Raw genomic sequence first — 56,201 nt, forward strand, 5'->3', positions numbered from 1 at the left:
AAAATCAACGCACTCTAAAACCGGAAGGGCCGCTTTGCGTATGAGGGCTACTTCCTCAGTCACGGCAGAAAGCGCGCACCGCGCTCCCCACACGTGAGAAAATCGAGCCTTCCTCTACAGCGGAGCAACAGTCTTACAAAGCGTCTCCTACAAGACACAGACAGCACAAGCATAACTGGAGCCGCTGCAGGGACAATAGGCCTGTCACCTTGGACCAACACACTGATATATGACCTATCGACCGCGCCCGCATCCGCCTCTTTCGGAGTCATATACCTTGGGCTCTTCCCCACGGCAATAGCATTCACCGCATGGGGATATATTTTATTGTTGCGACCGGCTATTTGGTAGCAGCGTCGTGACTTTCCGGTAGCGCTTCAGTGAGTATCCGGTAGCAGCTCACAGCGCTCAGGGTGATACTTCCGGTAGCCGCACCACCCGGGTGCGGCTCGTACTGGAAGGAGTCTGCTCATGACGGATTACCGTGCGGTGATGACGCTGCTGATTCAGCAGCGTTCTTACCGCCAGATTGAACACCAGCTCGGGTGCTCGCACCGCGCGATTTCACGAGCAAGCCAAGCACTGCGAAACCTTGGTCTGACCACCGTTGAACAGGTCGCGGCGCTGACGAATGACGAGTTGGACGAGATATTCGTAGATAGACGCAGTAGCGGGCAAGGCGAGTTCGTCCCGATTGACTTTGACGCGGTCGTTAAAGCACGCACAGGGCGGGTGAAGCTCACACTGCAAGTATTGTGGGCTCGCTACACCACAACGCCGGCCCAGCCGGGCCAGCGTCATTACAGCTACGACCGTTTCCGCCAATTGGTTGCCTGCCATGTCGACGCGGCCGGGCTTACCGCCCGGATCACCCATGCACCAGGGCATACGATGCAGGTGGACTGGGCTGGGACTAAGATGCGCCTGTACGACCCTGCGGGCACACCGGGTGCGAAAGTCAGTGTTTTCGTCGCTTCGCTGCCATATTCAGGGATGCTCTTTGCATGTACGTGTGTTGACCAGCGGCAACAGTCCTGGCTTGATGCTCACCGTCAAGCGTTTGACTACTTCGGTGGGGTCTGCCAGGTTGTTGTCCCAGATAACGCGTCGACGGCGTCGAATGCGATCAGCACTGCCGATAGGAATCGGAAGGTCAACGACACCTACCAGCAGTTCTTGGAGCACTACAACACAGCAGCACTTCCCACACGCGCGCGTCGTCCGAAGGATAAAGCAAATGTGGAAGCTGCGGTAAAGATCGTCACACACAAAGTCATCCACGCGGTTAATAGCCACCAGTGTGTTGATTTGGACGAGCTCAACGAAAAGATTGTGGGCGTCGTCGACGCAATCAACGCCTCCGTGCCGTTTCGCAGCCAGCAGTCAAGCCGCAGGGATCTCTTTGAAGAGTACGAACAGCATCTGCTTGCGGATCTGCCGGCAACCCCGTGGCAACACACCGAGTGGAAACGGGCAAAAGTGGCCCCGGATTTCCATGTCACGGTTGCAACAGTGCGCTACTCCGTTCCGCACCAGCTTGTTGGCCGCACTGTCGATGTGCGCATCACCGGCCAGATGTTGACCGTCTTTGACCAAGGGGCAACCGTGGCAACCCACCGGGTTTCACATAAGCGTGGGGCCTATGTCACTGACTACGAGCACATTCCATCTGGGATGGACTCCACCCGTGGACTGTGGACAAGCGACTACTTTTACCGCGAAGCCAGCAAAGTTGGCCCGGCAACACGCAAGGTCATCGAAGAACTCATTACGGCGAAAGCCATCCCGGCCCAGGCATACCAGTCCTGCCGAAACGTGCTGTCAATGGGCAAACATGCCAACAAACCAATCCTGGAAGAAGCATGCCAACGCCTGACCGCCAACGACGGCAGTCGGCGGGCAGTGTCATATACCGCAGTCAAAAACATGATGACCGCTGTCCGCAAGGAACACGCAACCCGACCACGCGGGTTTGACCAGCCCCCGCGCAGCACCACCACCAACCAACCCGCCCGACCTGTAGCCGCTGACCGGGACACCACCGGCGCGTTCCTTGGCGGTGCAGACCAGTTCAGCATGGACAACCTCGCTAAGAAAGGAAACTAAAACCCATGTCCTCACCAACCCCGCCAACAGATCGCTTCCTTGACGAATCCGTCCTGGCCGACTTCACCGCACTGCGGATGACTGCCTTCGGCAAAAGCGTCATCGATATCGCCAACGATCCCGCATTCGACGCATGGACGTTTTCCCAAAAGGTGCTCTACGCACTCGATAAAGAAGTCGCAGCCAGGCGTGAACGACGCATCAACAAACTGCTAAAAGCATCCCGATCGCCAAACCTTGATGCTTGCCTTGAAAACGTGGTCTGCACGCCTGACCGCAACATCAACCCCGAGCAAGTCAGCAGACTCGCCCACGGACAATGGTGCCACCTAGGTCAAAACATTGTCATCCTGGGCAAGTCCTCAGTCGGTAAAACATACCTCGCCCAAGCACTCATCACCGCAGCATGCCGCAACGACTACTCCGCACGGTTCTACCGCACCGACATGCTCGCCGCCGAACTAGCAGTCCTCCAACCCGATAACCCCACACGGCTGAAGTTCATCCAGCAGCTCCACGACGTCGACGTCCTGGTCCTCGATGACTTCCTGACCACACCTGTGGATGCCGCGACCGCGCACCAACTTCTCAACATCCTCGCCGGGCGAGAAGGCAAAGTCTCAACGATAGTGACCTCACAATTCACCCCACTGGAGTGGTACAAGTCCATCCCCGACGCCGTGATCTCCGAGTCAATCCTCAACCGACTCGTCTCCGGCGCCGAGATCATCACATTGGAAGGACCAAACATGCGCCTGACCACCAACGCATAACAACCGACAAAGCCTGAGTGAGATACCGCTACCAGGTACTCACTCAGGCGCTACCAGATACTCACCACGCCGCTACCATTTCGGTCTTCTTAGCATTTTATCGCGCACGAGCGCTGGGAAACAGCAGCCACGACGCACCTTGTCGCTGTGGTCGTTTTGCTCATGCCAGCATTAATCCTCGGGGAAGTGAAGTGATACTGCGCTACTAACTGCGCCGTCTTAAACGAGGTCTGTGTTTTCCTGATCCCGTCGTGTGCCAAATATAGCCACCAGCGTTAACCGTGCCGAGCAACTTGTGGTTGTGGATACCGGCTAGCACCTTGGTGACAATGCGCTCAGTGGCCACAATCTGATAAGGGCGCATAATCCGCAACACTATGGCCGAAATATTTTGCGTACCTCAACCTCTAAGTCGTGCTCACCTGAATTCTCATGAGTGACATGTAAACCTGCTCTCACACCCTTGGTAGATCACACAGAATCGTCATGGTAAAGACCCTCAATGTGAAGTGGGAAGATTGTAGACCGGCTAAGATGCCCGCACTACGCTGCGGCTTCACCAGTGGTAAGAGGCCCTCGCCCGCCTTGAAGGCGCTCTGAACCTCCAAAGCCCTTACTCCACCACCCTGCGAGTGAAGCGAAAGCCATCGTTACTTACTTTTCTCCAATCATAAGATCCACGAGAGCTCCTAGATTGTTAGCGCACCTCTTACCGTTTTCAGCAGGCCTGTTACGACGGCATCCCAGTACCCATCTTCGGTTTCTACGATTCAGGATTTGTGGTCCCACTATGTCGTTTCGCAAGTTCATTAGCTAGATCAGCAGTGATTTTTACTGCTTCCGGGGGATCGGTGACCCAGATGTGGTCCCCAAACTGAAGCAATTGCCTTACCCCCTGAATATCCGCATATCCCACCACGATACGGACAAAGTTTTCGTCCACGGGTTCATAATGGATAAGCCGTGATCCCAAAATACGAGATGCCATATCAAGCCGAGTCGCTCGAAGAAGTGCGGTGATTCGAACTGGCATGTCTTCTTCTAATTGCTCAACGAGCTGCGCCCACACCCTTGCCAAACTTTGCCCTGGACGAAGCTGAGCAGCTTGACCTAAAACGCGAAAGGTTTCTAAACGCGAGACTGCCAACATCCTTGGTTCCCCATCGATATCAACGACCAAGTACCAACTTCTACCCTTGTGTACAAGCCCATAAGGATCAGCCACAGCACGTTGTTGCTTCTTGTCCCCGCTTCGGCGATAGGACACCTCAATTCGAGCTTCTTTCCGTACAGCCTCTAGCAACTCTTCTAAGTCGTTTTGGGTTTCATTGCTAAACCAGCCACTGGAATCAAGTAGGACCTTTTCTTCCAAATTATGAGTATCGGACGCTTTAGAGAATGAGACTGCGTTCATTTTCTTCTGCAGCAGGGCGATGTCTTGGCCAAACCCCAAGTGTGCGAGTGAATCTGCCCCGACGCCAAGAATCCTCATCAGCTGAATCTCAGTCGGATCCAATCGAGAAGCGTTCAATCGAGCGCGCCTATCGAGCACAATCCCACCATGCATACCTTGCTCCGTATAAACAGGTATTCCTGCGGCCGAGAGTGCATCAACGTCACGCAGTATTGTGCGCTGGGAAACCTCAAAATGCGAAGCCAGCTCGGCAGCCGTAGCACGGCCTCGGGTTTGCAATAGCAAGAGCATAGACAACAGGCGCGCCGATCTCATGCCGTAATTATCGCTGGAACCACAATATTTTCCGGAATATGACACTCCTTGTCAGGTTTGTTTGCTCGAATGCACTGCGTCCACGTAAACAACACCACTCACCGAAAGGAGAATGGCAATGCCAACCCCCAATCTTTTCCTAACCTATGTCTCCGATACAGAGATCTCGACTGCCTTCTACAGCGACTTATTCGATATGCAGCCATCGTTCATCAGTCCTCGATATGTAGCATTCGAAATTTCAAAGGATGTCCTGTTTGCTGTGTGGACCGGCCATAACACCCACATGGAGAAACAAACACCGCGAACGAGCGAAATAGGTTTGATGCTGGATGGACCGGCAAGCCGCATCGATGAGACATACCGTCTATGGAAATCAAAAGGAGTCCAAATTGTGCAGCCACCCTACGATGATGTCTTCGGCCGCACCTTCGTTGTTGCCGACCCTGATGGAAACCTTATCCGCGTCAGCCCAGTCGATTAACTCCTAGATCAGGATTCAACGACTAGGAAATCCTCCAACGCCCCGGGAACCACCTCAGTTGGAGGATTCCAAGTGCCCCTAAGTAGGATCTCAAGTCAAGGATGGTTTAGGCACACCAGCTTTCCCGTACAACGAACCCCTAAAACTGCTTGGCCTATGGGCGCAGCAGAGATCCACCGAAAGTAATGGCCCGGCCCCAAATCGAACTACGAGATCGAGATCATGCAATAAAACTATTATCCTCTCGACCCTGCCAACCAAACCTAAGCAAACATCAAGCCTCGGACTGACTGCCTACACAATAAACCGAAACTCAAAAGAAGGGTGTCAGATCAAGATGACTTGTTGACACCATCGAAAACAAAATTCGAAAGACGTGTCGACCGGCGCGGGCGGGATTTAGGATGTAAATCCCCACACTTGCAATCCTCGACCGCCAAAGTTCAGAAAAAGAAAGAAACCGGAGGTCACGAACCCTTTCGAGTTTGTTACCTCCGGTGTCGCAGTTTGTTCAACTGCTCAGCGTGCCCGGGGCGGGACTTGAACCCGCACGTCCTATAAGGACACTGGCACCTGAAGCCAGCGCGTCTGCCAATTCCGCCACCCGGGCAGGGTATTGATGTCTTGGCGACTAGCTAACTTTAGCACGCAGCCCCAGCGAATCTACAAATCCGCTGGCAAACCTGAACTTTCCAGGGAACTTTGCCGCGCGCGTCTACGTTAAGTCAAGGAAAGCACCCTATACTGATCGCTGCTATATCTCTCCCTGAAAACATCCCGAAAGGAGGACGGCCCTTCCAATGGCATTGCTAGATAAGCTCGCCAAGCTGGATTCTTCCCTGCAACGCGGACTGGACAACGGCATGGCCTTTGTCTTCGGCGGCAAGGTCGTCCCCGCTGAGATTGAGGAGCTTCTCAAGCAGGAGGCGCAGGACAATTTGTCCCGCGGTGATGATGGCAAGCTGTATAGCCCCAACGTCATGACCGTCGGCGTATCCTCCAAAGATATCGAGAACCTCTCCCAAGACCGGGGTGTTCCCAAGGATCTAGCTGATCAGCTCACCCGCTTCATCCGTAACAGTGGCTGGTCCCTCGCCGGGCCGGTCATCGTACGCATCGCGGAGGAGTCGGGACTGCGGACTGGGCAGTTGCGCGTGTCCTCCTTTTTGGATCACGAGCCCACCGAAGAAACCGGATTTGATGCGATTTTCCACCACGACCATGGTCAGGAGGACTCTATGACCCAGCCGCACAACGCCGATGAGGCCGCAACCACCGCCTTTATGGCGCCCACCCCGAACCAGCCGGCGCCGCAGGGCCCAGCGGTAACACTCATGCTGCAGGACGGCTCCTCCCGCGTCTACCACGTGCAGGAGGGCTCCAACATCCTGGGCCGCAGCAATGACGCGGACCTGCGCCTGCCCGATACCGGTGTATCCCGCCAGCACGCGGAGATCACCTGGAACGGCCAGGACGCCGTGCTGGTGGACCTGCAATCCACGAACGGCACCACCGTGAACGACACCCCGATTGAGAACTGGCTGCTTGCCGACGGCGACGTGATCACCCTCGGCCACTCCCACATCGAGGTGCGCATCACCGGCCTTGAGAACCAAGGCTACTAAGCCGCCTCAGCAACTTTTCCAGATTTTTTAGCGTAAGGACTTTCCATGGATTCGATCGTGCTGCTCTCGCTGCGCATCGGCCTGCTGGTGTTGCTGTGGCTGTTCATCTTGGCCGCACTCAACGCCATGCGTCGCGATGCCAATAAGGCCGCCGGCGTCTACCAGGCATCGGCCCCGGTGAAGGGGGCCCAGAGGCGTCGCGAAGCGCCGCGTGAGATCACCATCGTGGACGGGCCGCTGCGCGGTTCCCACATGGAGCTAGGCACTCTTGAGGACTGTACGATGGGCCGCGCACAGGACTGTGACTTTGTCACTGGTGATGATTTCTCCTCCGGTCACCACGCCCGTTTGTTCCGCCGGGGCAGCGAGTGGTTCGTGGAGGACCTCGAATCCCGCAACGGCACCTTCGTTGGTGGCGTTCGCATTGACCAGCCAGAACGAGTCGGAGTCGGCTCCGATATCAAACTTGGCCGAACGACCGTGAGGTTGATGGCATGACTTTAAGCCTGACTTTTACTGCAGTGACGGACCGCGGACTGGTCCGCGAAAACAACGAGGACTCCGCCCACGCGGGCCCGCACCTGCTGATGTTGGCCGACGGCATGGGAGGCCACGCAGCCGGCGAGGTTGCTTCCACCACCATGGTGGAGCACATGGCCTCCCTCGAGCGCGATCCAGGCGATAATGACATGCTGGCGCTCCTTGGGGCCGCAGCAGAGGACGCCAATGCGGCGATCCGCGAGCACGTGGACGAGCACCCGGAGACCGAGGGCATGGGCACCACGCTAACCGCCCTGCTCTTTAACGGATCCGAATTCGGCGTGTGCCACGTGGGTGATTCCCGCGGCTACCGGCTACGCGAGGGCAAGCTGACCCAGATCACCAAGGATGACACCTACGTGCAGTCCCTCGTCGATGAGGGCAAGCTCGATCCGGCAGATGTCTCCTCCCACCCGCAGAAGTCACTGATCCTCAAGGCCTATACCGGCCGGCCCGTGGAGCCGACGCTCTTTACGCTCGATGCTGAACCGGGCGACCGCCTCCTGCTGTGTTCGGACGGCCTGTCGGATCCGGTGACGGCCTCTACCATCGAGCAAGCTCTGAAGCAGGGCACGGTCGAAGAGGCCGCCACCACCCTGCGGGATCTAGCGCTGCGCTCCGGCGGCCCGGACAACGTCACCATCGTGGTGGCGGAGGTCGTGGACGGTGAGGGCGATGACGTAGCCCCAATCACCGTCGGTGCCGTCCAAGGCGTCGTCCCGGAACCAACGCACCCCGATTCTTCCGCGAGCCGCGCCGCGAAGCTAATCTCGCCCCCAAAAGCGCAGGCCGCTGAGGAGAAGCCCCAGGACGAACCACAGCGGCGGCCACAGCGAAGCCGGATTGGGTGGAAGGTCATTGCGTGCCTTGCCATCATCATCGTGCTGGTCATCAGCGGCGGCCTCTGGATGAAAAGTTACCTGGGCAGCAACTACTACGTGACCGCCGATGAAGAAGGCGTCCTCACCATCCAAGAAGGCGCGGACTATGAGATCTTCGGCCGCCCGCTACACCACACGTATCAGAATGCGTGCCTAAACAAGGACAATGCGCTCAAGCTGGGGCACGGCGCCTGCGACGGTGATTTCGCACCGTTCGCGCTGAAGGATTTGCCCGAATCCGAACGCGCTGCCGTGGGCAACCTGCCCTCCGGCTCCTATGACGAGGTGCAAACACAGCTTTCGCAGCTCTCGGACAAGGCGCTCAAGCCCTGCCCGAAGGCGTCGAAGGACGAGAAAAACAAAGATGCCAAGAGCGAATCCAAAGGAAACTGCCGGGAGGTGAAGTAGATGAGTAAGTTCTTTTCCCGCGGCACCGAGTTCGGCCTGCTCGTGCTCGCCACCGTGGTCTTCGCCATCACCCTGGTCAGCCTCGAGTTGTCGCAGGGCAACGTGCTGACCCTCGATGTCCTCTACCTCATCGGTGGATTCATCGGCGTCTTCGCCGTCGCTCACTTGGTGCTCTGCTTCCTCGCGCCCTACGCGGATCAGCTCATGCTTCCCATCGTCGCGGTGCTCAACGGCACCGGGCTCATTCTGTTGAAGCGCCTCGACCTGGCGAATGGCGGCGGGCTGGCGGTGCGACAGGTGATGTGGACCATCGTCGGCCTCATCCTCTTCGCGCTGGTGCTCATTCTCCTACGCGATCACCGCTCACTGACCAGGTACTCCTATATCTTGGGCGCGCTCGGCCTGATCCTTCTCGCCTTGCCCCTCGTGTGGCCGCAACCGCCGGGCGTGGACGCTCGCATCTGGCTGTGGCTGGGGCCATTTTCTATCCAGCCGGGCGAGTTCTCCAAGATCTTGCTGATCCTGTTCTTCGCCATGCTGCTTACCCAGAAGCGCTCGCTGTTCACGGTGGCCGGCTACAAGTTCCTCGGCATTTCTCTGCCACGCCTGCGAGATCTGGCTCCCATCCTGGTGATCTGGGGCATCGCGATTATCATCATGGGCATTTCCAATGACTTCGGTCCCGCCCTGCTGCTGTTTAGCACCGTGCTCGGCATGCTCTTTATGGCTACCAACCGCGTGAGCTGGTTGCTCATCGGCGTCATCCTCGTGGGGGTCGGTGGCTTCAGCATCTACCAGGTTTCGGACAAGATCCAGCAGCGCTTCTCCAACTTCTTGGATCCGTTGGGCAATTATGACTCCACCGGCTACCAGCTTTCCCAAGCTCTGTTCGGTATGTCCTCCGGCGGCATTACCGGATCCGGCTTGGGCCAGGGCCACCCGGACATGGTTCCGGTAGCGCACTCGGACTTCATCCTGGCCGGGATTGGTGAGGAATTCGGCCTCATCGGCCTCGCCGCCGTGCTCATTCTCTTTGCCATGCTGGTCTCGCGCGGATTCCGTACCGCGCTGACCTGCCGCGATACCTATGGCAAACTGGTCGCCTCTGGCCTCGCGCTCACCTTGGCCGTGCAAGTCTTCGTCGTCACCGGCGGCATCTCCGCGCTGCTGCCCATGACTGGTCTGACCACGCCTTTCATGTCCGCGGGTGGTTCTTCGCTCATGGCCAATTACATGCTGCTGGCCATCCTTCTGAGAATCTCCAATGCGGCGCGCCGCCCGGCGCGCGAGCAGACCTCGAACGCGCCCACTGACACGTCCCTATTCCCAGCCGTCCAGGAGGCAAGCCGATGAACAGATCGATCCGCCTCGTTTCCCTCTTTGCCCTCATCCTTACCGCCGTGCTCCTGGTGAACCTCACCGTGATCCAGGCGTTCTCCGACGACAAATACGCCCATAACCCCAAGAACGTTCGCGGTTTCTTGGAGATGCGCACGACCCCGCGCGGCCAGATTTTCGCTGGCGACACGGTTTTAGCGCAGTCCACTGCCGACGCCGAGGGAAACTACTCCCGCTCCTACCCTGCCGATTCCCCCGCCTTCGCCAACATCACCGGCTACCTTTCGGAGCGCTTCGGCGCCTCCCAGCTGGAGGCATCCCAGAATGACATCCTCAACGGCAAGGATGATTCGCTGCTGGCGCGCAATTGGCTCGACACGCTCTCCGGAAAACCCCAGATGGGAGCGAACGTCGAGGTCACCATCGATCCCGCACTGCAGCAAGCCGCCTACGACCAGCTAGCCGGGCCCGGCTATAACGGCGCAGCCGTGGCCATCCAGCCCTCGACGGGCAAGATTCTGGCCATGGCCTCCACCCCTAGTTTCAACGTCTCCGACCTGCTCGGTGACAACGCCAGCGAACGGTGGGAACAGTTGCAGAATCAAGAAGGCACGCCGCTGGTTAACCACGCTGCGCAGGACACCCTGCCCCCGGGCTCGATTTTTAAGATCATCACCACCGCCGCCGGCCTCAATAACGGTTTCAACCCGAACTCCACGTTGACCGGCGCCGCCTCCATCACGCTGCCCGATTCCGTCACGGAGCTGACCAACGACGGCAACCGAGCCTGCGGCGGCGCAGAGAGCGTCACCCTACATACGGCCTTCGCGCTGTCCTGCAACACGGCTTTTGCGCAGATGTCAGAGAGCATCGGCGCCGATGAGTTGCGCAAGTATGCGGAGGGCTTCGGCGTGGGTGAGAAGTACTCGCTCGGTGTGGAGACTTCCGCTGGTGCGCTGGGCGAGCTTGGCGACGGCGCCCAAGTCGCCCAATCCTCCATCGGCCAGCGCGACGTGACCATGTCCGCCCTGCAGGCGGCTATCATGGCCGGGACCATCGCTAACCAGGGCAAGCGCATGGAGCCTTACCTGATCAACCGCATCACCGATGCCCAGATGAATGAGCTGCGCTCCACCCAGCCACGCCAGGCTGCCGAAGCCGTCAGCGAAGAGACGGCCAACACCATCAAGGACCTCATGTTTGCCTCCGAGCACAGCACCTATGGCTATGACGGGAACGGTTTCGCCTCGAAAACCGGTACCGCCGAGCACGGCGAGGGCCTTGCCCCGCACGCGTGGTACGTGGCTTTCGATCCGGACAAGGACATCGCGGTAGGCGTCGTGGTCAAGGACGGCGGGCACCTAGGCCAGAATGCCTACGGCGGCCAAGTCTCCGCGCCCATCGGCCGCGCCATCCTGCGCGCATACGGAGGTGAGCAGTAGTGAACAGCGCTGATAATAAGGAACACCTACAAGCACTCATCGGCGAGGACTACCAGCTGCAGTGGATAGTCGGCCACGGCGGCATGTCCACGGTGTGGCTGGCGGACGACGTCCGCAATGACCGCGAGGTCGCCCTCAAGGTCCTGCGCCCAGAGTTCTCCGATAACAACGAGTTCCTCTCGCGCTTCCGCAACGAGGCCAAGGCCGCAGAATCCATCGATTCCGAAAACGTCGTAGCTACGTACGACTACCGGGAGCTCGAGGATAACGGCCGCATCTTCTGCTACATGGCCTTGGAGTACATTCGCGGAGAATCCCTGGCGGATCTCTTAGCCCGCGAAGGCGCACTGCCGGAAACGCTGGCCCTCGACGTCATGGAGCAGGCCTCCCACGGCCTCTCCGTGATCCACCACATGGGCCTCGTGCACCGCGATATCAAGCCCGGCAACCTCATGATTACCCAAAATGGGCAAGTCAAGATCACCGATTTTGGTATCGCCAAGGCCGCCGCCGCGGTGCCGCTGACCCGCACGGGAATGGTCGTCGGCACCGCCCAATACGTCTCCCCCGAGCAAGCCCAGGGATATGAAGTCGGCCCGACCTCTGACGTCTATTCGCTCGGCGTCGTGGGCTATGAAATGCTGGCTGGTAAGCGCCCCTTCAGCGGCGATTCCTCGGTATCGGTGGCGCTGGCGCACATCAGTCAGGCGCCGGAGCCCTTGTCGACGTCGATTAGCGCGCCCACCCGTGAACTGATCGGCATGGCCCTGCGCAAGGACCCGGGCACCCGCTTCGCCGACGGCAACGAGTTCACCAACGCGATTGCTGCCGTGCGCCAAGGCCAGCGCCCGCCTCAGCCGAAGTCCGCGGCGCTCGCGCCTATCGCAGCCGAACCCTCGCCTTCCGCCTCCACGGAGATGCTGGCCAACATGGCGCACCCCACCACGGTGCGTCCGGCCGTTTCCACACCGCAGTCTGAAGAGCGCCCTGCCAAGCAGGGGGGCTTCGGCACTGGGCTGCTCATCGCCGTGGCCATCGCCGCCCTCGTGGCTATTGGCTTCATGGCCTATAGGCTGTGGGGTAACACCTCTCCAACTCCGCCGCCTCCGCCCACCGAGGTCATCGTGACCGAAACGGTAGAGCCAGAGACGACGGTGGAAGAGGAACCGGAAAGCCCCGAGACCGTCGAGATCACCACCGTGGAAGAGGAACCTACTCAAGTCACCGTCACAACGACGCACTCTGTCATCCCTTCCCCTTCCGTGACCACACACCACACGACCCATGAGGAACTGCCCACCCTCCCCGTGGAGGAGACGCAGCCACAGGTCAATGACAGCCCAACGCTCGAGCCCGAACTAGACTCACAGAACAACCCCACCGAAGAATCCGCACTACAGGGAGGCCAGTAACCCACCATGGTCAGTGATCGGTACCACCTCCGCCAGTCCATCGGCACCGGCGGTATGTCCGAGGTCTACGAGGCCGAGGACACCGTCTTGGGGCGCACCGTTGCCATCAAGATGCTGCGCCCCGACATGGCGCGCGATGTTAATTTCCGTGAGCGCTTCCGCCGCGAGGCCCAGAACTCCGGCAAGCTCAACCACCCGAACATCGTCGCTGTCTTCGACACGGGTGAAAAAGACATCGACGGCCTGATGGTGCCCTACATCGTCATGGAATACGTGCAGGGGCGCACCCTGCGCGACATTGTCCGTGAGGATGGCCCCATGCCGGTGGAAGAAGCCGCGCGCGTGCTGAAGCCGGTAGCGGATGCCCTTCAGTCTTCCCACGAGGCAGGCATCATCCACCGCGACATCAAGCCGGCCAACATCATGCTCACCAACACCGGCCAGGTGAAGGTCATGGACTTCGGCATCGCCCGCGCGCTGGATGATTCCACGTCCGCGATGACGCAGACCTCCGCCGTCATCGGCACCGCGCAGTATCTTTCCCCGGAACAAGCGCGGGGCAAGCCTGCCGACGCCCGCTCCGACGTCTACGCCCTGGGCTGCGTCATGTATGAAACGGTCACCGGGCGCACTCCCTTTGAAGGTGAGACACCGTTTGCGGTGGCCTATCAGCACGTGCAAGAGGAACCAACACCGCCGTCGGACTTCATCACTGCGGACCTCACGGAACGGCAGCGACTCGGCGTTGACGCCGTTGTGCTCACGGCGATGGCCAAGCACCCAGCGGACCGCTACCAGTCCGCGTGGGAGATGGGCGATGACCTCGAACGCTTATCCCAGGGCCAGCTGCCCGAAGCGGCGCGCTCTCACGTCAACGACGAGGATCACCCCACCACGATGGTGGCACCCGTGTCCGCGCAACACCGCGCGCCGGTGGCCTCCACCCGCCCCTCCGACGATGAGGAATCTGGATCCGGTCTCAAGTGGCTGGCGGCGTTGCTCGCCGCCTCCCTCGTGGCCATCATTGGCTATTTTGCCTGGGATTTCTGGGACAGCTCCCGCCAGGAGGCCCGCGAGCGCGAACAGGCGCAGCACGAGGCGGCCAAACGCTCTGGCATGGTCACGATCCCGAAGGTGGCCAACCGCCCACGCAATGAAGTGGTGGCGGAGCTGGAGAAGCTTGGCTTGTTGGTAACCGTCAACGAAGAGCCCAGCCCCGATGTGCCGCGTGGCAAGGTTATCCGGGTCAACCCGGCGGAAGGTTCGGAGCTGCAGAAGAATTCGTCAGTCACGTTGACTGTGTCTTCCGGCAAGGAAGTCACCGAGGTCCCAGACCTCACCGGCATGAAGCTGGATGAAGCCACCACTGCGCTGGAGGAAGCCGGCCTGGAGCTGAATAGCGACGTGGAGCAGGTGAATGATGAAGCCCCCGCGGGCGAGATCATTTCCCAGAACCCAGCGGGCGGCGCGCAGCTGTCCAAGGGTTCGAAGGTCCGCATAACGGTGTCCAAGGGCCAGAAGGAAGTCAGCGTTCCGGACGTCAGCGGCATGGACCGCGATCGCGCGGTTGAGATGCTGTCCTCCATGGACTTTGATGTCACCGTGAATTCGGTGGATTCTGAGCTGCCGGAAAACCAGGTGCTCAAGGTCGTCGAGAAGGGCCAAAAGCTTCCGAAGGGCAGCCCTGTTACGCTGGAGGTCTCTAACGCGATGCTCATCCAGGCACCGGAGCTTGTGCACTCCACGCAGCAGGAAGCTGAATCCGCGCTGCGCGCCAAGGGCTGGTCCGGCTCCTTGGAGGTAGGCGAGCGCATCCCGACGTCGAACCCGATCGACAGCAACAAGATTGGGTGGGCGTCGGCAAGCCGCGGCGATGTCATCCGCAAGGATCAGACCATCCAGGTCCGTTTCTGGGAGTTTGACCCGGCAGCGTTGCTGCCGCAGTAGCTCTCAGTACCGCAGCTGCTAAGGTATCCCACAGATTAACCACCCCTATTCTTCGTGAAGGTGTAATAATGCCAAAGTCCAAGATCACGACGGAGGGCTCCGCACTCCCGCAGTCCTCCAGCTCTGCTACTAACCGCACCCCGGTCAAGATCAACTCTGAGGGCACCCCGAAGTGGTACATCGCCATCATGCTGGGCCTCATGCTCATCGGCCTGCTCTGGCTCGTGGTGAACTACCTGGCGGGCGAGTCCATTCCGTTCATGCAGGCACTGGGGCCGTGGAACTACGGCATCGGCTTCGGCTTGGCCATCATCGGTCTCCTGATGACGATGGGTTGGCGTTAGCTTTCAGCGCCGCCGATGAACTCCTCGAAGTTCTATAGCATCGCCGGCGTCGGCTGCATCATTTTGGTGATGCTCACCGTCACGGTGGATAAAAACTTCCTCACCCCCGGCGCACTCGTCCTCGCTGGCCTCGGCGTCACCCTGACGCCGCTGGCCGTCCGCTACCCACGCGTGGCGGCCTGCGGGTACGGTGCGCTTTTTGCGCTGGCGATGTGGTTTTCCGATTGGCGGTCATTCCTGCTCCTGGCGTGGAGCCCCGTCATCGTCGGCATCGTGGCGTTTCGCACGCGCTGGCTGTGGGCGGTTCCCCCAGCGGTGGCGTACACCTACATCGTCACGACGGATCCTTCGATAAACTATCTGCCTGTTTTCGATCCGTTAAGCCTGTCGATACCGCTCGTCTTGTATGCGGTGGCCATCGTCATTGGGGCCGTACTGCGCAGGACCTGGGACCAGCGTCTTGCCGCTGAGCAACGCGCCGCAGAAGAGCGCGAGGCGCTTATGACAGCCCTCCATGATTCGGTAGCCGCGACCTTAACCTCCGTGGTTATGCGTTCTGAGACCCTAGCGCTGACCCAAACGGATCCCTCAGCGGCCGACTCCGCAGAGGCAATTGCTGACGACGCCCGCCGCGCCATGGGCGAGGTGCGCGATCTATTGCGCGTGATGAAGAACGAAAGCGTGACGAAGGGGGTCAAGTCCTTGGAGGAAGACCTCGACACTATGGTCAGCTTCCTGAGCAGTCATGGTTTTCAGTGCGAACCGCAGATAACAGTGGGCAAGAATGGCCAGCTTGCACTGCCGGAAAAGCTATCGCTCGTGTTCTCTGAGCTCGCCATCAACATCCTCAAGTACGCTCGCCCTGAATCCCGTGTAAGCATCGAGGCAACAAGCACCTCCAAGACCATCGACGTGGTGATCACTTCCGTGATTGCGGCTCAGCAATCACGCCAATACATGACGACGAATCTGGGCTTGGGTGAAATCGCCCGCCGCGTTCGTCGAATGCACGGCAGCTTCGGCAGCGGCAAAGAAGGCGAGCACTGGGTCACACGCCTTTCTCTTCCCACCGCCAGCCTCAGAAAAATATAGTAAGCTTTCCCGGTAGTCCGCCGTTTCTTAAATTTAAAAAGGTTTGACATGCGTACTTCCCTCGCCGTTGCCGCCGCAGCACTCGCGCTGTTTTCCGCACCAATCGCCAGCGCCGCTGAGGCTCCTGCTGACACCACCGTTGACACCGCTACTGAGAACACTGAGTCCACCGGATTCACCTTCTACAAGTCTTTCGCGGGCGAATTCGCTGACCACTTCCGTTGCTCCAACAGCCCCCAGCTCTGGTGGTGCGGCTAAACTGTTCCCATGAGCATTCGGGTTTTCCTCGTTGATGATGATGAGCTCGTTCGCTCGACGCTCCGCGTCTACTTCCAGACCACCGAGGACATCACGGTGGTCGGTGAGGCAACTAACGGCGCCGATTGCTTAGCCCAGCTTGAAGAAGCCAAGCCGGACCTCGTCCTCGCCGATATTCACATGCCGCACATGGACGGCATTACGCTGCTCAAGCACCTTAACTCCGCGCCAAATCCACCGACGTTTTTGGCCGTCACCGCCTTCGACTCGGATGACACGATGCTGAAGATCCTGCGGGCGGGCGGCGCGGGCTATATCTTGAAGAACCAGCGCCCGCGCTCCATCATCGAAGCGGTCCGCGCCGCCGTGGAGGGCGGCACCGTCGTGGCACCCGCCGCCATGCACCGTTTGGTGGACTACATTGGGGAACCCGCCACCCCACGCGATCCCGTCGCCGCCGCCATTGAGAGCCACGAGCTTCACGACGCCGAAATTGCCGTCCTCAAACTCCTCCTCGCCGGCAACTCCAATTCTGAGATCGCTGCCGCCACCCACTATTCCGAATCCGCCGTGAAGAAGCATGTCTCACGCCTCATCACCATCTTCGGCGCCAGCACGCGCCTGAACCTGGTGGCCAAGATTCTGGGCGGCGCTGGCTCTTAGGCCCGACTCAACTCTGCTCGATTAACGGGCTTCTCCCCCAAATGGCGGAGGCAAAAGATTGCCTGCTTAGGCGATGTTTCTCATGCCCCTGATCAATATCGTCAGAGGTATGAACACCGTATTCACTGCTCGAGACATCACCGTCTCCTTCGCCGGACATGAGGTTGTCCACGGCGCGAACCTCACGGCATCGCCCGGACGGATCATCGCTTTGCTTGGTCCAAACGGCGCCGGCAAATCCACCACGCTCCGGGCTGCCCTCGGCTTGGTGAAAGCCACCGGAACGAAGCACATCAATGGCACCATCGGGCTGCTCCTCGACGATGGCGGCCTCGTTACCAGTCTCACTGGGCGTCAGCATCTTCAAGCAATGGCGAGGCTATATGGCGTCGATAAGTATCGAGTGCAAGAGGTTTTAGAGCTTGTCGATATGTCGCACCGCTGCGACCGGCAGCTCAAAACTTACTCGTTAGGCATGAAACGGCGTATAGCGCTAGCGGGAGCTCTGTTACAAGATCCCGACATCATCATCTTGGACGAACCGTCCTCTGGTCTTGATCCTGACGGCATTCGTTGGCTGGGCGAAGTCTTGTGTGCGGAAGCTTCCCGTGGGAAGGCAATTATCATGGCAACCCATCATCTGGCTGAAGCGGCCGCAATCGCCCACGACGTAGTCATCATTTCTCGTGGTCACACCACATTCACAGGCGTTCTCAGTGAAATCCCTGACCTTGAAGCCACCTACTTCGCCCACGCTACGAAAGGCTAGACATGAAATCCGAGTTTTATACCCTTCGCCACCTCCCGAACGTGCTGATCGTCGCCATACTCGCAGTTATGATGGCGGGCATCAGCGCTGTCCTGCAGTGGGCACTTCCGTTCCTTTTGAAAATTGACCCGCCACAAGTCGGTGACAGTCCAACAGGCCAACAAGTACAGGCGCTTATCGACGGCTCCGACCCCACGACGTCCAGTTTCCAATTGGCCGCCCTCGATATCACAGGTTCTGGCCAGTCCACAGGCATTTCAATCTTCCTCATCGCCATTGTTGCACTCACAATCACTGCAGCTAGCTACCCATTTTCCAGTGGTGCAGTGGTGTGGAAGGTGGTTGGCGCTGGTTCGCGTATGAAATGGGTGCGTTCTTTGATCGCGGCTGTACTTACCGTCCTCCTAGTATGCGTGGCAGCGTGCGTTCTTAACTCACTGATCGCACTAGTTGCGGCTCCGATGAATGATGTTTCTCTGGTTGCTTCTGCTTCTAATGTCGCTGTCGTGTGGCTGCGAGGCAGCTTGGCCGTGCTACTACTGACCCTCGCGATCATCGGTGTCGTATTAGCCATACGGAGGATCGGTCCAGCCATCGGCGTTATTGTCGCAGTGTTGATGGCAGGAGTGATCTTAGGAACTATCGGCGTCATGGCCGGGTGGGAACCGTATCTTTACAGTTGGCTTCCTTCTTCTGCTGTGTCAATTGCTGGTGGACAGGGGGCAACGCAGACTATGAATCCATGGGTAGGTATTGCTGTACTTGCCGGCTGGTCGGTTGTGAGCATGGGACTTGGGCTCACCCGCTTTTACAGGGCAAATCTTTAACATGGACTTCATGAATCGCCTTTCAGCCAGAGACATCGCTCTCGCTGTCATCGTTCTATCCCTTGACCTCGTTGGGTTCCTAGTGGCTAGCTCGATGGAACCAACCCCCTTCAATACCGCATTGTCTCCAGCGCAGTTCTGGCTGATTCTTGTTGCCATCATTACCAAAGGCATCCTCCTGCTTTGGCGCCGTAAATTTCCCTTAAGCGTTCTACTCGGGATTTCTGCTACTGAGCTTCTGTGGTCCCTCTACTGTCTCGTCACCGCAGACCACAGCCTCGGCTACAACGGTATCGCTGCCTCGGTGGCTGCGTTTTCGCTAGCGCTGCACACGAAGTCAAAAACTCGCGACTCTATTTCCCTCATTATCTCGGGTCTCATTGTCGGCACCCTCCGCGCCATTGCCATGCCACCGCTGGGAGGAATCGAGCCTCCGCTTTTTACTCTGCTCACAGCCTTGGGCTGGCTGCTCCCCCTCATAGTGTTCTTTGCTATTGGACTCGCTGTCCGCAATAACCGTGAGCTCACCGCATCCCTCGCCCGCCAAGCAGAACTCGCTGAGGAAAACGCCATTGTCGAAGAGCGCGCCCGCATTGCGCGGGAGCTTCACGACACCACCGCCCATCACCTCTCAGCCATCGCCATCCAAGCTCAAGCCGCACAGGCATGCATCGATGTCAACCCCACCGCTGCCAAAGAGCATCTCCAACACGTGACCTCGTCGACGACGAAGGCACTCCAGGATGTCCGCGCGACCGTTAGCAAGCTTTCGGTTTCCGATGCCGAAATACACCGCATCCCTCAGCCGACAAATCTGTCTGCGCTAATTTCGGAGGTTCGCGCTCTAGGGCAGGCAGTAACGTTTTCGGACACCTCCCACTTGTCGGAGGGCGAGTTGATCGCGGCTTATCGAATCACCCAAGAAGCTCTGACAAATGCCCGCAAGCATGCAACAGGCGCGCCTGTTGATGTCATGCTGAGCGATGATGAACTGCGGATAATCACCCGCGGCACTTTCACACATAGCCCCACGGGCCGTGGCACCATCAGCATCCAAGAGCGCGCCCGAGCTGTCGGTGCAACCGCTTTCAATGAACCTACCGAAGATGGTTGGCTGGTGCTCATTACCTGGAGGAAGCCATGATTCGAGTCTTGTTAGTTGATGACCAACCTCTGATCAGACAGGGATTAAAGGCAATCTTCGAGGCCACCGGTGAGATCAAAGTTGTGGCTGAGGCAGCTTCCGGGAATGAGGCGATAGCAGCTGCAAAGGCTCGCGACATTGATGTGGTGTGCCTCGATATCCGCATGCCTGACGGGGACGGGATCTATGCAACCACGGAGATTAACAAGCAAGACAATCCCCCAGCAGTCATCGTGATCACCACCTTTGACCTAGACGAATACGTCTTTGGTGCCCTCGAAGCCGGTGCCTGTGGCGTCATGCTGAAAGACTCCCCAATGATCGACCTCATCCAAGGCGTCAAACACGCGGCCTCAGGTGAAGGCATGGTCGACGCTGCGGTTACTAAAAGGGTGATTGCGGAATTTGGTCGGCGGAAAGCGCGGGCCACGGTAGATTCAGCCCTACTCACGCCGCGCGAACTCGATTGCGTACGGGCCCTGGGCAAAGGATTGACCAACATCGAAATCGGGCGCGAGCTGTATTTGGAGCCCTCTACGGTCAAGACTCATTTGTCATCTGCGATGGCCAAAGTTGGAGCTAGTTCGCGAGTACAGCTCGTGATCTGGGCCTTTCGCGCAGGAGTGGTGAGCTAACGAGGGGGCGCAGTTCCCAACACCACCTCGCAGCCGGAGCACTGTTAACACCTTGGGTACAAAGTTATCCACAGGGTGGGGATAACTCTGTGGAGAACGAATTCCACAGCCTTTCTCCACACCCTGTGGATAAGTGTTTTCACGCTTCCCACAGCCCGCACAAAAACTTCGAACACAACCTAATACGCTGCTGATCTGCGGTTATCTTGGCCCACACGTTCGGTAAATTACAAAAATGTAGTTATCCACAATGTGGATAACTTATGTGGAATTCTTTCGCACAGAGGTTTTGGTGGATAACACGCCCGAGTTATCCCCAAAGCCCAGCTCGCAGCGCCGCTGCAACAGCAGCTATCGCCCCGATAAGCCATATCCCCAGCCAACGCAGCCACGTGCGTTGGCGAAAGAGGAATGGCGCCAACAGCAGTCCTGTGAGCAAACCGCCCAAGTGCCCCCACACGGAGACGTTCTCCGCCACAAAGCTGTAGATAACGTTTGCTACGACCAAGACGATGGGCGCGCGCAGGTCTAAACCGCGGCTGCGGTACACACCAATGAGTAGACCCATGAGCGCAAAGAGAGCACCGGAGGCGCCCACCGTGGGTGTCCCGAAATCCATCCACAGCACCGCGGCGGAAGAGCCCACAATGGAGATGAGATAGGCCGCCACGTACAGCGCGCTGCCCAGGGCGCGTTCTACTTCCCTACCCACAAAGAACAGCATCACCATGTTGACCAAGAGGTGCCCGGCGTCGAGATGCATAAAGCCCGCGGTAATGACAGTTGTGGGGTGCTCGGACACTTCAGGGCCCCACAGCGTCCAGTCTTGGGCCAGCAAGCTGCGATAGTAGGGCGTCGAGAGGGTCTTGGCCTGGATGGCCGTGACCAACCATGCCCCAATGCACAGCACCATGAGCACCATGGTGACTGGCGCTGATTTCAGATAGTTCTTCACACGGACTCCTAAAACAACGAGCCCGCCACCACATCACGTGGCAGCGGGCTCAGATGAAAAGCTAAGAACGCTTAGGCGATCTCGATGGACTCGATGACAACGTCCTCAGCCGGACGGTCCATGCGGTCGGTGGAGACCTTCGCAATCTTGGACACGACTTCCTGGGAAGCCGCGTCGGTGACCTCACCGAAGATGGTGTGGTGGTTGTTCAGGTGCGGGGTCGGCGCCACGGTGATGAAGAATTGGGAGCCGTTGGTGCCCGGGCCGGCATTCGCCATGGCCAGCAGGAACGGGCGGTCAAACTGCAGCTCCGGGTGGAACTCATCCTGGAACTGGTAGCCGGGGCCGCCACGGCCGGTGCCGGTCGGGTCGCCGCCCTGGATCATGAACTGGTCGATGACGCGGTGGAAAATAGCGCCATCGTAGAACGGGCCGGACTGCTCGCCCTTGGCGTTCTGGGTGGTGTAGTCCTTCTCGCCCTTAGCCAGGCCGATGAAGTTCTCAACGGTTACCGGTGCGTGGTTACCGAACAGGTCGATAACAATGTCACCGTAGTTGGTGTGCATCGTTGCAGTTGCGGTCTTCTGAGTCATGCCAGCCATTGTATGGAAATTTCCACCATTTCGTTGTTCCGCCGCGACGCTGTCAGCGATCTGCGTAGGGTTGCAAGCATGATTCGCGCCGTTCTCTTCGATCTCGATGACACCCTCATGGACCACACCGCCGCGATGCATGCGGCCGTCGAGGAGTGGCTGCCGGGCGGGCACCATGAGCGCTTCGCGGAGATCGAGCGCAAGTGGTTCGCCGCCTACGAGCGCGGCGAGGTCACCCACCAGGGCCAGCGCGTGGAGCGCTGCCGCGAATTCTTGGGCCGTCCAGAGATGACGGAGCAGGAGGCGCTGGCGGAATATGCCAAGTATTTGGCCGCGTATGAAAAGCACTGGCAGGCGCTTGGCGACGCCCTCCCCGCCCTCCAGCACGTCCTATCCCTGGGCCTCAAGGTCGGCATTCTGACGAACGGTGCGCGGGACATGCAGGAGGCAAAACTACGGGCGGGCGGGCTCGACCTGCCAGACGTCGAGCTCTTTCCCACCGTGGAAATGGCTAAGCCAAAACCGCACCGAGAGGCCTACCTCGAGGCTTGTCGGCGCCTAGAGGTAGAGCCTGGCTCCACGCTCATGATTGGTGATTCGGTGGCTAATGACGTCGAGGGTGCACGTGCAGCGGGGCTCAAGGCACTGCACTTCGATAGGGCCGGAAACGGAGACATCGCCGCGCTCAGTGAGCTGACGGCGATGAACGGTTTAAATCTTTGGATTTAAACCTAGAGGCTAGAGCGGACCTCGTCGCGGGCGAGGACCATATTGCGCAGGGAAGCCTCGGTCTCCTCGTAGCCGCGGGTCTTCAGGCCGCAGTCCGGGTTGACCCACAGGCGCTCCACAGGCACGTTCTTCAGAGCGGCGCGGATGAGCTCGGCCATTTCCGCCACGGACGGGATGCGCGGGGAGTGGATGTCGTAGATGCCCGGGCCGATCTCGGAGTGGAACTTCTCATCGATGTCCTCGAGCAGCTCCATGCGGGAGCGGGCGGCCTCGATGGAGGTGACATCGGCGTCGAGGCCGGCGACGGCGTCAATGATCTGGCCGAACTCCGAGTAGCAGAGGTGCGTGTGGATCTGGGTTTCAGGCTTCGCCTGCAAGGAAACCACTCGGAAGGAGCGCACGGCCCAGTCGAGGTAGGCCTTGCGGTCCTTCTCGCGCAGCGGCAACAGCTCACGCAGGGCGGGCTCATCGATCTGGATGATGTCGATGCCGGCCTCTTCGAGGTCGCGGACTTCGTCGGCCAGCGCCACGCCGAGCTGGTCGGCGGAGACGGACTGCTGGACGTCATCGCGCACGAAGGACCAGGCCAGAATGGTCACCGGGCCGGTGAGCATGCCCTTGACGTGCTTCTCGGACAGGGACTGCGCGAACTTCGCCCACTCGGTGGTCATAGCCTTCGGGCGGGAGATGTCACCAACCACGATCGGCGGACGGGTGCAGCGGGAGCCGTAGGACTGGACCCAGCCGTTCTCGGTGACGACGAAGCCGTCGAGAAGCTCGGCGAAGTACTGCACCATGTCGTTGCGCTCCGGCTCGCCGTGGACCAGGACATCAAGGCCTAGGCGCTCCTGGAGCTCGATGACGGACTTCACCTCGTTGCGCAGGGCCTCGGTGTAGTCGGCGTCGGAGAGCTCACCCTTGCGGTGCGCGGCGCGGGCGGCGCGGATCTCAGAGGTCTGTGGGAAGGAACCGATGGTGGTGGTCGGCAGCTGCGGCAGGCCGAGGGCCTCCTGTGCCTTGTTGCGCTCAGCGAACTCCGGCTGGCGCTGGACCTGGCCCTCCGGCAGCTGCGCGGTGCGCTCCTGCACGGCCTGGTTGTGGATGCGGGAGGACTCGGCGCGGGTGCGCACGGCGCGGTCGGCCTGCGCGTATGCCTCCGGGGCGTCGAGCGGGCCGGCGGCGAGTGCGACGACCTCGCGGACCTTCTCGTCGGCGAAGGCGAACCAGGTGGCAACGTCGACCGGCAGGGAGGTCTCCGCCTCGACGGTGTGCGGGACGTGCTGCAGGGACACGGAGGTGGTTACGGTGACGCCTTCGCCCAGGGTCTCGAGCTTTTCGCGCAGGTCGCGCAGGTTGGCGGCCCAGACGTTGCGGCCGTCGACGAGGCCGGCGGCGAGGTGGGTGGCTTCGGCAAGCTTAGCGACGCGCTCGAGGTAGGAATTGTCCAGCGCCAAGGTGCCCACCGAGAGATCCACCTGGACCGCTTCCGGCTTGAGCTCAGCGATGACGTCAAGGCCAGCATTGAGGGAACCATAGGGCGTGGTCAGGTAGACCTGCGGGCGCTTCTCCGCGCTAAGGATGCGGCCATAAGCGCTCTTGAGCGCGGCGGCGAGGGTGGCGTCGTCAGCCGCGGCGAGGTCAGCGACCAGGGCCGGCTCAACGAGCTGGAGCCACTCCACGTTGGCGTCGGCAAGCTGCTCCAGCACGGTGAGGTAGGAGTCCACGAACTCATCGAGGCGGTCGAGCGGCTGCTTGGTGGCGCCCTCGGCCTGCTTGGACAGGGCCAGCAGGGTCACGGGGCCAACGAGGACCGGGCGCACGGTGTGGCCTGCGGCGCGAGCCTCCTCGACGATCTTGAGCACGCGCTGGGGGCGGGCACTAAAGGTCTGGTCATCGCTGATTTCAGGGACGATGTAGTGGTAGTTGGTGTCGAACCACTTGGTCATCTCCAGCGGCGCGGTGTCCTTGTTGCCGCGGGCCAAGGTGAATTCGTCATCGAGGCTCTCGCCCTGGGCAGCGCCCACGGTCAGCGCGGTCTCGAGGACGTGGTCGTAGTACGCAACGTCCGCCGGGATGGCGTAATCCTCAGTGAGACCCAGCTCCTTGAGGCGGGCGTAGGTATCGAGGCGCAGGGAGTGCGCGGCGGATTCGAAGGTCTCGGCATCAATCTTGCCGGACCAGTAGGACTCCAGCGCGCGCTTAAGCTCACGATGGGCACCTACGCGGGGATAGCCCTCAATCGTTGCCTTGGGAAATGGTGCGGTCATGGGGTAACTCCAATTCGATGTAGCAGGTCAGTCGTAATGTCTGGATTGTTATGCGTGTAGATGTGCAGCCCGTCGGCGCCGGCGTTCATCACCGATTTCGCCAGGGAGGCCGTAAGCTGCATCCCGATTTCTTTCTCTTCCTCGGGGGAAGTCGCTGCCGCGAGCTGATCGAGCACCTGCGGTGGCCCGTCCAGCCCGGACAGCTGGCACATTCGCTCCACCCGAGCACGGCTAGTCATCGGCATGATCCCGGGGATGAGCGGAATGCGCACGCCCGCCAGCCGGGCGCGTTGGGCGAAGCGGACGTAATCCTCCGCGTCAAAGAAGAGCTGGGTGATGGCGAAGTCAGCGCCGAGGCGTTGCTTGGCCAGGAGAACGTCGATGTCCTCGTCCGCCGTGGCGGACTCGGCGTGACCGTTGGGGTAGCAAGCCACGCCCACGGCCAAGCGCCCAGCGGCCAAGCGCGCCACGCGGGCGGATTCCCAGCGGCGGATGAGCCGGACGAGGGAGTCGGCGTGCGGCAAGTGGCCTTCGGGCATCCCGCCCTCGGGCAGGTCGCCGCGAAGCGCGAGGAGGCCGCGCACGCCGGCGTCGACGAGCGTGTCGATCCAGCCAACGAGCTCTTCCTCCGTGCCGGCAGTACAAGCCAGGTGCGCCAGGGGACGCATCGCGGTATCGCGCGAAATCTTCTCAATGAAGGCCGCGGTTCCCTCCAGCCACCCGGAGCGCTGGGAGCTGGTGACGGCGATGTAATCGGGGTTATATGCGGCAAGCGTGTCGAGCAAACGGTCAATCTTTTTGGCGTCCGCATCGTGGCGCGGTGGGATCACCTCGAAGGAGAGAGCGGTGCGCTGTGGTCGCTTAGGCGTATCTTCGCTGATTTGGTCTAGTGGCGCGGATGCGGAGAGTCGCGGGGACATGCTCACCTCCTCTGCAGGTTATCGTGGTCGGTCATCTGTGCTGTTGGTGGAAAACGTACCAAGCTGTCCATTTTGAGCGAAAGCATTTAGGAAATGGTCATACCTTTCCAACCCAGCCAGCTGCACCGTTGCCCAAACCTGTGGTGAATAAAAAGGCCACTGTTCCGTACAAAGCTGTCTATTTTCTTTGAACCGCTCTCTACTTTCGTCCCGTGGTGGCAGGACGTAGCTGCCGCCACTACGCTGAAAGGGAGTATCCAGCGCTAACGCGGACACACATGTGCAGTGTCCCGTCCGGCGCAGACAACCACTCCATAAACAGTTACCCACCGAGCAATCGCCTCAAGCATTGACGTAAAGGAGCATCTCTCCCGATGAACCCCACCGCACTGTCCACAGCAATTAGCGCCACCTCCGCCCTGGTGGAGCGCCTCAAGGAACGCCGCGATGAAAAGGCTCGCGAGGCCTACTCCGTCCTGGAGACCGCCGCCGCCCGCATGGAAGAGCGCGATGACGAGTGGTTCCCGGAGGCACGCCGCGAAGCCGGTGCCGTGACCAAGGCCGCGCATGCCCGCCTCGAGCGCACCCTCGAACAGCTCAAGGAGCGCAGCGAGGAAGCAACCGAGAAGCTCTCCGCTGCCGCCGCAGACGCCCAGGACAAGGCCACCAAGAAGTGGGAGAAGACCCAGAGGCAGGCTGAAAAGAAGGCCACCAAGGCCCGCAAGCAGGCCAAGAAGAAGGCTTCCAAGGCTGAGAAGAAGGCACAGAAGCAAAGCGCCCAGCTGCAGAAGAAGGCCCGCGCCATCAGCGGCAAGGATAAGAAGAAGGGCTCGAAGATCTGGCTGATCTCCGCGCTGGTTGCCGCCATTGCTGCCATCGGCGGTGGCATCTACTACTTCTTCACCCAGAAGAAGGAGAAGGAATCCGCCGTCCCGCCGCGCGTTGAGGACTTCTCTTCCCCGTCCGCACCGCAGGGTTCCACCTTGGTCTACACCTCCACCACCGAGGATGACGCCAAGAAGGAGTCCGACTTGGCCGAGGAAGGCGTCGTCGAGCGCGATGAAGAGCTGCTGGGTTCCCTCGATGAGCAGCTGGCCAAGCACCGCGAGGAAGAAACCGCCATCCAGGACGCCGTCGAGACCGAGATTGAGGTCAGCAACGCCGACAAGAAGGATGCCGACACCTCCCGCATCACCGATGATCACGAGTCCGAGGGCAAGCACCGCCTCCAGACCGAGGACGAGAACTAACCCCCCAACCTTGGGGGTGTGCATTTCGTTGCCTTGATCTCACTGCGTTGCCCCCGCGCGCCCGACCTGCTTGAATTGAAGGCTAATCGGCATCGATCCTCATAGATCGGTGCCCGCGCGCTGTTTTGCGCGGGAAGCCCTATCAACAGCAGGCAAGGAGATCAGACATGAGCTTTGAGTCGCTCGTAGTCAAGCTCAAGAACGGGGAGACCTTTTATTTCCCCGCAGGTGCCGTGAGCGGCGATCCGTCCACCCGCGTGGACAACCTGCGCTTTGCCATTGAAAACGGCACGCAGTTTAGCTCCGTCGATGATTATGGAGTCGACCGCGAGTTCAACGGCTATGACGTGGAAAATTACCACCTAGCTTAAGTTCCCACAGTGAGTCACCGATCGTAATCTGAATCACTCATCCATCCTTTTTTGCGCTATAGGATGAGTCTTTATGACTCACTATCCACGCATGCGGACGTGGTCGTGGTATCTCCCCGATGAGCCACCTTCCGGCGAGGTTTCCCTCACCGAGACCACCAACTTCTCCCGCCCAGCTAAAGCCACGTGGCGTCTGCTCGGCGCCCAGCGCACCGGCGTTATCGGCATCTTCGTTGCCACCCTCATCAACGCGCCGCTGGGCGCGTTGGTCTCCGTCATCGTCGGCCAGACCACGCAGTATGCCTTCTCCGAGCCTTCCTGGCGCACCGTAGCGCTGCCGCTTGCGGCCACGGCGATCCTCCTCTTCATCGCCTATATCTGCGAGGCCACGGCGGATGCCTTCACAGACTTATCCCAAGCCCGCACCACCCATACGCTGCGCCTTAACCTGCTGGATAAGTTGCTGAGCGCTTCCACTGCAGGCATTAGCCCCGGCCGGCTGCTCAACACGATGGATGAGGATTCGCACTACATCGGCCAACTCAAGCAGATCCTCAACTTCCCACTGGTCATGGTGGGCTACCTCTTGGGCGCGGTGGTCAGCCTGGCCCCGATTTCCTGGCAGGTCTCAGCTGTGCTGCTGATTGGTGCACTCGCCACCGCGCTGGCCTCCTGGGCCACCACGAAGCCGCTGACGAGGATCGCCGCGCGCCGCCGCCAGTTGGAGAACACCGCGCTTTCACTCGCCACGGACTTTGCTCAAGGCTCCCGGGTCATCAAAGGCCTCGGCGCCAAGGACATCGCGCGCCAACGTTTTTCTGACGCCGCCCAGAACTCCTTGGGTGCCATGCTCCGCGAGGCCAAGCTGTCCTCCCTCATGGCCTGGCTGCGCCAGATGGTTCCCGCGTCCTTTGCCGTGGGCATTCTTGCCTGGACCTCCTGGGAAACCTTCGAGGGCCGCATCGCCCCCGGCGGGATGATGGCGATCACCATGCTCGTCCCGCCCGCGCTCACCGCGCTGGGTGTGTCTCTCGGCCTGCTCACGGAGAACTGGGCGCGGGCGCGTGCCTCCGTGGAGCGCGTCGGCGAGCTGCTCGGACAGCTTTCTTCCAACACCACCGAGGCCGCCGGCACGCCGATTGACCTCTCCCCCGGCTTGCACGTGTGGATGCCTATCAGCACAGAGGGGCGCAGCACCGTGGACTCTTGGGTGCGCTACCTCCATGAGCACGGCGCCTTGTGCCCGCCACACCGCATCTCCGTGTTGGAGGGCACCCTGCAGGACAACGTCGATCCGCTCCGCAGTGCTAGCGCTACGCAGCTTCACGACGCCCTCCACGCCTCCGCCTGCGAGGATATTGTTATCCGCCTCGGTGGGCTTGGTCCCAACGGCGAGCTACCCACCGCGCCCATCGGTGAGGCCGGCCTCAACCTCTCCGGCGGCCAGCGCCAGCGCGTCGCGCTTGCCCGCGCGCTCGCCCTCGACCCCGATGTCCTCGTGCTGGACAACCCCACGACGGGACTGGATTCGTTGACCCTGGCGGACGTCGCCAAGCGCGTGCGTGAACTGCGCGCCGGCAAGACCACCGTGATCATTACATCCGCCTCCACGTGGGCCGCCAACGCCGATGAGGTGGTGGAGCTATGAGCCAGCAGGATCGCGCGGATGCCCTTGCACCTGCCTCCCCGCGGGAGTGTCTCCGTTTTCTGAAGACCCTGCCCAGTGCGCCCAGTCGGCTTGGCATCGCCCTTTTCTTCGGACTGTTTACCGTTACGGTCATCATGATGAACCTGGTCTCCCAGGTGCTTGGCCGCGTCGTGGACATCATCCAGGGCGTGGAGATCCCCATCCTTGGCACGGGGCGCGCAGCCATGGTGGGCGCGCTCGTTGTTATCGCGGTGGGCTTCCTCGTGGAGGTCACCGGCCGCACAGTGGGCCGCTTGTTGGTTACCTCCACTACCCGCCGTCTCTCGGTAGATCTGCGCACCTCAGCGCTGGATTCCGCCCTCGGCGCCCCCGTGCCCGCCGTCATGGAATTGGGCACCGGTAACATCATCACGCGCCTATCCAAGGACATCGACACCGTCGTCATGACCATCTCCATGATGGGTGACCGCCTCGTGCTCACGCTCTTCATGCTGCCGCTGACCGCGCTCATGATGATCTTCATTCACCCCGCTTATGCGCTGCTTTTCATCGCGGTAAGTTGTCTGCTCTACCCCTTCATCCGCGGCACCATGCGGGATATCCCCGCCGTGGCCAACGAGGTGTCCTCGGTGGAGGCCTACCGCAACAACGTGCTGCTGGACACGATTCGCGCCCTGGAGACCCTCCGCCAGTTCTCCCTGAAGGATTGGGCGCATGCACGCATGGAGCGCTATTCCTGGGACACGGTACAGGCCTGGGGCGACAAGGTGCCGCTCATCAACCGCATCCTGGGCCAAGGCGCCCTGGCCTTCGCGGTGTTGCTGCTGGGCTCCGTCCTCATGTCCGTGCCGATGGTGATGTGGGAATGGTTGACACCTGGCGAGGCCACCGCCGCCGTGCTGCTGGTCATGCGGTTGGAGATCCACGTGTTCAACATCCTCTTCTTCGCCGGCGAGATCCAGCATTCCGTGACGTCCCTCGGCCGCGCGGTGGCCCTGGCCACCTTGGACAACAGCGCTGGTACGAAGGAGCTCAAGGACACTCCCCGGCTACACGACGCCCCCACCATCACCATCGAGCACCTTTCCTACGCCTACCCCGGCGGGGCACGCGTGCTTGACGACGTCTCCCTGACCCTCACCGCCGGCACCACCACCGCCCTGGTGGGTACCTCCGGTGCGGGTAAATCCACGCTCGCCGCCCTCGTGGCGGGCCTGCAGTACCCATCGGCGGGGAACATCAGCCTCGATGGCATCGATACCGCCTCAGTGCCCAATACGTGGATTACAGAGCACGTCGCGCTCATTACCCAAGAAGTCCATCTCTTCTCCGGCACCTTGCGCGAGGACCTGCTCCTGGCCAAACCTGACGCCAGCGATGAGGAGCTGTGGCATGCGCTCAACACGGTGGGCCTGGATGAGCAGTCGCGTTGGCTGCCCCAAGGCCTCGATACGCTCATTGGTGCGGGTAATGAAGAGATCGGTGCTGAAGCCGAGCAACAGCTTTCCCTGGCCCGCATGATCCTGCGCCAGCCGCCGGTGCTCATCATGGATGAGGCCACCTCCGAGGCCGGCTCCGAACACGCCGAGGTTCTCGAGCACGCTGCCAAGGCAGTCACGAGGGGCCGCACCGCGCTCGTCGTTGCCCACCGCCTGGACCAGGCTCGCGAGGCCGACCGCATCATCGTCATGGAACAGGGTCAGATCGTCGAGGATGGCACCCACGCCGAGCTGATGAACCTGGGCGGGCGCTATGCCTCGGCCTATGCCCAGTGGGAGCACGGCTCATAGGTGGTGCACGCCGCGTCCTACCATGGAAGCTATGCATCTTCTTTCCCTTACTGAAGCTGACCGCACCTACCTCGCCCGCATCAATTTCCTCGCCGATACCTTCGGCGATGAGCACAAGGAGCTTCCTGCGGGTTTCGAGGAAGGCTTTGACTACTACCTCGGCGGTTGGGAGCCTTCCCGCGGAGGTTTCATCGCCTGGGAGGGCCACGTCCCTGCCGGTGGCGTGTGGCTGAATTGGGGCACAGCTGAGCGCCATGGTTTTGGCCACGTTATTGAAGGCATCCCGGAGCTTGCTCTAGCTGTGGAACCTCGCTTCCGCAGCCAAGGAGTGGGCACCATGCTTATCGACGCCGCCACCGAACTCGCCCGCGAGATGAGCGCCCCAGGTATCTCGCTGTCGGTGGCTAAAGATAATGACCGCGCCCACCGTCTCTACCTGCACCTTGGCTTCGAGCCGGTGGGTGAAAGAGGCGGCCACATCGTCCTGGTCAAGCGCTTTAAGGATGTCGACTAAGCCAACCGGAAAAGCACGGAAAAGTTAAAGGGCGCTCACTGTGTGAGCGCCCTGTGGAGCATAGGGGAATCGAACCCCTGACCTTTGCATTGCGAACGCAACGCTCTACCAACTGAGCTAATGCCCCAATACCTGTAGAGCGTACTCCTCTCGGTAAAAGCAACGAAATCACCCCTATTACGGGCCTAGCGAAACCTCAGGAGTTAACTTCTTTCACTCTAGTTGCGTGTCACTAGGGATAATCCACCTTCACCGGACAGACAATAAAGCGTCTTAAGAAAGTCTGTGGAAGGTTGTCATGCGCCGAAAAAGTGTTCTTGTCCGCTCCCTCATCGCCCTTGCAGCAGCCACGGCCCTGCCTGGCACCGCTGCTGCCGTGGAGCTTCCCCAGCCGGTGATTCAACAGCCGAAGTTGCCACAGCTCGCCGACGTCCAGAAGGACCTTAAGCAACTGGAACAGGACGCCTACGACGCACTTCCCAAGGAGCTTCAAAACAGTCCTGTCTTTGCCGGCTCCTCGCGGCCAGCTGAGAAGCCCGCACAATCCGGCAAGCAGCAGTCGCAGTCGGTTGCTGATTCCACCTGCTCCAACTGCGTGGCTATCACCTATGACGATGGCCCCGGCGAGTTGACCGCTCAGCTCCTCGACACCCTGAAGGCCAAGGACGCCCACGCCAGCTTCATGGTCTTAGCCCCTAGTGCCACCGTGCACCCGGAGCTGCTGCGCCGCATGAAGGCTGAGGGCCACACCGTGGGAAGCCACACCGCATCCCACCGTGAGCTCAACAAGCTCTCCCCCAGCGACGTAGACGGCGAGATCAAGGCCGGGGCCGCCGCCATCAAGGCAGCAACGGGCGAGAGCCCTCGGTGGATGCGTCCCCCGTACGGTGCCACCAACGGCACTGTGGATGCCGCTGCGAGGGCTAACGGCCAGGCACAAGCCCTCTGGTCCGTCGACACCGTGGATTGGAAGGACCGCAATGCTGAGCACGTCTGCGAGGCCGCAGTCAGCGGGGCGCAGCCCGGCTCCATCGTCCTCATGCACGACATTCACGCCACAACCGTAGGCGCCGCAGACTGCGTCATCGACGGACTGCGCGCGAAGGGCCTCGAGCCAGTCAGCCTCGACCGCCTCATCCCCAATCCCGAGCCCGGCAGGCAGTACTTCAGGCGATAGTGCACGAAACAGCCAATTAGGTAACTCAAACCGTCAGCAATATGCGGTTCACTTGCCCCTTAGCTGCTAGGTAAGACTTGGTAGCTTTAAACAGCTAAGTCTAAAGGTAGATCCGCGATGTCTCTCAGTCGATTACCTTCTAACAAGGTGCGCATGAGTTCCTTAGCATCGTCTGAACCTACCTCTGAGACTGCTTGTTGAAGTTCAGGCAGCATTACGTGGTAGACCATGTCTACATCACCTGTGCCGAGCGCCAAGGACGCAATACGGCTCATTGTTGGTTCAGCAGTCACAGCAACAATGTGGGGTGCTCGGCCTTTGCGATTGCGTATGAGGTTTAAAGCTTCAGAGCGGGTGTTTTGGGAGCGGTCTGAGCGCATAGTGAACTTGCAAGAGACCACGGCATGTATGAATCCGGGTGTTTCACCGTTGGAAGCACGGAAAGGGGACAGCAGTGCTTGTTCTTTATCAACAATCGGCAAGTCTGAGTTAATAACATTATCGGAGGCTGCACTGCGGATAACTACAACATCAGGAGATATGACGTAGCTATTTCCGAGCGCAGCGCCAAGTTCCGGATGCTGCTTTACGGCTTCGGCAAGTTCAGCCAAGTGACGATACGGCTCATAACGGGCAAGATGGTCTTGACGTCTAGAGTTACCTAAATTTTGAACCATCCAATCCCCGGGACGAACTGTTTGCATATAAGGAAATGTCGCTGCTAGGAACCTTTGCACAGCTTTTTCAAAATTTGCCCCCGTCGATTGTCCGGCGCCCTTACCTTGAACTAAAGGAACATTGAGCTGACGCGCAATGTGTGCCGAAAGTACTTTACTGGCGCGCTGACCTCTATCAGCATTGGAAGCGATACTTTCTCCACTTGGCGTTTCAGTGAGAGCCAACACGCCCGAATCAATTAATTGCTGGTGAAACTGTTTACGTGCAGCTGTAATTAAGGCTGGTTGAGTCATAGTTAGAACCTTAGTGAATCTGGTACGCGAGTTGGTTCAGCAGCGTAAACACCATCAGGTAGTGGTTCTTTATTTAATGCCGCAGCGATCCGCGAGCCGACGGCCTCAGCCACAGGGGGTGGGAAAGCATTACCGACCTGCCGCCATTGCGCGGTCTTCTTCCCCTGCCAAATCCAGTTTTGAGGGAATCCCTGAATCACGCCGCCCATCTGAACAGTGAGACGTGGTAAGTCCTTGTCGAGGTTAGTTGGGAAATCTTCTTCAGGAGCAGTCTCGGCAATTGAAGTTCCTTTTACTCCGAGTTCTTTCCAAGCAGCTTTGGCTCTTGTGGGTCCAACATCGGGGCCGCCGTGCTTCTTGGACCCTCCAACCAGAGTTGGCGCTACCTTGTTCGCCTTTTTAGCCCACTCTGCGGCACCTGTCCAACCATTTTGTCCCATAAGTATTTCTAAAGCTTCGCCCACGGTCTTCCATTGCCAGTTCGCTGGCGGCCAGAAGAAGTAGGGAGCGTATTCTTCTTTGACTGCGACCAGAATAAACCGCGGCCGAAGCTGGGGAACTCCATAGTCAGCAGCTTGAAGCAGCTTCCAAAAGACGCTGTACCCCATTTGCTCCAGACGAGTGATGATGCGAGCACGATATTCTTCAAACCGCTTTTGCCCTAGGCCCTTAACGTTTTCCAGCATTACAGCGCGTGGATCTATCTGCTTGATCATTTCCAAAGCGCGGGGAAAGAGGTCACGTTCATCGTCTTCACCAAGTTGCTGTCCTGCGATAGAGAAGGGCGGGCATGGGACACCACCAGCAAAGAGATCCGCTCCTACATAAGGCTCAGGATCGAATTCGAGGACATCTGCTTCAACAACATTCCAATGCGGTCGGTTAACGCGAAGGGTTTGAACGGCAAACTCGTCAATCTCTACTGCAACCAAATGCTCAAAACCAGCGTTTTCGAGACCCAAAGCTTGACCGCCGGCGCCAGCGCAGATTTCAACAGAAGTTAACGAGTTATGCACGCCGCTGATTGTACATAGCCCACCGGACGTTCAAGAGAGCAATGACGCGAATAAGGCAAGGAGGTCGAATGCATGTTTGAATTAAGATGGGTGCTGGAGCAATTGGTAGCTCACTGCTCATGCCAAACTCGCGAAGCAAAGGTCAGCAGCCCTCGATTCATATAAACGGCTCTAGGGTTCTTTTCTTCCCCTTGCTCACCCAGCCGGCTGCTCGAGAGAGTCTCCGGCATATGGTGGCGAAGCCTGCTTATCCCGGAGCCCATCGAGCCACACGAAATGTCTCTTAAGCCCTTTAGGGGCCTAAACGACAAAACGTGGCCTAAACGCTTTAGGGGGTTAGGTCGCCCCCTAAAGCGGGTCAAGGAGCCAACGCAAAAGGCGCCCAGCGTTTCCGCCGAGCGCCTTCCACTTATGCTGTGGAGCATAGGAGAATCGAACTCCTGACCTTCTGCTTGCAAAGCAGATGCTCTACCAATTGAGCTAATGCCCCATTGTTCCGTGGTGGGCCTAGCTGGAATCGAACCAGCGACCTCATCGTTATCAGCGATGCGCTCTAACCGACTGAGCTATAGGCCCTTGACCGGAACGAGTAGTTACTCTACATAGGACCGGCGATCTATTACAAATCGCCTGGTCATATGTAGTTTTTCTCGGTGATATTCGCTAGTTATACGGTTCGTCTTGCAGTCGAATCTTGAATCCGCCGAATACGTCCACGATGGCGTTATAGATTACCGCCATGATGGGCGCCAGGATGGTCATCAGCACAGCGATGATGGCACCAAACAGAGCGGCCGCAGAGACGACCAATCCGAAGGAGACCTCAAAGCCGCCGCCAACACCGCCGACGAGGCTATTGAAGGAATCCCAGATGCCCGCCTGGTCAAGGCCGACGTACAACAAGCACACGGCAATGAGCCAGGCAACGAGGCCGACGAGGGACATGGCCAAGCCAACGCGGAACGCCGACATGGGCGAAATCCGGGCTAGGTGAAGCTCTCGTCCAATCATGGGTTACTCCTCGTCCTTATCGGCATCCTTGCTGTCAGCTTCGTCCTGCTGGGAGTCTTCCCCAAGCTTGAGGTGCTCAGGCTTGACGTCCTCCACGGACTTCTCGCCCTTGGCTACTGCCTGGGCGTCTTCCTCACCATCATCCTCAACGTTGCGGTCAATGGCCAGCAGCTCGACGTCGTCAGCCAGGTTGACCAAACGCACGCCCATGGTGGCGCGGGAGCTCGGGCGAATCTGGTTTACCTCGGTGCGGACAACACCGCCGGCGGAGGTAATGGCGAAGATCTCGTCGTCCTCGTCCACGGAGATTGCCGCAATGAGCTTGCCGCGCTTCGGGGTGTACTTGAAGGTCATCACGCCCAGGCCGCCGCGGCCCTGCGGGGTGTACTCTTCGATGGCCGTGCGCTTGCCGTAGCCGCCGGAGGTGGCAACCAGGAGGAACTGACCGTCGTTAACCACAGACATGGACAGCAGCTGGTCATCGCCGCGGAAGCGCATACCCTTCACGCCGGCGGTAGCGCGGCCCATCGGGCGGAGCTGGTCGTCGTCGGCAGTAAAGCGAATGGCCTGGCCCTGCTCAGAGGTGAGCAGGATGTCATCGCCCTCGTTGACCAGCTGGGCACCGATCAGCGCATCGCCCTCGTTGAGGTTGATGGCGATGAGCCCAGCGGAACGTGCGGATTCGTAGTCGGTGAGGCGGGACTTCTTCACGCGGCCCTGCTGGGTAGCAAGCACCAGGTAAGGAGCGTCTTCATAGGACTGAATCTGGATGACCTGGGCGATCTTCTCCTCCGGCTGGAACTCCAGCAGGTTGGCCACGTGCTGGCCGCGGGCGGTGCGGCCGGCCTCCGGAAGCTCATAGGCCTTGAGGCGGTAGACGCGGCCGAAGTTGGTGAAGAACAGGATCCAGTCGTGCGTGGAGCAGACGAAGAAGTTCTTGACAATATCGTCCTGCTTGAGCTCCGCGCCGCGCACGCCCTTGCCGCCGCGCTTCTGTGCCTTGTAAGCATCCACCTTGGTGCGCTTAGCGTAGCCAGTAGCGGTGATGGTGACAACGACGTTCTCGCGGGCAATGAGGTCCTCATCGGACACGTCACCGGAAGCGGCGACGATCTGGGTACGGCGCTCATCGCCGTACTTTTCGACGATCTCCTCCAGCTCATCGTGGACGATCTGACGCTGGCGCTCCTCGCGGGCCAGGATGTCCTTGAGGTCCGCGATGATCTCCTCGATCTCCGCCAACTCATCAATGATCTTTTGACGTTCCAGGGCGGCCAGGCGGCGCAGACGCATCGCCAGGATGGCGTCTGCCTGGATCTCGTCGACGCCGAGAAGCTGCATCAGGCCGTCACGCGCCTCTTCCACCGTCGGGGAACGGCGGATGAGCGCGATGACCTCATCGAGCATGTCGAGTGCCTTAACCAAGCCGCGCAAGATGTGGGCGCGCTTCTCGGCCTCATCCAGGCGGAACTGGGTACGGCGGACGATGACCTCGATCTGGTGTGCAACGTAGTAGCCCAGCATCTGATCGAGACGCAGGGTGCGCGGCACGCCATCGACGATGGAGAGCATGTTGGCACCGAAGGAGGTCTGCAGCTGGGAGTGCTTGTACAGGTTATTGAGCACCACGCGGGCCACAGCATCACGCTTGAGGGTGACCACGATGCGCATGCCCACGCGGTCAGAGGACTCGTCCTCAATCTTGGCGATTCCTGCAATCTTGCCGTTGACCACAGACTCCGCGATGTTGGAGATCATGTTGTCCGGGTTGACCTGGTAAGGCAGCTCAGTGATAACGATGGTCTGGCGGTTGCCCACCTCCTCAATGGAGGTCACGCCGCGCATGCGGATGGAGCCGCGACCAGTGGTGTAGGCATCCTTGATGCCCTGCTCACTAACAATGAGGCCCGCAGTCGGGAAATCCGGGCCCTTAACACGCTCCATGCAGGCAGCCAAGGCTTCTTCCTCAGAAGCATTCGGGTTATCCAGCAGCCAGTAAATAGCCTCCGCCAACTCGTTGAGGTTGTGCGGCGGGATATTGGTGGCCATACCGACGGCGATACCGCCGGAGCCGTTCATCAACAGGTTCGGAACGCGGGAGGGCAGGATGGTCGGTTCCTGCGTCTTGCCGTCATAGTTCGGCGCGAAGTCGACGGTGTTTTCGCGGATATCACGCACCATCTCCATCGCCAGCGGCGTCATACGGCACTCGGTATAACGCATAGCTGCCGGGCCGTCATTACCGCGGGAGCCGAAGTTACCTTGGCCGTCGACCAGCGGGTAGCGCATGTTCCACGGCTGGGCTAGGCGCACGAGTGTGTCGTAGATAGCGGAGTCACCGTGCGGGTGGAACTGGCCCATCGTGTCCGAGACTGGGCGGGCGGACTTTACGTAGCCGCGATCCGGGCGGTAACCGGAGTCATACATGGCGTAGAGGATGCGGCGGTGAACCGGCTTGAGGCCGTCGCGCACCTCCGGCAGGGCGCGGCCGACGATGACGGACATGGCGTAGTCGATGTAGCTCGACTCCATCTCCTCATTGATGTCAATTGGTTGGATGCGATCGAAAAGATCACCGTTATTGTCGCTCATAACGCCCTATCCTACCTTCTAGGGCCGTATAAGGCCGTTTGTGGCACAGCTGTGGTATCACGATGATACCATGTCCTCTATGGCTATGACGCTGCGCCTGACCCCGGACCAAGACCATGCGCTGACCTTGTTGGCTTCCGCGCAAGGAACCTCCAAGCACGAGGCGGTGGTCCGCGCCGTTGTTGCGGCGGCTGCGCGAACCCTCACCGATGCCGCCGTACAGGATACCGCGCGCCGGCTGCTGCCTGGGCGTTCAGAATTAGAAGCGGAGATCCGCCAGGCCCGAGGCGCACGCCAGTGAACGTGGAACAACTGCTCCTCGTCGCCCGTGAGTTTTGCCGGGCCCATCGGGTACGGATTAGTAATTTCGCCGCACTAGCCGCCGCGGCCGCCGCGAGCACGGCCACCATTGAGGGAATTGCCGTTCATGGCAACCGCGATGCGGCGGCGGAATCACTGGAGACGGTCTTGCGTTCTGTCCCCGCGCTCAGCGGAAAGAATGAAGAATTCGCGCGATTTTGCGCCGAGGTCTATCTTTCTGTTGCAGAAGTTATGTAAGTTAAACATGATAAAGAAGTCTCTATTCCCTTGTAGGAAGGAATCCCCCTATGCCCTCGAAGTCTTTGAAGAAGTTCCTCGCCGCCGGTGTCGTGGCCACCACCCTCGCCACCGCCGCAACGCCAGCTGCGAGCGCTAAGACCGCCGACAATGACTGGCAGAAAAACCTCAACCCCGACTTCGAGCAGGGCGAAGCCGGCTCCTCCCTCACCGGCTCCACGCCGATCGACATGACGCTCATCATCGGCGGTAGCATCGCCGCCGCAGCGGCACTGCTCAAGCTAGTAGTGGATAACGTCCCGGCGCTGCGCGCCCAAGCAGATGAGTTTGCCGCCCAGATCGGGATGGCCGGGTCCTCCGGTTCTTCTGAAAACAACCGCCTCTACGAAGGTGGCCTCGACTTCGACCTCGAGCGCCTGGCCCGCACCAACGGCTTCCCGGAGATTGCTGACCAGCTCGCCGCACTCAAGGCAGGCTCCACCGCACCGGCACAGTAAGCTCGCCTGTATGACAAACCTCACCCAGCTTCTCCAATCCCCTACCCGCAACGCCGTAGTGGCGGACTTGGCCACGGCCGCCGATGACACCGTCTCTTCGCTCTCCGGCATTTCCGGAATGGCCTTCAAAGGCGCTTTAGGCGCTGCCAAGAAGGCAGATTCTAAGGTCTTGTCCAAGGGAATCAACCACATGCTTCCGGAACTACTCAATAGCCTGGATTCCTACTGGAAGGAATTCGAAGGCTCTGAGCAGTCCGACTTCGGCACCTACCTGGAAGGGCGCAGCGCTGAGATTACCGCCGCCATCATGGCAACCGCGGACAAGGCCGCGGAGAATGTGAACGCGCCTGGCATCGCCCGCACCTACAAGTCACTGCGCGGCAAGGCCTCCTCGATCCTGGAGCCCAACGTCGCGACCATCGGCCGCGTTCTGCAGCGCCATATGGGTACTGTTTAAACGCCTGCTTGGCGACGAAATAAGACCAGCACCTCATATGAGGTGCTGGTCTTTGCGGGTTTTGGGCTAGCGTTTAGACGTCGAGGAAGCGTACGTCCTTCGCGCGGCGGGTAATGAAGGAGCGGCGAGCAGACACGTCATCACCCATGAGGATGGAGAAGAGCTCGTCGGCGCGCTGGGCGTCCTCCAGATCCACACGGCGAAGCACGCGGGTGGTCGGATCCAGGGTGGTCTCCCACAACTCGGAGGCGTTCATCTCACCCAGACCCTTGTAGCGCTGAATGCCGTCATCCTTGTTGATCTTGCGTCCCTGCTCCAAGCCCTCAGCAAGCAGCTTGTCGCGCTCGGCGTCAGAGAAGGCATAGCCCGGCTGGCCCTTGCCCCACTTCAGCTTGTACAGCGGCGGGTTAGCCAGGAAGACGTGGCCATCCTCAACCAGCTGCGGCATGAAACGGAAGAGCAGGGTCAGCAGCAGCGTAGCGATGTGCTGGCCGTCCACGTCAGCATCGGCCATGAGCACGATCTTGTCATAGCGCAGCTTGGAAATGTCGAATTCTTCGTGGATGCCGGTGCCCAGGGCCGTGATGATGGCCTGAACCTCAGCGTTCTTGAGCACCTTGTCCATGCGGGCCTTTTCCACGTTGAGGATCTTGCCGCGCAGCGGCAGGATGGCCTGGAACATGGAATCGCGGCCGCCCTTGGCGGAACCACCTGCGGAGTCACCCTCCACGATGTAGAGCTCAGAAAGCTTCGAGTCCTTGGAACGGCAATCCGCCAACTTACCCGGAAGGCCACCGAGGTCACCGGCGGACTTACGGCGTACCAATTCGCGCGCCTTTCGCGCCGCCACGCGGGCGTGCGCAGAGGACACGGCCTTGTTGATGATGACCTTGGCCTCAGCCGGGTTGGCATCGAACCAATCGTTGAGGTGCTCGTTAACGGAACGCTGGACAAATCCTCGAATCTCCGAGTTACCCAGCTTCGTCTTGGTCTGGCCTTCGAACTGCGGATCCCCAACCTTGACGGAAATGACGGCGGCAAGGCCTTCGCGGCAATCTTCGCCGGAAAGGTTGCCATCCTTTTCCTTGAGGAGCTTGTGCTCCTTGGCATAGCGGTTCATCAGGGAGGTCAGCGCCGCGCGGAAGCCTTCCTCGTGCGTTCCGCCTTCGTGAGTATTAATGGTGTTGGCGAAGGTGTGGACGGACTGCTTGTAGCCCTGGTTCCACTGCAGCGCGATTTCCACCTCATGGTCCTCACCCTTAACGTCGAAGGCAACGATGGTGGGGTGGATGGCGGTCTTGTTCTTGTTGAGGTGCTCAACATAGTCCTGCAGACCGTTTGGGTAGTGGTAGGTGACTTCCTTCTTCTTTTTCTTGGACGCCTGGTCTTCGTCACCGTCGGCAGCCTCAGTGGACTCCCCCTTCTCATCCAGGCTGCTCAGGCTCACTGGGGCATCGCCAGCCTCGGCGATCTCCTCTAGTTCGGCCTGCTCCTTAGAGATGGCGCGCTCATCGCGCAGCACGATGGTCAGGCCCTTGTTCAGGAAGGCCATCTCCTGCAGGCGGCGAGCGATCGTGTCGTAATTAAACTCGACGGTCTCAAAGATCTCCGGGTCCGGCCAGAAGCGGATGGTGGTTCCGGTACCGCGAGCATTATCGCCTTCCACGAGTTCATCCGGGATGGCATTGTTGAAGTTCTGGTACCAGTGCTTGCCGTCGCGCTTGATATCTGCCTCGACGCGGGTGGACAAAGCATTGACCACGGAGATACCCACGCCGTGGAGGCCGCCGGAAACGGCATAGGATTCGGAGTCGAACTTACCGCCGGCATGCAGCTGGGTCATGACCACCTGGACGGTGGGAACGCCAGAGGCGTGCATCTCCACCGGGATACCACGGCCGTTATCGATAACTTCGATGCCGCCGTCTTCGCGGAGGGTGACGATGACCTTGTCGGCAAAGCCCGCCATCGCCTCATCGACGGAGTTGTCAACGATCTCCCAGATCAGGTGGTGCAGGCCACGGGCACCAGTGGAACCGATGTACATGCCGGGGCGCTTACGGACGGCTTCGAGGCCCTCCAGAATTGTGATTGACCCCGCATCATATGCGTGTTGTTCAGCCACGGATTCGTGTTCTCCTTTTGGCTAGAGCTAAATCTAAGACTCTAGCCATTCTACACTGTGTCCCCCCACGCAAGGGCACTGCACGCCCGTGAGAGCCCCAAATTTGCGTGAATTTCGCGGTCACCCAAAATCAGCCGTACGTATCTTGCGAACCTTGCGGCTTGACCCATTGGCGGCCCTCATAGTTGCGGTGCTGCTTGGGGCCCTGAATGTGCAGCTTAACCACCACGTCCGGGCCGAGGCGATCTCCAATCTTCTGCAAAATGGGGCGCTGCAGGTAGCGCAACTCGGTGGCCCAGCTGGAAGAATCACACGCCACGTAGACAACCTGCTCTTTGATGGTGAGCGGTTGCGTGTGCGCGGCGATGCGCTCGCCGACGAGGTTTTCCCAATTACCCATGACCCAACCATGAGCCAATTCGTGTTCCCAGCCGCGTTTGCCAATCTCTCGTTGAATCTGTGCGCCGAGGCTAGGGATCTCGAGGCTGCGGCGCCGGCGGCGGCCATCGGGTCCGCTGGGCCGGCCACGCCGATACGGCGTTGGCTGTTGCTCCGAAGGAGTCGGCGTCAGGTTCATCTTGGGAGCCGGCTTGTTTAGCTTCGGCGGATTCTTGGAATTACTTCGCGTGCGCTCGAAGAGCGCCTTGACCGGATCGAAGTCCTGCTCAGTCATCCTCGTCACCGCCCGCCGTATACGGAGTGATCTCGGAGATTCGGCCCTCGTCGGTGTCGCGCACTGTGACCGTAAAGCGTTCAATGGGCTGCAAATTTCCAGGCAAATCCTCATCCACCGCCGCAGTAATGAGCACCTGCTCCGCACCCGCGGCGAGGTGAACGAGCTTTTCGCGCCTTTTCGCATCGAGCTCGGCGAAGACATCATCAAGGATGAGAATCGGATCAGTGCCGTCTTGGCGCAGCAGGTTGAACTCCGCCAGCCGCAAGGAGATGGCATAGGACCAGGTCTCGCCGTGGCTGGCAAAGCCCTTGGCGGGGCTCGTGCCAAGGTTGAGCACCAGATCGTCGCGGTGCGGGCCAACGAGCGAGATGCCGCGTTCGATCTCTCGTTGACGCTTCGTGGCAAGCTCGGTGAGCATCATGGCCTCGATAACCTCGCGGTCTGAGATGTCCACGGTGGATTTGTAGTCAATGGCGGCCGGTCGCGACTCCGGGGCGAGCCCGGCATAAGCGGCGGGAATGTGCTCGCGGAGTTCGTCGACAAGCGCTAGGCGTGCCTGAATCACCTGCGCGCCGAGGGAAGACAGCTGCGTATCCCACACGTCGAGAGTGGCCAGCGCCGAGGCACCGTCACTGTCGCTGTAGCCCCGGCGCAAGCTTGGCGACGCCGACTTCAACAAGGCATTGCGCTGCTTCAGGACCTTGTCATAATCAGCTTTCACTCCCGCCAGGCGTGGCGTGCGGGAGGCAATGATGTCATCCAAATACTGGCGGCGTGCTGCAGGTTCGCCGCGCACGAGGGACAAATCCTCCGGGGAAAACAACACGGTTTTCACCACGCCAAGTAACTCGCGCGGGGACTTCAGGCGCGTGCGGTTGATCTGCGCCTGGTTGGCCGCGTGGGGTTTGATGAGCAAGTGCGCGGTGAGCTCTCTGCCCTGGTTCACCGCGGTGGCGGAGATGCGGGCATTGTGCGCGCCGTGGCGCACGAGGGGGGCATCGTGGGCCACACGGTGCGAAGAAAGATGCGCGGTATACCCGATGGCCTCGACGATATTGGTCTTTCCGAAACCGTTGCGGCCGACAAACAGGGTGATCCCCGGCTTGAGGTTGAGGGTGAGCTCGGGCCAGGAGCGGAAGTCCCTGACATCGAGATCGCGAATATACATATGGCCTAGCCTGGCAAGCGCACCGGCATCAAGAGGTAAGTGAAGTCAGTCTCCGGGGTAGGAAAAGAGCCGTCTTCGTTGGCCGCCGGCAGCTCTTCCGGCTCCGGAATCATGATTGCCGGGCGCGAAGGTTCGGTAAATCCAAAGACCACGCGGTCCGTGTGGACCACGGCCAAACCATCCTTAAGGTAGGACGGGTTGAAGGCGATGACGAAGTCCTCACGGCCGTTGAAAGCACAAGGCAAGGACTCGCTGGCGCGGCCGGAATCAGCACCGGCTGCCAAGGTCACCTCGCCCTCGCGGAATTCCATGCGGATCTGCGCATTGCGATCCGTCAACAACGAGACGCGGCGAATGGCTTCCTGGAGCGGAGCAACCTCAATGCTGGCCATAGCGCTGTGGGTCTTGGGCAGCAAGGGTGCAACGTTGGGGAAATCCGCGTCCAGCATGCGGGTGGTGGTCTCGCGGTTATCCGCATGCAGGCCGAACAGGCCTTCCGCAGCGATGTTCTCACCAGTGCCCACGGCGATTTCAACCGGGATGTTGAGGTGCGTGTCCAAGGAACGGCCGGTCTCCTGCAACGTCTTGGCCGGGACGAGGAGCTTGGCCTGGACGTCAGGAGATACCGGCTCCCACTCGAAGGTGCGCATGGCCAGGCGGAAGCGGTCCGTTGCCGTCATTTCCACGTGAGAACCATTGATGTCAATGTGCACGCCGGTGAGCATCGGCAGCGTGTCATCCTTGCCGGCCGCGGCAACGACCTGGCTGATGGCTTCGACGAAGAGCTGCGGGTTAATGGTGCCGGTGACCTCCGGCAGGACAGGGAGTTGGGGGTAATCATCCAGCGGGATGAGCGGCAGCTCGAAGCGCGAAGAACCACAGGTCAACAGAACCTTGTTATCCTCCTGCGTCATCTCGATTTCCTTGTTGGGCAAGGAAGCAACGATGTCAGAGAGCAACTTACCGGCCACTGCGATGCGTCCCGGCTCATCCACCATGCCGGCGATGCGCACGCGGGTGGAAACCTCGTAGTCGAAGCCGGTGAATTCCAAACCATTGTCATCCGCGGTGATCAGCATGGCGCGCAGTACTGGTTGGGTGACCTTCGAAGGAAGGCTGCGCGCGACCCACGCTACGGCGTTAGCGAGATCATCTTTGGCAACGCGAAATGACACGGACTGCTCCATGATGGTGAGACGCTCCTCTAGTTGCGGATGGAAGATTCTTGCAAGCTCACTCCAACTTACAGGATCGGTGCCGAAGCACAGGATTTTGTCATTCACCTTCCGTGCTTTGCGATTCAAGCGCGCGACCGTGCAGGGCGCCGACGAATCACACACATCCTTTTTCTTCTTGGTTAGGGAGAAAACAAAATAGAAGTAGTAATAAGCGCTGTGGGATCTGTGGACAACCCGCTAAAAGCCAAGCTCTTCACGGTGAAACGATCTGTGAGTCAGGGTGTGGGATCACTGTGATCAAATGACAAGAAATGTGAGTAACTGGGTCGGGGTCAAAGTTATCCACAATTCATCCCCAGATCTGTCTGCGCTGATCACAGAGTTAATCACAAGGGCGATGACCCTTCTGATCTGCTGTGGAAGAAGAAAACGTGATAAGGATCTACAAATTACAACAATGAAATTACACAGCTGTGAATAACGGTGTGGATAACTTTTGGGTGGATAGCAAAGACGCCCCTACCCACGCCCGCGGGGAGGAAATTGCGGGAGGTGGGCAGGGGCGTCGCCAAGCGCTGCGTGGTGCTAGCGCTGGTTGTGGTTCTTCACGCGTTGGGTTAGGGCCTGGATCTCGTCGTACGTGTTGCGGTTCTCAGTCATCTCCTTACGGATCTTGCGGTCCGCATAGATGACGGTGGTGTGGTCCTTGCCGCCGAATTGATCACCAATCTTCGGCAGGGAAAGCTCTGTGAGCTCGCGGCACAGATACATGGCCAGCTGGCGGGCGTGGGCGACGGCGCGCTTCTTACCAGAACCGCGCAGGGTATCCACGTCGATGTCGAAGTAATCCGCTGTGACCTCGATGATGGCCGCCGCGGTGATCTGGCGATCCGCAGAGTCCGGGGCTAGATCATGCAGGGCAATCTCCGCCATCTCCAAACTGATCGGTTCATTGACCAGGGAAGAATACGCAGAAACACGGATGAGCGCGCCCTCCAGCTCGCGGATCGAGGATTCGAAGCGAGAGGCGATGAGCTCGAGGACCGAGCGATCGACGTCGGTGCCGTCCGCGGAGGCCTTCTTCATGAGGATGGCGATGCGCGTTTCCAGGTCTGGCGGCTGAATATCCGTAATCAGTCCTCCCTCGAAGCGTGTGCGCAGGCGATCCTCCAGCGTGGTCAGCTGTTTCGGAGGGCGATCGGAGGACAAAATGATCTGTTTATTGGCCTGGTGCAGCGCATTGAAGGTGTGGAAGAACTCCTCCTGCGTGGACTCCTTGCCCTCTAGAAACTGGATGTCATCGACCATGAGGATGTCCAGGTTGCGGTAGCGGCGCTTGAAGGATTCCTGGCGGTCATCACGCAGGGAATTGATGTAGTCGTTGGTAAATTCCTCCGAGGAGACGTACTTCACGCGCAGGCCCGGATGCAGGACCTGGGCGTAATTACCGGCCGCGTGCAGCAGGTGGGTTTTGCCCAAGCCGGAGCCGCCCCAAATGAAGAGAGGGTTATAGGCGCGGGCGGGGTTTTCGGCCACGGCCACGGCGGCGCCGTTGGCAAAACGGTTGGAGGACCCGATGACGAAGTTTTCAAAAGTGTGCTTCGGGTTGAGGGACTTTTCGCGGTTCGGGTTGTGCGCCGGTTCCTCGCGCGGGATGCGCGGCCCGGTTGCCTCGGGGTAGCCGTTCGGAACGCCGCTCTGCTGATCGCTGTAGTGCTGTGCCAACTCATCCAAGCTAGCCGGAGAATGCGCGGTGTCCCAGGAGCGCGGTTGATGGTGGCTTGGCGTCTCTGGCTGGGCAGATGGAGTGGGCGGCATGGGCTGCTGGAAACCCTGTGCCTGGTGCCCCATGCCGTGCTCGGGCGCCTCGGTTTGGATGGGGCGCTGGGGTGCGGGCGCTTCTGGCGCTTCTTCGTGAGCCGGCTGCGGCGGCGCCGCAATGGTCACGGCCAAAGAACAAGGGCGCCCCATATGCTGCGACAAGGTGCGGGTGATGTACTCCCCCAGCTCGGCCTCGATGACATTCTTGGCGTTCTCGTGCGGGGCGGCGATCAGCGCGTAGCCATCACCGATCATGATGGGTTCTACAAGTTGAAGATTGAGGCGCTGGCTATGGGAGAAATTGGGTACGTCCGAACTTGGTTGTTCGGACTGAGCCAGTAAATCACTGACCACAGCTTTCCAGCTGGCCCGGAGGGCTGCTTGCGGATCAGACAAAACGCCTACCTTCTGTGTAGTCACAGTTCACGCGGTGTCATCGGCCGGGGCCGGCCACACCTACTCGGTTCCCTGAAGAAGAGGCTTTGGGAGCTGAGTATTTACTGCGTGACTGTGGGTTGGGGATCGGGGATGGACGGATGGATGAGGAGAGATACAGGATGAGAAATCACATGAAGTTGTAATTTCCACCGAAGATTCCACACGATGTTTTGGTGTGTAACCTCGGAATCCACAAAGTTATCCACAAGTGTGGATAGGTGGTTTATCCACAGCCTATCTCATAGCTGTGGATAACTGTACATCGGCTCCTCAATGCAGTTAACCTGCATAAACAGCAAAAGTCTCAAGTCTTCATTGAGAGTTATCCACACCCTGTGGGTGACTGTGGAATTCGATTCCTCAGTTGTACCGCGTTATGGGGGCGCTGTCTAACGCACTTTTATGCGCGCTCGGCACGGTGGCGCCAAGCGCGGCGCAAGAACGGCGAGAGGGGGCACTTGTCGCGCAGCATGTGGGCAAAAAGTGGCGTTCTAGCTGCGGATAAAAACATCTTTGTAATTTCGGGGACACCCAGTGTGTCGATTTGTTTCGCGCACTATCTGTCACGTAACCTGTGATGGTCTATCGCAACAGTGCATGGTGCACATGTTGCATGTGGGAATGCCTCGCCACGCCTCACGGCGCTTCACGTGCGAAGCCACATCCCCACGTACACCATTCATCAGTGGATGTTTATGCCCACCGCCCTCACCGGCGTGTGGCTGTGCCATCCACCAACAACTTCAAGGAGTTAATCGTGGCAAAGGGTAAGCGTACCTTCCAGCCGAACAACCGTCGTCGCGCTCGTAAGCACGGCTTCCGTACCCGCATGAGCACCCGCGCCGGCCGCGCCATCGTCGCCGCTCGTCGCAAGAAGGGTCGCGCTAAGCTCACCGCTTAATTCATGCTTCCAGCCCAGCACAAGCTCACGTCCCCGAGGCAATTTCGGAGGACCATCAAGGGCGGGCGCCGGGCGGGCACGCGCACTGTCGTCGTGCATTTGCGCTTTAACGACGGTGAAGACGACATCGCGGCCACTGGGCCGCGGTTCGGCCTCATCGTGTCGAAGGCCGTCGGGAATGCCGTGGTTCGCCACCGCACCTCCCGGCGGCTTCGTCATGTGTGCATGTCCCTCATGCGCGATGGCGTCAACGGGACAGTATTGCCCGCCAATGTTGACATTGTTATCCGCGCCTTGCCCGCTAGCGGTAGTGCCACCAGTGAGCGCCTTGAGCGTGATATCCGCAAAGCACTAAGCACATGGGATATCTGAACTCTCAAGGAGAGGAGATTCCTGAAGCCCGCGGGTTCGGGAGAGTCCTAGTTCACGGGGTGCGCTTCTACCAAAAGCACTTGTCAGGCCTTAAGATGGTCTCCACCTGTCGTTTTGAACCGACGTGCAGTGCCTATGCTCTCGAAGCCATCTCCATCCATGGAGCCTTCAAGGGGACGGGCATGGCCCTCGCCAGGTTATGCAAGTGCGGTCCCTGGCACCCGGGCGGGTTTGATCCGGTACCGACCAAACAACAACTGAGGTAAACAACTCTCGTGCTTAATTTCATTTATTGGCCAATTTCAGCCGTCCTGTGGTTCTGGCATTGGCTCTTGAGCTTCGTCCTTGATTCCGCATGGGGCGGAACCTGGATCATCGCCATCGTTCTTCTGACATGGACGCTCAAGGCCATCATGGTCAAGCCGACCATCACGCAGCTGCGCTCTTCACGCAAGATGCAGGAGATCCAGCCGCAAATTCAGGAACTGCGCACCAAGTACGCCAATGACCAGACCAAGGCTGCCCAAGAGATGCAGCGCATCTACAAGGAAGTCGGCGTTCGTCCGGTGGCGGGCTGTCTGCCGATGTTCGCGCAGATCCCCATGTTCATTGGTCTGTTCCACGTGCTGCGTTCCTTCGACCGCACCGTTGCCGTCGCCGGTGGCGTGGGCCACCCGGCGGGTGAAGCAATGTCGGAGGAGATGAACGCCTCCATTGCGAACTACATCTTCGAACCTGAGCTGGTGAAGCAGTTCGTAGACGCCAAGATCTTCGGTGTCCCGCTCGTGGCCAACCTGAGCCTCAACTCCGGTCTGGAGATTGTTAAGGAAACCACCACCGCACAGGCGGCCTTCATCATCGTGCCGCTCATCGCCATCATTGCGACGCTGACCCACTTCAACGCCCGCATGACGCTGAACCGTCAGGAGGCGCGCCGCGCGGCCGGCAAGACCGCTACCCCGCAGGGTCAGAACGCGGAGATGATGCAGCAGCAGATGGCCATGATGAACAAGATGATGCTGTGGTTTATGCCGGCAATGCTGGTGTTCTCCGGCTTCATCTGGCCCATCGGCTTGCTCTTCTACATGCTGGCCAACACCGTGTGGACCTTCTTCCAAACTCGCATCGTCTACGCCAAGATGGACCGCGAGGAAGAAGAAGAGGCAGCTGCCAAGGCTGAGCTCAAGCGCACTTCTGCCCCGAAGCCGGGCGCACGCAAGAAGGATCACCGCTCTAAGAAACAGCGCCGCAAGAACAACTAGAACGTAACCCAGGAGTTTTCACAGTGACTGAATCTGTGTCCGACACTGTGCCACTGGACCCGTCTGACGTCTTCGGATCGCGTCTGCCGCTCGCGCAGAAATACCACGATTCGCTGGCTACGGACGGGTCCACCCGTGGTTTTATAGGTCCCCGCGAGGTCCCGCGCCTGTGGGAGCGCCACCTCATTAACTGCGCCGTGGTCGCGGAGGTAATGCCGCAGGGCGCCACGCTTATCGACGTCGGCAGTGGCGCCGGCTTGCCCGGCATCCCGCTCGCCATCGCGCGCCCTGACCTGACAATCACCCTCATCGAGCCGCTGCTGAAGCGCTCCACTTACCTCAACGAGGTCGTCGACCTGCTGGGCCTCGATAACGTCACCGTCATCCGCGGCCGCGCCGAGGAAGGCCCGGTGAAGAAGGCCGTTAAGGGTGCCGACATCGTGACCTCCCGCGCGGTGGCCCCGTTGGGCAAGCTGGCCAAGTGGTCCCTGCCGCTGGTTCGCAAGGGCGGAGAGATGATCGCTCTCAAGGGTTCCTCGGTGCACGAGGAGCTGGAGCGCGACGCAGCCGACATCAAGCGCGCCGGTGGCGGAAAAGCCGAGGTCATGACCATCCACGGCACCACCATTATCCGTGTCCCGCGCGTGAACTAAAGTAGACGGCATGACTCATCCTCGTCTTATCACCATCGCGAACCAGAAGGGTGGCGTGGGTAAAACCACCTCCGCCGTCAACCTTGCCGCCGCGCTCGCTGAGGCCGGCAAGAAGGTCCTGGTGATCGACTTGGACCCGCAGGGCAATGCCTCCACCGCGGTGGGCGCGGAGCACACCTCCGGCACCAAATCCAGCTATGAGGTTTTGTTGGGTGACTGCAGCGCGGAGGATGCGATGCAGCACTCCCCCGACGATGAAAACCTCTACTGCATCCCCGCCACCATCGACCTCGCCGGCGCGGAGATTGAAATGGTCTCCCTGGTTCGCCGCGAGTTTCGCCTGTATGACGCCCTGCACAACGGCTTCCTCGAAGAGCATGGCTTTGAGTACGTTTTTATTGACTGCCCACCATCTCTAGGCTTGCTCACCATCAATGCGATGACGTGCGCAGAAGAGGTCATTATTCCCATCCAGTGTGAGTACTACGCCCTGGAGGGCGTGGGCCAGCTGCTGGGAAATATCTCCATGATCCGTGAGCACCTCAACGAGGATCTGCACATCTCCGGCGTGCTGCTCACCATGTTCGACGCCCGCACCAAGCTGGCAGAGCAGGTGGCCAATGAAGTGCGCGAGCAGTTCGGCGCCGTCGTCTTAGGCAACGTCATCCCGCGCTCCGTTCGCGTTTCGGAGGCGCCGGGTTATGGTAAGACGGTTATCGCTTATGACCCGTCGTCGACAGGCGCCCGCGCCTACGCCGCCGCCGCACGCGAGTTGGATAAGCGCGGGGACTACACGCCGCACCCCACCACGGGTGCCATTGGCGTGAGCCCAGAGATTTTCGCGGAATTGGAAGGATAGGACACCGTGGCAGATAAGAAGGCAGACCACAAGCCGGAGCAGCGCCAGGGCGGTTTGGGCAAGGGCTTGGCCGCGCTCATCCCGTCCGGCCCGGGTGCGCCCTCCCGCAAGCCACGCTTGGGAGATTCCGCCGCAGATATCATTCTCGGTGCGTCCACCGGCGCTCCTAAGGATGCCGGCACGAAAAGGGTGCAGGGTGCGCCCACTATCCAGCAATCCTCGGGTTCGAAGAAGCGTCAGGCCAAGCCTTCGGTGATTGGTGCGACTTACCGTGAGATTTCCGTCGGTGACATCATGCCCAACCCGAAGCAGCCGCGTACTGTCTTCGACGAGGATGACCTGGCCGAGCTGGTCCACTCCATCAAGGAATTCGGTCTGTTGCAGCCGGTCGTGGTCCGGCCTTCCGAGGAGGGCGGCTTCGAGCTCATCATGGGTGAGCGCCGCTGGCGCGCCTCTTCCAAGGCGGGCCTGGCCACCATCCCGGCTATCGTCCGCGATACCAAGGATGATGACCTCCTGCGGGACGCTCTGCTGGAGAATATCCACCGCGTGCAGCTCAACCCGTTGGAAGAAGCACACGCCTATCAGCAGCTTCTTGAAGAATTTGGGGTTACCCAAAATGAGTTGGCTGACCGCATTGGTCGCTCGCGCCCGCAGGTGACCAACATGATCCGCCTGCTCAAGCTGCCGGTGGACGTGCAGAAGCGCGTTGCCGCGGGTACGTTATCGGGCGGTCACGCCCGCGCGTTGCTGGGTTTGCCGGATGCAGAGGCCATGGAGCTCATTGCCAATCGCGTCGTGGCCGAGGGCCTTTCTGTGCGAGCCACCGAGGAAGCCGTCACCCTGTACAAGCGCGATGGCAAGCCAGCCGAGCCAACCAAGAAGCCCGCTGCCCCGCAGCCGCAGTTCTTTACGGACTCCGCCGAGCGCTTGGCTGATCGCTTCGACACCAAGGTCACCGTCACCATGGGCAAGCGCAAGGGCAAGATGGTCGTCGAATTCGGTGACCAGGAGGATTTCGAGCGCATCCTAGCGCTCATTGAGGGCAAAGAAGGCAGCTAGCTCGCCATGCTCGTTCAGGCCGTCAAGGAAGGTGTTGCTATCAACCCCTTGGCGGCCCGATCTATTTTTTGGGAGCTGAAAACCACGGTCGCTGACCCTGCATTTGAAAAGGAGGCATGGATCAGCGCCACCCTGCTGCGCTGCGGCGAGTGCGGTTTTACCGTGGGCGATGAGGCCACGCTCCTCTTCTGTCCGCCTGAGCTTGCCCCCGGTGTGGCCAAGCTGCCCACTTCCCCCGTCTCGGAGGATGCGGTCCTGGTGACTTCGCTATTTGTAAAGCCGCACCGCGCGGCGAAGGGCTTGGAAGCAGTGCTTCTCGACGCCACCATCATGCACCTCACCTCACGCGAGGCTAGCGCCGTTGAGGCCTTTGGCTTTCGTGATGCCCGCCAGGCCGAAGAGCTCCTCCGCGAGAAACCCGCTCGCATAGGCCTATTACCTGTGGAGACGCTGGAGTCCGCCGGTTTCATGGTGGTGCGCGATCACCCTATTACCCCGCGCCTGCGCCTCGAGCTTCCACCGGCTTTCGACCTGCTGACCGCAGCCGCGGTGGAGGACCTCCTCGCCCGCGCTTTGGCCTAAGCCCTTTAGGAAGAGCGCTCGGCGCGCAGCAGCTCGTCGAAGCGGTAGGTGCCGGTCACGGCGGTATCCTCGTCCAAGAGGTAGAGGCGCTTGACGGAGACGACGATGGCCTCGGCGATGTCATCGCGGCGGTCCGGGTTGGTAAGGATAGCCACGTCCTTGGGGCTGGTCAGGTAACCCAGCACGACCTGCACCACCGGCATCTGCGTCAGGCGCAACAACGCCCACGTGCGGCCGTGGTTGCGGCAGTTACCCAGCTCGGTACGGGCAACGATCTCACGCTGGATGAAGCCGGAGAGCGTCTCACCGATGAGGGAAGAGTTGCCGGATTCCGACCCAAAGTAGAAGGTGGCTACGCCGTTGGCCTTCTCCGTGGGGTATTCATCGCAGGCCAGTGAAATAACCAGGTTGGCGTCGAATGCATTGGCCATGTCTGCGCGGTCACGGATCGATGGGTCATCGTTGCGCGGGCGGGAGATGATGGTCTCCATGCCGGCGGCGATCATGCGCCCGGCAACACGCTCGGCCAAGTCCCAGAGGATCTCCTCTTCCGTGATGTTGCCGAAGCGTCCCCTGACCGTGCGGCCCTTGTTGAGGCCACCCAGGCTGGGGTCGATCACAACGCGCTTGCCGGCCAGCTTTGGCCCGGCATTGCGCACGCGCTCGCGTTCCTGGATATTGTGCGCCGAGCCGCCAGTGATACGCCGACCCAGCAGGTTGAGGGCGTTAATGGTGGCAGGGCCACAGATCCCGTCACTGCGCAGGCCAGAGTTGAGTTGGTATTCCGCCAGCGCCGCGTAGGTGCGGGCACCGAAATGGCCATCGATGCGTTCTTGGTAGAAGCCAAGCTCCTGCAGTTGTTCTTGGAGCTGTGCTACGTCATCGCCCACCTGCACGTTGCCCGGTTCATAGGCCAGAACGCGGGCGCCCAGCGTGTAGGAAGCCTGGCGCAGCTCGCGCAGAGTGAGGTCATCAATATCGCCGCTAGGCACGATGCCGCGGGATTGCTGGAAGGCCTTGAGGACCTCGGCCAAATTGTTATCAAAGTGCTTATCGGCTTCGGAGTACTTTTGCTTCTTCCAGTCGGACAAAGTCCCCTGGTAGTCAGTCATCAGGCCGAGGCGGGCAAGGGTTGCGCGTGCTTCGGCGACCCGAACGCTCTGGTCACCTACACGTAAAACGCGATTCACACCTACCCCTTTCGTGATCAAGGAGGCGCACCGCAGTGCGCCATCAACGAGTTAAAGAATACCAGTTAGAGCTGTTTCTTTATCTGCGCCACGATGTCGGCCTTGGAACGCAGGCCGACGAACTCGTCGACCTTCTCACCATTCTTGAAAATCAGCACGGATGGGATCGACATGATCTGGAACATGGCACCCAGGGTGCGCTCCTCGTCCACGTTGACCTTGACCACGGAGACGTCATCATCGAGTTCTTCGGCGACCTCTTCGAGAATCGGGGACAACTTCTTGCACGGCCCACACCATTCAGCCCAGAAGTCCACGACGACGGGCTTGCCTGCCTCCACGACGTCCGCGCGGAAGGAATCAGTAGTGACGTTCTTAATGTTGCTCATGTGACTATTAACGGTTATCGGCGAGGAAATGTTCCGCATCAATGGCCGCGCGGCAGCCGGAGCCAGCCGCGGTGATGGCCTGCTGGTAGTGGTCATCCACCAAGTCGCCGCAGGCGAAGACACCGGGCAGCGAGGTCTTAGTCGAAGGCTGCTCCACGACAACGTAGCCAGCCTCATTGGTGGCCACCTGGCCCTCGAGGAAGCCGGAGCGCGGGTCATGGCCAATCGCCACAAACATGGCGGTGACATCGAGTTCGCTGGTTTCGCCGGTTAGGGCGTTCTTGACCTCCAGGCCGCCAACCTTGCCGTCCTTATCCAGGACGCGCTCAACGGTGGTATTGGTCAGCCACTTGATCTGTGGGTTCTCCTTGGCGCGCTCCAGCATGATCTTGGAGGCGCGGAAGTTCTCGGAGCGGTGGATGATCGTTACGGTTTCGGCGAACTTGGTGAGGAAGGTGGCCTCCTCCATGGCGGAATCGCCGCCGCCGACGACGGCAATGTTGTGGCCCTTGAAGAAGAAGCCATCGCAGGTGGCGCAGGCGGACACGCCGCGCCCAGCGAGCTCGGATTCACCCGGAATGCCCAGGTAGCGCGGCGCTGCACCGGTGGCGAGGATGACGGTGCGGGCCTCAAAGACCTCGTCACCGACGTGCAGCTTCTTCACCTCGCCCTCGAGCTCGACGGAATCGACAACCTCCATGCGCAGGTCCGCACCGAAGCGGATGGCCTGGGCGCGCATTTCTTCCATGAGCTCGGGGCCCATGATGCCCTTCTGGAAGCCCGGGTAGTTCTCCACCTCGGTGGTGTTCATGAGTTCGCCGCCGTATTCAAAGCCCTCGAAGACGATGGGATTGAGCTCGGCACGTGCTGCGTAGAGTGCTGCGGTGTAGCCGGCGGGGCCGGAGCCGACGATGGCGACATCGTGGATGGTCACAAAAAACTCCCTTGAGACGACAATTCCGATCAAGAATCAGATTCTACTCGGCCTCAGTCTATCGCCGCACGCAGCACTTGCCGAGCCCGGGCTCGCCGCGATTTCACCGTGCCTGGCGCAACGCCCTGCACTTTGGCCACCGCATCGATGGGATAGCCTGCTACGTCGGTCAGGTACAGCGCTTCTCGCTGGTCCTGGCGCAACGTCTCCATCGCTTGGGCCACCGTGATGCGTTCCGCCAAGTTCTCACTGGGATTGTGCGCGAGTGCGTAGTTGCGGTCATCCTCAATGATCTCTGCATCCAGGGAGGCGTTCTCCCGGTTGGAGCGATGGTTGAGGAAGTCATAGCCGGAGTTCATCACCAGCCTGTGCAGCCATGTGCTCAGCGTGGCATCGTGCCGGTAGGAGGCCATGTTGCAGCTGGCCTTGAGCAGTGCCTCCTGCACGATGTCCTGCGCATCATCATCGTTGCGCGTATAGCGCCGCGCCATGGCCGTCAGGCGCGCACGGTGCTTCTCGACGATTGCCGAAAAGGCCTTAGTATCTCCGCCAATGAAGGCGTCGACGAGTTCACGATCGGTCGGCTGAGCTGACAAGAAGAATCCCCCCGGAAACTTGAGCAATGACACATGGGTCAACACAGTCCCTTGGCCGAAGCCGATGGTGTGTGATTGTCCCCCGTTAATGTGCTTGTGAGTTTACGGGAAGATTCTGCAGTCCGCTACGCGCCGCGTCTACTGCGCCGCACGCACGCGTTGCGCGCGACGCAGCGCATCCTGGCATTCCAGCAGCACGCGGCGCAGCGCCCGAGGGCGTTCGCTGCTCAGGAACTCGCTGGTGGCGGCGTCGGCCATCGCG

The 56,201-nt window shown here is 60.0% G+C and carries 57 protein-coding genes and 4 tRNA genes (1 of these 61 running past the window's edge); 37 read left to right on the forward strand and 24 right to left on the reverse strand.

The genetic code is table 11. The features are described 5' to 3' along the window. Positions 1 to 471 precede the first annotated feature (471 nt). Both istA and HMPREF2760_RS01110 read left to right on the forward strand, forming a co-directional pair. A complete protein-coding gene (gene istA / locus HMPREF2760_RS01105; RefSeq protein WP_070596395.1) occupies positions 472 to 2,106 on the forward strand; it encodes an IS21 family transposase in 1,635 nt (544 codons plus the stop codon). A 5-nt stretch (positions 2,107 to 2,111) separates the two neighbouring features. Beyond that, the gene (locus HMPREF2760_RS01110) at positions 2,112 to 2,879 is read left to right on the forward strand and encodes an ATP-binding protein (protein ID WP_070596397.1); all 768 of its coding nucleotides are present in this window, start codon (positions 2,112 to 2,114) and stop codon (positions 2,877 to 2,879) included. Positions 2,880 to 3,084: 205 nt separating this feature from the next. Here the strand turns inward: HMPREF2760_RS01110 and HMPREF2760_RS13185 are convergent, their stop codons facing one another. Together HMPREF2760_RS13185 and HMPREF2760_RS01115 are read right to left on the reverse strand one after the other, a co-directional pair. Next, positions 3,085 to 3,243: a hypothetical protein gene (locus HMPREF2760_RS13185; protein WP_158014593.1), complete on the reverse strand. Its 159-nt coding sequence runs from the start codon at positions 3,241 to 3,243 to the stop codon at positions 3,085 to 3,087. Positions 3,244 to 3,642: 399 nt separating this feature from the next. After that, a complete protein-coding gene (locus HMPREF2760_RS01115; RefSeq protein WP_198530986.1) occupies positions 3,643 to 4,653 on the reverse strand; it encodes a helix-turn-helix transcriptional regulator in 1,011 nt (336 codons plus the stop codon). A gap of 73 nt (positions 4,654 to 4,726) precedes the next feature. On the opposite strand from HMPREF2760_RS01115, the gene HMPREF2760_RS01120 reads away from it, so the two are divergent. Beyond that, positions 4,727 to 5,092: a VOC family protein gene (locus tag HMPREF2760_RS01120; RefSeq protein ID WP_070524765.1), complete on the forward strand. Its 366-nt coding sequence runs from the start codon at positions 4,727 to 4,729 to the stop codon at positions 5,090 to 5,092. A 525-nt stretch (positions 5,093 to 5,617) separates the two neighbouring features. On the opposite strand, the gene HMPREF2760_RS01125 is transcribed toward HMPREF2760_RS01120, so the two are convergent. After that, positions 5,618 to 5,702: transfer RNA gene (locus tag HMPREF2760_RS01125), tRNA-Leu, on the reverse strand. Positions 5,703 to 5,892: 190 nt separating this feature from the next. Here HMPREF2760_RS01125 and HMPREF2760_RS01130 point away from each other — a divergent pair. The 15 genes from HMPREF2760_RS01130 to HMPREF2760_RS01200 all read left to right on the forward strand — a co-directional run bounded on the left by HMPREF2760_RS01130 (position 5,893) and on the right by HMPREF2760_RS01200 (position 20,417). Then, on the forward strand, positions 5,893 to 6,717 hold the full coding sequence (locus tag HMPREF2760_RS01130; RefSeq protein WP_070444456.1) for a DUF3662 and FHA domain-containing protein: 825 nt from the start codon (positions 5,893 to 5,895) through the stop codon (positions 6,715 to 6,717). Between the two features lie 45 nt (positions 6,718 to 6,762). Beyond that, entirely contained in the window at positions 6,763 to 7,215 is a 453-nt protein-coding gene (locus HMPREF2760_RS01135; protein ID WP_070523232.1) for an FHA domain-containing protein FhaB/FipA, read from the forward strand. After that, on the forward strand, positions 7,212 to 8,546 hold the full coding sequence (locus tag HMPREF2760_RS01140; RefSeq protein WP_070523235.1) for a PP2C family protein-serine/threonine phosphatase: 1,335 nt from the start codon (positions 7,212 to 7,214) through the stop codon (positions 8,544 to 8,546). The genes HMPREF2760_RS01135 and HMPREF2760_RS01140 overlap by 4 nt, the downstream gene beginning before the upstream one ends. Beyond that, positions 8,547 to 9,899 (forward strand): FtsW/RodA/SpoVE family cell cycle protein, encoded by a 1,353-nt coding sequence (locus tag HMPREF2760_RS01145; protein WP_070533538.1) that lies wholly within the window; start codon positions 8,547 to 8,549, stop codon positions 9,897 to 9,899. Continuing rightward, on the forward strand, positions 9,896 to 11,326 hold the full coding sequence (locus HMPREF2760_RS01150; protein WP_070533540.1) for a penicillin-binding transpeptidase domain-containing protein: 1,431 nt from the start codon (positions 9,896 to 9,898) through the stop codon (positions 11,324 to 11,326). The genes HMPREF2760_RS01145 and HMPREF2760_RS01150 overlap by 4 nt, the downstream gene beginning before the upstream one ends. Continuing rightward, positions 11,326 to 12,738, forward strand: coding sequence for a serine/threonine-protein kinase (locus HMPREF2760_RS01155; RefSeq protein WP_070533542.1), 1,413 nt, complete (start codon positions 11,326 to 11,328; stop codon positions 12,736 to 12,738). The genes HMPREF2760_RS01150 and HMPREF2760_RS01155 overlap by 1 nt, the downstream gene beginning before the upstream one ends. Positions 12,739 to 12,744: 6 nt before the next feature. Continuing rightward, positions 12,745 to 14,685 (forward strand): Stk1 family PASTA domain-containing Ser/Thr kinase, encoded by a 1,941-nt coding sequence (pknB, locus tag HMPREF2760_RS01160; protein ID WP_070533544.1) that lies wholly within the window; start codon positions 12,745 to 12,747, stop codon positions 14,683 to 14,685. Positions 14,686 to 14,753: 68 nt separating this feature from the next. After that, positions 14,754 to 15,029, forward strand: a complete 276-nt coding sequence (gene crgA / locus HMPREF2760_RS01165) for a cell division protein CrgA (RefSeq protein WP_070533546.1) — start codon at positions 14,754 to 14,756, stop codon at positions 15,027 to 15,029. A 15-nt stretch (positions 15,030 to 15,044) separates the two neighbouring features. Beyond that, positions 15,045 to 16,121 carry a sensor histidine kinase gene (locus HMPREF2760_RS01170; protein ID WP_070533547.1) on the forward strand — a complete coding sequence of 359 codons (1,077 nt, stop codon included), beginning with the start codon at positions 15,045 to 15,047 and terminating at the stop codon, positions 16,119 to 16,121. Positions 16,122 to 16,169: 48 nt separating this feature from the next. Then, positions 16,170 to 16,379: a hypothetical protein gene (locus HMPREF2760_RS01175; RefSeq protein WP_070533549.1), complete on the forward strand. Its 210-nt coding sequence runs from the start codon at positions 16,170 to 16,172 to the stop codon at positions 16,377 to 16,379. Positions 16,380 to 16,388: 9 nt separating this feature from the next. Next, positions 16,389 to 17,042, forward strand: coding sequence for a response regulator transcription factor (locus tag HMPREF2760_RS01180; RefSeq protein WP_070523264.1), 654 nt, complete (start codon positions 16,389 to 16,391; stop codon positions 17,040 to 17,042). A gap of 109 nt (positions 17,043 to 17,151) precedes the next feature. After that, positions 17,152 to 17,811, forward strand: coding sequence for an ABC transporter ATP-binding protein (locus HMPREF2760_RS01185; RefSeq protein ID WP_070533753.1), 660 nt, complete (start codon positions 17,152 to 17,154; stop codon positions 17,809 to 17,811). 2 nt (positions 17,812 to 17,813) lie between these two features. Next, positions 17,814 to 18,638, forward strand: a complete 825-nt coding sequence (locus HMPREF2760_RS01190) for a hypothetical protein (protein ID WP_070596399.1) — start codon at positions 17,814 to 17,816, stop codon at positions 18,636 to 18,638. A gap of 10 nt (positions 18,639 to 18,648) precedes the next feature. Then, entirely contained in the window at positions 18,649 to 19,782 is a 1,134-nt protein-coding gene (locus tag HMPREF2760_RS01195) for a histidine kinase (protein ID WP_168164084.1), read from the forward strand. Between the two features lie 8 nt (positions 19,783 to 19,790). Continuing rightward, entirely contained in the window at positions 19,791 to 20,417 is a 627-nt protein-coding gene (locus tag HMPREF2760_RS01200) for a response regulator (RefSeq protein WP_246823601.1), read from the forward strand. Between the two features lie 310 nt (positions 20,418 to 20,727). On the opposite strand, the gene HMPREF2760_RS01205 is transcribed toward HMPREF2760_RS01200, so the two are convergent. Together HMPREF2760_RS01205 and HMPREF2760_RS01210 are read right to left on the reverse strand one after the other, a co-directional pair. Beyond that, positions 20,728 to 21,372 carry a rhomboid family intramembrane serine protease gene (locus tag HMPREF2760_RS01205; protein WP_070596404.1) on the reverse strand — a complete coding sequence of 215 codons (645 nt, stop codon included), beginning with the start codon at positions 21,370 to 21,372 and terminating at the stop codon, positions 20,728 to 20,730. A 71-nt stretch (positions 21,373 to 21,443) separates the two neighbouring features. Continuing rightward, positions 21,444 to 21,974 (reverse strand): peptidylprolyl isomerase, encoded by a 531-nt coding sequence (locus tag HMPREF2760_RS01210; RefSeq protein ID WP_039672975.1) that lies wholly within the window; start codon positions 21,972 to 21,974, stop codon positions 21,444 to 21,446. Positions 21,975 to 22,043: 69 nt separating this feature from the next. Between HMPREF2760_RS01210 and HMPREF2760_RS01215 the strand changes: the two genes are divergently transcribed. Next, the gene (locus HMPREF2760_RS01215; RefSeq protein ID WP_070533561.1) at positions 22,044 to 22,694 is read left to right on the forward strand and encodes an HAD family hydrolase; all 651 of its coding nucleotides are present in this window, start codon (positions 22,044 to 22,046) and stop codon (positions 22,692 to 22,694) included. A gap of 2 nt (positions 22,695 to 22,696) precedes the next feature. On the opposite strand, the gene metE is transcribed toward HMPREF2760_RS01215, so the two are convergent. Together metE and HMPREF2760_RS01225 are read right to left on the reverse strand one after the other, a co-directional pair. Continuing rightward, positions 22,697 to 24,961 carry a 5-methyltetrahydropteroyltriglutamate--homocysteine S-methyltransferase gene (metE, locus tag HMPREF2760_RS01220; RefSeq protein ID WP_070596407.1) on the reverse strand — a complete coding sequence of 755 codons (2,265 nt, stop codon included), beginning with the start codon at positions 24,959 to 24,961 and terminating at the stop codon, positions 22,697 to 22,699. Then, on the reverse strand, positions 24,958 to 25,881 hold the full coding sequence (locus HMPREF2760_RS01225; protein ID WP_070562153.1) for a methylenetetrahydrofolate reductase: 924 nt from the start codon (positions 25,879 to 25,881) through the stop codon (positions 24,958 to 24,960). The genes metE and HMPREF2760_RS01225 overlap by 4 nt, the downstream gene beginning before the upstream one ends. 374 nt (positions 25,882 to 26,255) lie before the next feature. Here HMPREF2760_RS01225 and HMPREF2760_RS01230 point away from each other — a divergent pair, with 374 nt between their 5' ends. The 5 genes from HMPREF2760_RS01230 to HMPREF2760_RS01250 all read left to right on the forward strand — a co-directional run bounded on the left by HMPREF2760_RS01230 (position 26,256) and on the right by HMPREF2760_RS01250 (position 31,454). Beyond that, a complete protein-coding gene (locus HMPREF2760_RS01230; RefSeq protein ID WP_070562156.1) occupies positions 26,256 to 27,131 on the forward strand; it encodes a hypothetical protein in 876 nt (291 codons plus the stop codon). A gap of 167 nt (positions 27,132 to 27,298) precedes the next feature. Beyond that, positions 27,299 to 27,502, forward strand: coding sequence for a hypothetical protein (locus HMPREF2760_RS01235; protein WP_070562159.1), 204 nt, complete (start codon positions 27,299 to 27,301; stop codon positions 27,500 to 27,502). Positions 27,503 to 27,575: 73 nt separating this feature from the next. Then, positions 27,576 to 29,150, forward strand: a complete 1,575-nt coding sequence (locus HMPREF2760_RS01240; protein ID WP_070562161.1) for an ABC transporter transmembrane domain-containing protein — start codon at positions 27,576 to 27,578, stop codon at positions 29,148 to 29,150. Beyond that, complete coding sequence (locus tag HMPREF2760_RS01245; RefSeq protein ID WP_070596409.1) at positions 29,147 to 30,940, forward strand: ABC transporter ATP-binding protein; 1,794 nt, start codon at positions 29,147 to 29,149, stop codon at positions 30,938 to 30,940. The genes HMPREF2760_RS01240 and HMPREF2760_RS01245 overlap by 4 nt, the downstream gene beginning before the upstream one ends. Before the next feature lie 22 nt (positions 30,941 to 30,962). Next, positions 30,963 to 31,454 (forward strand): GNAT family N-acetyltransferase, encoded by a 492-nt coding sequence (locus HMPREF2760_RS01250; protein WP_070596411.1) that lies wholly within the window; start codon positions 30,963 to 30,965, stop codon positions 31,452 to 31,454. Between the two features lie 54 nt (positions 31,455 to 31,508). Here the strand turns inward: HMPREF2760_RS01250 and HMPREF2760_RS01255 are convergent. Next, positions 31,509 to 31,581, reverse strand: a tRNA-Ala gene (locus HMPREF2760_RS01255). Between the two features lie 171 nt (positions 31,582 to 31,752). Between HMPREF2760_RS01255 and HMPREF2760_RS01260 the strand changes: the two genes are divergently transcribed. Continuing rightward, on the forward strand, positions 31,753 to 32,631 hold the full coding sequence (locus tag HMPREF2760_RS01260) for a polysaccharide deacetylase family protein (RefSeq protein ID WP_070596413.1): 879 nt from the start codon (positions 31,753 to 31,755) through the stop codon (positions 32,629 to 32,631). 86 nt (positions 32,632 to 32,717) lie between these two features. Here HMPREF2760_RS01260 and HMPREF2760_RS12440 read toward each other — a convergent pair whose 3' ends face one another. The 6 genes from HMPREF2760_RS12440 to gyrA form a co-directional block, all read right to left on the reverse strand. Next, positions 32,718 to 33,602, reverse strand: coding sequence for an NgoMIV family type II restriction endonuclease (locus HMPREF2760_RS12440; RefSeq protein WP_083304460.1), 885 nt, complete (start codon positions 33,600 to 33,602; stop codon positions 32,718 to 32,720). A gap of 2 nt (positions 33,603 to 33,604) precedes the next feature. Continuing rightward, a complete protein-coding gene (locus tag HMPREF2760_RS01265) occupies positions 33,605 to 34,618 on the reverse strand; it encodes a DNA cytosine methyltransferase (protein ID WP_118790703.1) in 1,014 nt (337 codons plus the stop codon). 417 nt (positions 34,619 to 35,035) lie between these two features. Then, a tRNA-Ala gene (locus HMPREF2760_RS01270) sits at positions 35,036 to 35,108 on the reverse strand. Between the two features lie 9 nt (positions 35,109 to 35,117). Next, positions 35,118 to 35,194, reverse strand: a tRNA-Ile gene (locus HMPREF2760_RS01275). 87 nt (positions 35,195 to 35,281) lie between these two features. Beyond that, complete coding sequence (locus HMPREF2760_RS01280; protein WP_070563718.1) at positions 35,282 to 35,629, reverse strand: DUF3566 domain-containing protein; 348 nt, start codon at positions 35,627 to 35,629, stop codon at positions 35,282 to 35,284. A gap of 3 nt (positions 35,630 to 35,632) precedes the next feature. Continuing rightward, positions 35,633 to 38,221: a DNA gyrase subunit A gene (gene gyrA, locus HMPREF2760_RS01285; protein WP_070596416.1), complete on the reverse strand. Its 2,589-nt coding sequence runs from the start codon at positions 38,219 to 38,221 to the stop codon at positions 35,633 to 35,635. A 79-nt stretch (positions 38,222 to 38,300) separates the two neighbouring features. Between gyrA and HMPREF2760_RS01290 the strand changes: the two genes are divergently transcribed. The 4 genes from HMPREF2760_RS01290 to HMPREF2760_RS01305 are packed head-to-tail and all read left to right on the forward strand — an operon-like array spanning position 38,301 to position 39,733. Then, positions 38,301 to 38,522, forward strand: coding sequence for a CopG family transcriptional regulator (locus HMPREF2760_RS01290; protein WP_070533755.1), 222 nt, complete (start codon positions 38,301 to 38,303; stop codon positions 38,520 to 38,522). Then, positions 38,519 to 38,779 (forward strand): cell filamentation protein Fic, encoded by a 261-nt coding sequence (locus tag HMPREF2760_RS01295; RefSeq protein WP_070521964.1) that lies wholly within the window; start codon positions 38,519 to 38,521, stop codon positions 38,777 to 38,779. The genes HMPREF2760_RS01290 and HMPREF2760_RS01295 overlap by 4 nt, the downstream gene beginning before the upstream one ends. Before the next feature lie 50 nt (positions 38,780 to 38,829). Then, on the forward strand, positions 38,830 to 39,276 hold the full coding sequence (locus HMPREF2760_RS01300) for a hypothetical protein (protein ID WP_070596418.1): 447 nt from the start codon (positions 38,830 to 38,832) through the stop codon (positions 39,274 to 39,276). Positions 39,277 to 39,286: 10 nt separating this feature from the next. Continuing rightward, entirely contained in the window at positions 39,287 to 39,733 is a 447-nt protein-coding gene (locus HMPREF2760_RS01305) for a DUF6918 family protein (RefSeq protein WP_070521957.1), read from the forward strand. A gap of 73 nt (positions 39,734 to 39,806) precedes the next feature. Here the strand turns inward: HMPREF2760_RS01305 and gyrB are convergent, their stop codons facing one another. From gyrB to dnaA, 5 genes are all read right to left on the reverse strand, one after another. Then, positions 39,807 to 41,858, reverse strand: coding sequence for a DNA topoisomerase (ATP-hydrolyzing) subunit B (gene gyrB / locus HMPREF2760_RS01310; protein WP_070521954.1), 2,052 nt, complete (start codon positions 41,856 to 41,858; stop codon positions 39,807 to 39,809). 130 nt (positions 41,859 to 41,988) lie between these two features. After that, complete coding sequence (locus HMPREF2760_RS01315; RefSeq protein ID WP_070596419.1) at positions 41,989 to 42,531, reverse strand: DciA family protein; 543 nt, start codon at positions 42,529 to 42,531, stop codon at positions 41,989 to 41,991. Then, positions 42,524 to 43,702, reverse strand: coding sequence for a DNA replication/repair protein RecF (gene recF / locus HMPREF2760_RS01320; RefSeq protein ID WP_070521948.1), 1,179 nt, complete (start codon positions 43,700 to 43,702; stop codon positions 42,524 to 42,526). Before recF ends, HMPREF2760_RS01315 begins: the two co-directional genes overlap by 8 nt. Before the next feature lie 5 nt (positions 43,703 to 43,707). Further along, a complete protein-coding gene (dnaN, locus tag HMPREF2760_RS01325) occupies positions 43,708 to 44,889 on the reverse strand; it encodes a DNA polymerase III subunit beta (protein WP_070521945.1) in 1,182 nt (393 codons plus the stop codon). Between the two features lie 576 nt (positions 44,890 to 45,465). Next, a complete protein-coding gene (dnaA, locus tag HMPREF2760_RS01330) occupies positions 45,466 to 47,097 on the reverse strand; it encodes a chromosomal replication initiator protein DnaA (RefSeq protein ID WP_070521942.1) in 1,632 nt (543 codons plus the stop codon). Between the two features lie 799 nt (positions 47,098 to 47,896). On the opposite strand from dnaA, the gene rpmH reads away from it, so the two are divergent. From rpmH to HMPREF2760_RS01370, 8 genes are read left to right on the forward strand one after another with little or no spacing between them, the layout of a single operon-like run. Then, complete coding sequence (rpmH, locus tag HMPREF2760_RS01335; protein ID WP_003847033.1) at positions 47,897 to 48,040, forward strand: 50S ribosomal protein L34; 144 nt, start codon at positions 47,897 to 47,899, stop codon at positions 48,038 to 48,040. A gap of 3 nt (positions 48,041 to 48,043) precedes the next feature. Continuing rightward, positions 48,044 to 48,412, forward strand: coding sequence for a ribonuclease P protein component (gene rnpA, locus HMPREF2760_RS01340; RefSeq protein ID WP_070521939.1), 369 nt, complete (start codon positions 48,044 to 48,046; stop codon positions 48,410 to 48,412). Further along, complete coding sequence (gene yidD / locus HMPREF2760_RS01345; protein WP_070444526.1) at positions 48,400 to 48,678, forward strand: membrane protein insertion efficiency factor YidD; 279 nt, start codon at positions 48,400 to 48,402, stop codon at positions 48,676 to 48,678. The genes rnpA and yidD overlap by 13 nt, the downstream gene beginning before the upstream one ends. 9 nt (positions 48,679 to 48,687) lie before the next feature. Continuing rightward, the gene (gene yidC, locus HMPREF2760_RS01350) at positions 48,688 to 49,674 is read left to right on the forward strand and encodes a membrane protein insertase YidC (protein WP_070596422.1); all 987 of its coding nucleotides are present in this window, start codon (positions 48,688 to 48,690) and stop codon (positions 49,672 to 49,674) included. A 23-nt stretch (positions 49,675 to 49,697) separates the two neighbouring features. Further along, positions 49,698 to 50,327: a 16S rRNA (guanine(527)-N(7))-methyltransferase RsmG gene (rsmG, locus tag HMPREF2760_RS01355; protein ID WP_070521930.1), complete on the forward strand. Its 630-nt coding sequence runs from the start codon at positions 49,698 to 49,700 to the stop codon at positions 50,325 to 50,327. Between the two features lie 10 nt (positions 50,328 to 50,337). Beyond that, positions 50,338 to 51,186, forward strand: coding sequence for a ParA family protein (locus tag HMPREF2760_RS01360; RefSeq protein ID WP_070521927.1), 849 nt, complete (start codon positions 50,338 to 50,340; stop codon positions 51,184 to 51,186). A gap of 6 nt (positions 51,187 to 51,192) precedes the next feature. Beyond that, a complete protein-coding gene (locus HMPREF2760_RS01365) occupies positions 51,193 to 52,248 on the forward strand; it encodes a ParB/RepB/Spo0J family partition protein (protein WP_070521924.1) in 1,056 nt (351 codons plus the stop codon). Positions 52,249 to 52,254: 6 nt separating this feature from the next. After that, positions 52,255 to 52,830, forward strand: a complete 576-nt coding sequence (locus HMPREF2760_RS01370; RefSeq protein WP_070521920.1) for a hypothetical protein — start codon at positions 52,255 to 52,257, stop codon at positions 52,828 to 52,830. Between the two features lie 5 nt (positions 52,831 to 52,835). Here the strand turns inward: HMPREF2760_RS01370 and HMPREF2760_RS01375 are convergent, their stop codons facing one another. The 5 genes from HMPREF2760_RS01375 to pepN form a co-directional block, all read right to left on the reverse strand. Continuing rightward, on the reverse strand, positions 52,836 to 54,020 hold the full coding sequence (locus HMPREF2760_RS01375; protein ID WP_070521917.1) for an N-acetylmuramoyl-L-alanine amidase: 1,185 nt from the start codon (positions 54,018 to 54,020) through the stop codon (positions 52,836 to 52,838). 65 nt (positions 54,021 to 54,085) lie between these two features. Beyond that, complete coding sequence (gene trxA, locus HMPREF2760_RS01380; protein WP_070521914.1) at positions 54,086 to 54,409, reverse strand: thioredoxin; 324 nt, start codon at positions 54,407 to 54,409, stop codon at positions 54,086 to 54,088. Between the two features lie 7 nt (positions 54,410 to 54,416). Further along, a complete protein-coding gene (trxB, locus tag HMPREF2760_RS01385) occupies positions 54,417 to 55,343 on the reverse strand; it encodes a thioredoxin-disulfide reductase (RefSeq protein WP_070521911.1) in 927 nt (308 codons plus the stop codon). Positions 55,344 to 55,396: 53 nt separating this feature from the next. Beyond that, a complete protein-coding gene (locus tag HMPREF2760_RS01390; protein ID WP_070521975.1) occupies positions 55,397 to 55,939 on the reverse strand; it encodes an RNA polymerase sigma factor in 543 nt (180 codons plus the stop codon). Between the two features lie 138 nt (positions 55,940 to 56,077). After that, positions 56,078 to 56,201, reverse strand: the final stretch of a protein-coding gene (gene pepN, locus HMPREF2760_RS01395; protein WP_070596424.1) for an aminopeptidase N. 2,387 nt of this gene lie beyond the right edge of the window; only the last 124 of its 2,511 coding nucleotides appear in the window; its start codon lies off the right edge, out of view; its stop codon occupies positions 56,078 to 56,080.

Source organism: Corynebacterium sp. HMSC065D07, assembly GCF_001810695.1.
Classification (GTDB): Bacteria; Actinomycetota; Actinomycetes; order Mycobacteriales; family Mycobacteriaceae; genus Corynebacterium; species Corynebacterium hesseae.

Coding starts and splice junctions, on each gene's coding strand:
- HMPREF2760_RS01130 (WP_070444456.1), top strand. CDS start 5,893: ATGGCATTGCTAGATAAGCTCGCCAAGCTGGATTCTTCCCTGCAACGC.
- HMPREF2760_RS01240 (WP_070562161.1), top strand. CDS start 27,576: ATGACTCACTATCCACGCATGCGGACGTGGTCGTGGTATCTCCCCGAT.
- HMPREF2760_RS01260 (WP_070596413.1), top strand. CDS start 31,753: ATGCGCCGAAAAAGTGTTCTTGTCCGCTCCCTCATCGCCCTTGCAGCA.
- HMPREF2760_RS01185 (WP_070533753.1), top strand. CDS start 17,152: ATGAACACCGTATTCACTGCTCGAGACATCACCGTCTCCTTCGCCGGA.
- pknB (WP_070533544.1), top strand. CDS start 12,745: ATGGTCAGTGATCGGTACCACCTCCGCCAGTCCATCGGCACCGGCGGT.
- HMPREF2760_RS01175 (WP_070533549.1), top strand. CDS start 16,170: ATGCGTACTTCCCTCGCCGTTGCCGCCGCAGCACTCGCGCTGTTTTCC.
- HMPREF2760_RS01140 (WP_070523235.1), top strand. CDS start 7,212: ATGACTTTAAGCCTGACTTTTACTGCAGTGACGGACCGCGGACTGGTC.
- HMPREF2760_RS01190 (WP_070596399.1), top strand. CDS start 17,814: ATGAAATCCGAGTTTTATACCCTTCGCCACCTCCCGAACGTGCTGATC.
- metE (WP_070596407.1), bottom strand. CDS start 24,961: ATGACCGCACCATTTCCCAAGGCAACGATTGAGGGCTATCCCCGCGTA.
- trxA (WP_070521914.1), bottom strand. CDS start 54,409: ATGAGCAACATTAAGAACGTCACTACTGATTCCTTCCGCGCGGACGTC.
- HMPREF2760_RS01180 (WP_070523264.1), top strand. CDS start 16,389: ATGAGCATTCGGGTTTTCCTCGTTGATGATGATGAGCTCGTTCGCTCG.
- HMPREF2760_RS01145 (WP_070533538.1), top strand. CDS start 8,547: ATGAGTAAGTTCTTTTCCCGCGGCACCGAGTTCGGCCTGCTCGTGCTC.
- HMPREF2760_RS01280 (WP_070563718.1), bottom strand. CDS start 35,629: ATGATTGGACGAGAGCTTCACCTAGCCCGGATTTCGCCCATGTCGGCG.
- HMPREF2760_RS01215 (WP_070533561.1), top strand. CDS start 22,044: ATGATTCGCGCCGTTCTCTTCGATCTCGATGACACCCTCATGGACCAC.
- HMPREF2760_RS01290 (WP_070533755.1), top strand. CDS start 38,301: ATGGCTATGACGCTGCGCCTGACCCCGGACCAAGACCATGCGCTGACC.
- HMPREF2760_RS01225 (WP_070562153.1), bottom strand. CDS start 25,881: ATGTCCCCGCGACTCTCCGCATCCGCGCCACTAGACCAAATCAGCGAA.
- rnpA (WP_070521939.1), top strand. CDS start 48,044: ATGCTTCCAGCCCAGCACAAGCTCACGTCCCCGAGGCAATTTCGGAGG.
- HMPREF2760_RS01300 (WP_070596418.1), top strand. CDS start 38,830: ATGCCCTCGAAGTCTTTGAAGAAGTTCCTCGCCGCCGGTGTCGTGGCC.
- HMPREF2760_RS01315 (WP_070596419.1), bottom strand. CDS start 42,531: ATGACTGAGCAGGACTTCGATCCGGTCAAGGCGCTCTTCGAGCGCACG.
- HMPREF2760_RS12440 (WP_083304460.1), bottom strand. CDS start 33,602: ATGACTCAACCAGCCTTAATTACAGCTGCACGTAAACAGTTTCACCAG.
- HMPREF2760_RS01245 (WP_070596409.1), top strand. CDS start 29,147: ATGAGCCAGCAGGATCGCGCGGATGCCCTTGCACCTGCCTCCCCGCGG.
- HMPREF2760_RS13185 (WP_158014593.1), bottom strand. CDS start 3,243: ATGCGCCCTTATCAGATTGTGGCCACTGAGCGCATTGTCACCAAGGTG.
- HMPREF2760_RS01120 (WP_070524765.1), top strand. CDS start 4,727: ATGCCAACCCCCAATCTTTTCCTAACCTATGTCTCCGATACAGAGATC.
- istA (WP_070596395.1), top strand. CDS start 472: ATGACGGATTACCGTGCGGTGATGACGCTGCTGATTCAGCAGCGTTCT.
- dnaN (WP_070521945.1), bottom strand. CDS start 44,889: ATGGAGCAGTCCGTGTCATTTCGCGTTGCCAAAGATGATCTCGCTAAC.
- HMPREF2760_RS01235 (WP_070562159.1), top strand. CDS start 27,299: ATGAGCTTTGAGTCGCTCGTAGTCAAGCTCAAGAACGGGGAGACCTTT.
- HMPREF2760_RS01110 (WP_070596397.1), top strand. CDS start 2,112: ATGTCCTCACCAACCCCGCCAACAGATCGCTTCCTTGACGAATCCGTC.
- HMPREF2760_RS01230 (WP_070562156.1), top strand. CDS start 26,256: ATGAACCCCACCGCACTGTCCACAGCAATTAGCGCCACCTCCGCCCTG.
- HMPREF2760_RS01150 (WP_070533540.1), top strand. CDS start 9,896: ATGAACAGATCGATCCGCCTCGTTTCCCTCTTTGCCCTCATCCTTACC.
- gyrA (WP_070596416.1), bottom strand. CDS start 38,221: ATGAGCGACAATAACGGTGATCTTTTCGATCGCATCCAACCAATTGAC.
- HMPREF2760_RS01135 (WP_070523232.1), top strand. CDS start 6,763: ATGGATTCGATCGTGCTGCTCTCGCTGCGCATCGGCCTGCTGGTGTTG.
- crgA (WP_070533546.1), top strand. CDS start 14,754: ATGCCAAAGTCCAAGATCACGACGGAGGGCTCCGCACTCCCGCAGTCC.
- HMPREF2760_RS01250 (WP_070596411.1), top strand. CDS start 30,963: ATGGAAGCTATGCATCTTCTTTCCCTTACTGAAGCTGACCGCACCTAC.
- HMPREF2760_RS01370 (WP_070521920.1), top strand. CDS start 52,255: ATGCTCGTTCAGGCCGTCAAGGAAGGTGTTGCTATCAACCCCTTGGCG.
- HMPREF2760_RS01305 (WP_070521957.1), top strand. CDS start 39,287: ATGACAAACCTCACCCAGCTTCTCCAATCCCCTACCCGCAACGCCGTA.
- HMPREF2760_RS01210 (WP_039672975.1), bottom strand. CDS start 21,974: ATGGCTGGCATGACTCAGAAGACCGCAACTGCAACGATGCACACCAAC.
- recF (WP_070521948.1), bottom strand. CDS start 43,702: ATGTATATTCGCGATCTCGATGTCAGGGACTTCCGCTCCTGGCCCGAG.
- HMPREF2760_RS01195 (WP_168164084.1), top strand. CDS start 18,649: ATGAATCGCCTTTCAGCCAGAGACATCGCTCTCGCTGTCATCGTTCTA.
- HMPREF2760_RS01170 (WP_070533547.1), top strand. CDS start 15,045: ATGAACTCCTCGAAGTTCTATAGCATCGCCGGCGTCGGCTGCATCATT.
- yidD (WP_070444526.1), top strand. CDS start 48,400: ATGGGATATCTGAACTCTCAAGGAGAGGAGATTCCTGAAGCCCGCGGG.
- HMPREF2760_RS01360 (WP_070521927.1), top strand. CDS start 50,338: ATGACTCATCCTCGTCTTATCACCATCGCGAACCAGAAGGGTGGCGTG.